Raw genomic sequence first — 50,063 nt, 5'->3', positions numbered from 1 at the left:
CCGGCGCGCCACGGGTCAAGATGCACTAGGCCTGGACGAAGTCCGGGCCCGCGCCTTTAGACGCGAGCCCGGGGCCCGTGGGTTATACCCTAAGAGCAAACCACCCTTTTTAAGGGTGGTTCTGATTTGAAAACCTTGGGACTCGTGTTCGCCCCGGCCGCACGGCGACATGTGAAGTCGATCGTGAGTTCCGCACGAGCCGGAGAGCACTTAATGTGCTCTCCGTGCGAGCAGGACTGTCCGAGCAGGCGACTTCGCATGCCGCCGCGCGGCCGGGGCAGACACCTCCCCAAAGATTTTCAAAAAAGTTGTTGACGCGCGCGTAACGACTCGTCTAATATATCCCTTGCGCGATGGACCTGTAGCTCAGTTGGTTAGAGCGTCCGGCTGATAACCGGGAGGTCACAAGTTCGAATCTTGTCAGGTCCACCACTTTCTTTCGCAATAAACACCCCAGCGAGAGCCGAGTCGCCGCTGGGGTGTTTATTACTGTCTCCGTGGGGGTTTAGCTCAGCTGGGAGAGCGCGGGCTTTGCAAGCCTGAGGTCAGGGGTTCGATCCCCCTAACCTCCACCATGATGGACCTGTAGCTCAGTTGGTTAGAGCGTCCGGCTGATAACCGGGAGGTCACAAGTTCGAATCTTGTCAGGTCCACCATCAAAACTGTGAAGAGCCCTGGGGCATTGCCTCGGGGCTTTTTTCTTGTCTGCGATAAATCTCATTTTGGTTTTGTGTGCTGTGCGAAAGATTGGGTAGTATAGCTATTCAATGCGGCGACCTTGCCGCGTGTTAACCGCTACGTACCGGAGGTGTTCCATGGTTCGTGTCGACATAGAGACCATCGTCATGGCCGCCGGTCCCGTGCCATCGCTTATCGTGCTTCGCGAGCGCTGCAGCAAATCGGACTCGCCCGCGCCACTGCGTTCCCTTTCCATTCAAACTGGTTCGTTTGAAGCCGCTGCCATCAGCCGCGGCATCGATAGCGGCCGCGCCGAGCGCCCGATTACCCATGACCTGTTGCTCGATACTGTTGGCGCCCTGGGTGCCAAGCTCGAACGCATCGAAATCGTTCGCGCCGAGCCGCCCGTGTTTTACGCGACGGTTGTCGTGTTGGCCGATGGCAACGAGCATAAGATCGATGCGCGTCCCAGTGATGCCATTGCCCTTGCCGTGCGCAGCAATGCCCCCATGTTTGTGGAGGACGACATCATGAATCGCCTGGGCACCGTTTCTGCCCATGCCGAGGAAGTTGACGACGAGCGGGAGTTCGAGAAGTTCGACGAGTTCGTCCATACGCTCTCCCCCGATGACTTCTAAATGTGGGGCGGCCAGGCTGCGGAGCGTTCGCTGATGGCCGGCGGTATGTCGGCTGAGGCGGCGGCCATTGCGCGCGAGGCCCAGATGCGCTCGGAGGCTTCTGAGGCGGCTCGCATTGCCTATGTGACGCAGGCCCGCACGCTTCGCGAGCGTCGCGGCTCGTTTATCAAGATGGTTGTCATCTCCGCCCTTGTTGCGGCAATCTGCTCGCGCCTTCGTGGTACAGTTGGTGCGCTTGGGTTTTCGATCTCTACGGGCCTGGTGATCTGGGGCGTGGTCGATGCGGTAATGCTGACCAGTCAGATCAAGGTACTCGACAAGCGCGCGATGGATATGATGCGCGCCCGCGACGCTGCCACTAAGATCGCTGCTGAGGCACAAGAACTGTAACGACGCCAGACTCGATGGGAAGGTCTAAAGATGGCACAGGATATGCAGGACGCCGGTAACGTCTCCGCCGAGCTCGACGCCATGGTGTGCGATCTGATCGGCGCGTTCTTGGACGACCTTGCCGCCGGTGAAAACCCTGGCGTGGTCGTGGCAATTGAGGACGCCGCTTCCAACCGTTATCTGGCGGCGCTCGATGAGGATGGCGAAGAGGCGTGCCTCGAGGCGGCCACCAACTTTATCTCCGAGCACAAGATGGGTCTTAAGGACGAGGGCCTGGGCCGTATCGCTCGCTATGCCATCGGCTACACTGGCTGCGTCGAGATTGACGGCGGCTATCACGATGCTCTGCTCGTGAGCTTCTTCGAAACCACGCTCGAGAGTGGTTTTTCGGCATATGTGCTGTATGAGGGCATGGGCGCCGGCGATGGTTTTATGTGGAGCGACCCTGAACCTGCAGGTGAGGAAACCCCTCTCATCTAAAATCGCTAAAATAAACGAGTTTTCGGTAAAAGGCTCAATATTCCCGCTGAGCGTTGTATCGCTGGGCGGGCCGCATACGCGTGCCGTTTGTATATGGATAGAAGATAGGGGAACTACATGCGCGTAGACAATCTGAGGAACATCGCCATCATCGCCCACGTCGACCACGGCAAGACGACGATGGTCGACAAGCTCCTGCGTGCCACGGATGCCTTCCGTGCCAACCAGCAGGTCGAGGACCGCGTCTTGGATTCTAACGACCAGGAGCGCGAGCGCGGCATCACGATTCTCGCCAAGAACATCTCTATCGAGTATAAGGACGTCAAGATCAACGTCATCGACACCCCGGGCCACGCCGACTTCGGTGGCGAGGTCGAGCGCGTGCTGCGCATGGCCGACGGCGCCCTGCTGCTGGTCGACGCTTTTGAGGGCCCCATGCCCCAGACCCGCTTCGTGCTGCGTCACGCTATCGACACCGGCCTTAAGATCATGATCGTCATCAACAAGATCGATCGTCCGGGTGCCAACCCCGAGAAGGCCTATAACGACTGCCTGGACCTCATGGCCGACCTGGGCGCCACCGACGACCAGCTTGAGTTCGCCATGGAGCACGTGGTCTACGCCAGCGCCATGAACGGCTTTGCCCGTCTTGACCCCAACGACGGCAACATGGACATGTACCCGCTGCTTGATATGATCATCGACGACATGCCCGCGCCCGAGGTTGACGAGAACGCCCCGCTGGCCATGCAGTGCGTGACCATCGACCACTCCAACTTCGTCGGCCGCATCGGTATCGGCCGCGTGTACTCTGGCGCCATCCACCAGGGCGACCAGATCCTGGTTGTCAAGAACGACGGCTCCAGCGCTACCGCCACCGTCAAGCAGCTCTTTACCTTCGACTACCTGGGCCGTACCGAGTGCCAGGAAGTCGGCGCCGGCGACATCGCCGCTGTCGTGGGTATCGACCGCACCGATATCGGCGATGTCTACACCGATCCCGAGAACCCTGTCGAGCTCGAGCCCATCGAGATCGACCCGCCGACCCTGTCCATCGTCTTTGAGGCTTCGACCTCCCCGCTCGTCGGCCGTGACGGCGACATCGTGGGCGCCCGTCAGCTTAAGGAGCGCCTGTTCAACGAGGCCGAGAACAACGTGACCATGAAGATCGAGGAGCTCGAGGACAAGAGCGGCGTCGAGGTCTCGGGCCGCGGCATTCTGCACCTGTCTGTTCTGATGGAGTCCATGCGCCGCGAGGGCTTTGAGTTCCAGGTCGGCCGTCCCCGCGTTCTGTTTAAGAAGGACGAGAACGGCAACAAGATGGAGCCTGTCGAGCAGGCCGTCGTCGAGTGCCCGGACGAGTACTCGGGCAAGGTCGTTGAGGTCTTCGGCACCTCCGGCGGCATCATGACGAGCATGGATACCTCGGGCATCGTGACGCACCTCGAGTTTAAGATCCCGACCCGCGGCATCATGGGCCTTAAGAACCGCATCATGAACGTCACCCACGGCGAGGGCGTGTTCTACCACACCTTCCTGGAGTATGGTCCTTACGCCGGCGAGATCGGTAACCGTCAGAACGGCGCCATGATCTCCATGACCACCGAGAAGGCCGTTGCCTATGCTCTGGGTACGCTGCAGGAGCGCGGCCAGCTGTTTGTTGAGCCGGGCACCGAGTGCTATGAGGGCATGATCGTGGGCGAGCGCAGCAAGGCTGGCGACATGGTCGTCAACATTGCGCGTACCAAGAACCTGGGCAACCAGCGTTCCTCGACCTCCGATATTTCCGTCCAGCTGGTGCCGCCCCGCACCTTCTCGCTGGAGGAAGCGCTGGAGTACATCGCCGACGACGAGCTGGTCGAGATTACTCCCAAGAACATCCGCCTGCGCAAGCGTCTGCTCAACGCCACCGACCGCAAGAAGGCTGCCGTTCGCGCCGGCCAGGTCAACAAATAAGCGCTGGGCTTTATAGCGTCTAACAAGAAAGGGCGCCGACCGCGATGGTCGGCGCCCTTTTTGGTGCACAGGGATTGAGTTAGTCTGCGCCACCACAAAGGTGCCTGGTCCCTTTGTGGTGGTTGGCGGCTAAGCGGTGGGGAGTCCTGGCGTGTTAGCCGGCTGCTGCGGTTTGAGGTGGGCGTTGCGCCAGATGATTTGGATGATGTAGCCGAGTGTAAAGACGAAGGCCGCGCCGCTGATGAAGTCGCCTACGAGGGGGATTGCCGTAAGCGCGCCCGCGGCGATGCCACCTACGGCCGCCATGGCGTAACGGTTCTGGCTGTGTCCGACCATGCGGGCGATCGCGCACCCCGCAAAGGCACTCGACACCAACGCAATGCCGATAACGCCGCACAAGAGGGTTCCGGCAAGCGACAGACCAGCGATGGAGATAATCAGCAGTAGGACGGCGGGAACGATAGCAATCGTGCTCAGAAGACCGCTCACCCACAGGGGCATGGGGCGCTGGTGGAGCATGCCGGCGGCGCTGGCGGTCGCGCGCGGAAAGACGAGCTCGAGCAGCAGGGCGACAAAGCAGGTCGAGAGTGCCGCGGCGACGATGCCGCCGATGACATCGTTAACGGTGGAAGCATCTTCGTTCTCGGTACGGTCGATCTTGAGCGCACCGACCTCGGCTCCCGCGGCACGCTCGGGGTCCTCGGAGACGTGCGCGTTCACGGTGCCGGTGATGTGGGCGTTCTTGCCCAGGATGAGCTTGTCGGCCCAAACCTCGACATCGCCCTCGACGGTGCCATCGATGGTCACCGTGTCGCCCGCAAGCGCTGCCGACTTGGTAGAGCCGCGCAGGGCAACCGTCTCGCCTATCGCGTAAAAACAGTTGGCGGTGCTGTCGGAATTGAGCACAACGTGCTGACCGACGACCGTGACGCTGCCATCAACCGTGGTCTTGGCGATATCGATAGTGCGTGCCGCCAAGCGGACGGCGCCGCCCACCGTGCAGTCGCGGATAGAGAGGGTATCGCCCGCGGCGATGATATCGCGGTCAATGGACGCATCGTCTAAGTTGAGGGCCTGGCCGGCCCAGTACAGGTCACCCTCGACGCCAGACGGATCGACGTCATTGTCGGTCGCAAGTACGTTTCCTGCGGTGTCCGTGCCGGCGAACGACGCCGTGGGAAGCGCGGTGACCGCTAGAGCGATGAGCGCGAATAAGATCGTGATGCGGCCCCACGCTTTACGGCGCTGGGTCGACGGGAATTGATTACAGGGCATAGTGAATCCTTCGTCAGATGCTCGACATGCACCTAACAGGGTACCCAACGCGTGGGCGCTCTAAAAGAACCTCTCGGTTGCATTTCGAAGGATGAGCCCGCGACACCTACTTTTTGCGGTGCAAAAAGCGTGCGATGTCATCCTCGGTGGGGCTTTTGATATCAAAGCGCAGCGACAGCCAGCGTAGTCCCATGGTCACCACGACGCAAACGACCAGTGCGACGACATTGCTGACCAAGCCGCTCATGACAAGGCAAACATAGCTTGCCGATCCGGCGATGGCCGCGATGGCATAGAAGTTGGTGCGCTGGAAGATACCCGGCACCACACCCATAAAACCATCTCGCAGCATGCCGCCGCCCACCGCGGTAAAAAAGCCCATCATGATGCACACCGCCGGCGCAAAGCCGTAGACCAGCGCCTTGTCTGCGCCGGTTGCCGCATAAATACCCACCGAGATGATATCGAGCAGGGGAATGAGCTTTTCGGGCTTGTCGACGATTGCCGGGAAGATGTAGATGATGGCCGCGGTGGCGATGGAGAGCGGGAGCGCCATCGGTTGGTTGAGGATGTAGACGTTGCCCACCTGCAGCGTCATATCGCGCAAAAGACCGCCGCCCAGTCCACAGACCACGGCGAGCGCGACGGCGCCCACCAGGTCGAGTTTGTGCTCGCGTGCGACCAACACGCCCGAGATCGATGCCGCGACGACGGCGAACATCTCGAGCCAAAACGGGATGGCAACCATGGCATCCGAGGCGTGTGCGGTAACGATCATAGCGGCGGCAACGGGCAAGATGGGGTCCTTTGAGTTACGGGTTTAGACAATGCCCGTACATAGTACATGTTCGGCGCCGATTGCGACCCTATTGCTCGGCAAACGGTCGGGACTGGGTACGGTCATAGGTTCCATGTTAGGGGATCCGGGTTGATGCTGAACGCGATGGGGGCGTGGTCGAATAGGAGGGATGTCCAAATTTTGAGCTCCGCTCAAAATTTATCCGGTCGGCTTGCGCCGACCGCGCTGCGCTAAAAACGCGCCACGGGCGCGTTTTCTTTACGCTCCGCGCCCTGGCGGGTTCGAATCCCTCCTCCTGCGCGTTATTGAAATGTGCCCAAAAAGAAAAAAGCCCCATTGCTGGGGCTCATACCATCTAATGGCGGAGGAGGAGGGATTCGAACCCTCGTGACCTTATACAGGCCAAACGGTTTTCGAGACCGCCGCATTCAACCACTCTGCCACCCCTCCGCGTGGGGTAAAAACAAAGCAGGCTCTAAGGCCTGCTTTGGAATTAACTGGCGGAGAGTCAGGGATTTGAACCCTGGAGACGCTTTTGACGCCTACACGATTTCCAATCGTGCTCCTTCGGCCGCTCGGACAACTCTCCGTTAAATGCGAAAGTCAGTATACACGAGGAATCGCAAAGTGCAAACAGAAAAGTTGGCATTTTTTAAAACGCTTGGCCGCGCTTGGCGTTGCAGTGGGGTTTGAGGTGCCAAAAAACGGCTTCCGACCAGCGTGGTTGATCAACTCAATTGTTCAAAAGGGGTATTCATAAGCGACTTGGCAATGAATTAAAAAATCTTTGGGTGGTGCTGTGGACCACTGGTATGCATTTTGCGACCACAGCCTTGTGTCCGTTGACCTGTGGCTTGGCTCAGCTTGTCCCCGCGGCCCCGTATCTTGTCCACAGATCTGTCAAGCTTTTGGTCAGCATTTGGTTGGAATGCGCATGAAACGTGATGCGAGCATGGGCATATGTGGAGGTCATGAGGTTGTAGCTGCAAATTATTGCAGCCTAGGAGGTTGAAAGATATTATTACCAAGTCTTTTCCTGCTTCAGGCGCACCTTCACGACCTGAAGCCACATTTGCCCAGAGGAGGTGACAATATGAAGGCTTATGAACTGCTGTTCTTTGTTGACCCGTCGCTCGACCCCGAGACTCGTCTCGCTGTTATGAAGCGTATCGATACCACGATCGCTGAGGGCGCTGGCAAGGTCGACTCCGTTGACGAGTGGGGCAAGCGCAAGCTCGCCTACGAGATCAACGACCTCACCGATGGTGACTACACCCTCATCAACTTCCACGCAGATCCTACCCAGATCGCCGAGCTTGATCGCGTCCTGCGCATCACCGACGCTGTGGTCCGCCACATGATCGTCCGTCGCGACGACCAGGAGTAAGACTGTCGTTTTGGACTGGGCTTGTGCCCCAAGAGGAAGTAGTGAGTTATGAGCATCAATCGAGTGAACATCACCGGTAACCTCACCCGCGATCCCGAGCTGCGCGCCACCGCCGGCGGAACCCAGGTTCTGTCCTTTGGCGTCGCCGTGAACGATCGTCGCCGCAACGCGCAGACTGGCGAGTGGGAGGACTATCCCAACTTTGTCGACTGCACCATGTTCGGCACCCGCGCCGAGGCCGTGAGCCGTTTCCTGGCAAAGGGAAACAAGGTCGCGATCGAGGGCAAGCTGCGCTACAGCTCTTGGGAGCGCGACGGCCAGCGCCGGAGCAAGCTTGAGGTCATCGTCGATGAGATCGAGTTTATGAGCTCCCGTGGTGGCCAGGGTGGCTACGATCAGGGCGGCTACGCCCCCGCAGCCCCCGCGCCCGCAGCACGTCCTGCCGCACCGGTGGCCACGCCGCCCGCGGTCGACGTCTACGATGAGGACATCCCGTTCTAAGGGTTGTTCACCTATTTTTGAGTGAGAGGCGGCTTCGGTTCGCCGAAGTTGCCAAATGAAAGGTATTTTGACATGGCTAATGATTTTTCTGCACGTCAGCCGCGTCGTAAGTACTGCCAGTTCTGCAAGGAGAACACTGAGTTCATCGACTATAAGGACACTCAGCTTCTCCGTAAGTACATGACCGACCGTGGCAAGATCAAGCCCCGTCGCGTCACTGGCGCTTGCACGCAGCATCAGCATGACATCGCCAACGCCATCAAGCGCGCCCGCGAGATGGCTCTCCTGCCGTACACCGTCCCCGTGGTTTCCTCTCGTGGCAACCGCGACCGCGGCTAAGAAGGGAGACGCATCATGAAGGTTATTCTTCTCGATGAGATCAAGGGCAAGGGCGGCGAGGGTGACGTCGTAGAGGTCGCTCAGGGTTACGCTGAGAACTTCCTGTTCCCCAAGAAGCTCGCTGTTGCCGCCACCAAGGGCAACCTCAAGCAGCTTGACGAGCGTCGCAACAACATCGCCAAGCGCGAGGCCGTCCGTCTGGCTACCGCCAACGAGACCAAGGCTGCCTTCGAGGGCAAGACGGTCACCGTTGACGTCAAGGTCGGCGACGAGGGCATCCTCTTTGGCTCCGTTACCGCCGCTATGATCGCTGATGCCATCAAGGCTCAGCTCGGTATGGACATCGACCGCAAGCGCGTCGAGCTCGGTAAGCCCATCAAGGTTGCCGGTGCCCACACCGTTGCCATCTCGCTGTACCGCGAGATCAAGGCCGAGGTTGTCGTTCTCGTCGGCGTTACCGCCGAGGAGCTCGCTGCCGAGGCTGAGGTCGAGGAGGCCGCTGAGGTCGCCGAGGCCGAGACCGCCGAGGTCGAGACTGAGGCTGCTGCCGAGTAGCATTTGCTGCAACGCAACAATCTTGTTCTAAGAAGGGCGCTCTGGGAAACCGGGGCGCCCTTTTGTTTTTTGCGCTGAGTGGGTGTCATGGTGAACGTTGCGTCGACGTCCTATATGCAGGACCGTTCATCCGTTTGGTTCGGTGATGATTGGCGGCGCGCGGCGCGTTTTGGGACCGTGGCTGATACTATGGATGCTCGCAAGCGATATGAATGAGGATGCTCATGGCATATGACGATAGGGAGACCGGGCTGACGGTTGAGGACCGCGGCTCAAAGTTGGGTCTTCCCCAAAACCAAGATGCAGAGGCCAATGTGCTGGCCGCTATGCTGCTATCGCCCGAGGTGGTCGAAGAGGCCCAGGTCGAGCTGCAGCCCGATGACTTTTACCGGCCCATTCATAAGACCATCTATACCGCGATGGTCGATATGTACAACAGCCGCATTCCCATCGACTCCATCTCGCTGATCGATTACCTGCGAAGCATCAACAAGCTCGATGCCGTGGGCGGCGAAGCGTATATTTTGGAGTTGATGGGTCAGACCCTGTCGCTCGTCAACTGGCAGCACCATGCCGCCATCGTTCGCCGCGACTCGATGCTGCGCGAGCTGATCGGCGCCACTAACGAGATCAACGCGCTGGCATATAACGCCCCCACCGACACCAAAGAGGTCGTGGAGCTAGCCGAGAGCAAGCTGCTCAAGGTCACGGCACGCGAGGTCAAGTCGAGCTACAAGACGCTGACCGAGTTTATGGTCGAGGCCTATAACGAGGCCGAGGAAGTGTGTCAGGCCGGTGGCCAGGCTGCGGGCGTGCCCACGGGCTTCCCGTCGCTCGACCGCATGCTCATGGGTTTTCGCGAAGGCCAGCTCATCATCATCGGCGCCCGTCCTGCCGTGGGTAAGACGTCGTTCGCTCTGAACCTGGCACTTAACGCTGCCGCTGCTGGTTATACCGTCGGCTTCTTCTCGCTGGAGATGTCGGGCAAGGAAATTGCCCAGCGTCTGATTTGCGCCTACGCCATGATCTCGATCAGTGACTTCCGCATGGGCCGCATTAGCCCCGAGCAGTGGGCCAATATCAACGAGGCTACGCAGACCTTGTCCAAGCTCGATATTCTGATTGACGATACGCCCGGCACCACAGTGACTGAGATTCGCGCCAAGAGTCGCCGCATGCTCCATAACAAGGAGAAGGCAATCATCATTTTGGACTACCTGCAGCTGGTGAGTCCTCCACCGGGACGCCGCTCCGAGAGCCGTACCGTCGAGGTTTCGGAGATGTCGCGTGGTCTGAAGATCATGGCCAAGGAGCTCAAGATCCCGCTCATCGCGCTGTCACAGCTCTCGCGTCAGGTCGAATCCCGTACCGGCAAGCGCCCGCAGCTTTCCGACCTTCGTGAATCGGGCTCCATCGAGCAGGACGCCGATATCGTCATGTTCTTGGACCGCTCCGCCGACGAGGCCGAAGCCTCGCGCGACGATCGACCCGACGAGGGCGTTACGCGTATCGTCGTGGCCAAGAACCGTTCGGGCCCGATCGGCGACGTCGACCTGATGTTCCTGCCGGCATCCACCAAGTTCTATGAGCTTGATGGGGCACATGCCGAGGAGTAGGACAGGCGCCCGTTGCACGGGTATACTGGGAATGTTTTGTGCTTCTGCGTGCCGGCGTGGCGCGTAGACAGGCCATGAATGTAAGGAGTAAACATGCCGTCAACCGTTTTGGTCGGTGCCCAGTGGGGCGATGAGGGCAAGGGTAAGATTTGCGACCTGGTCGCCGGCGACTTCGATGCCGTCGTGCGCTACTCGGGCGGCAACAACGCCGGTCACACTATCGTCGTCAACGGCAAGAAGTACGGCCTTCACCAGGTGCCCTCCGGCATCATGTATTCCGACCACGTGTCGGTGATCGGTAACGGCTGCGTCGTCAACCCCAAGGTTGTCCTTGAGGAGATCGATATGTTCGAGGCCGACGGCATCACCACCAAGAACCTCAAGATTAGCGGCAACGCGCATGTCATCATGCCGTACCACATCGATCTGGATGGCGCCTTTGAGCAGAAGCTTGGCAAGAAGAACATCGGTACCACCAAGCGCGGCATCGGTCCGTGCTATCAGGACAAGATGGCTCGCATCGGCCTGCGCATGCAGGACATGCTGGACGAGGCACTGTTCCGCGACAAGCTGGAGACCGCTCTCGCCCGCGTGAACCCCGAGCTCGAGCTCATCTACAACCTGCCCACCTACACCGTGGACCAGATTTGCGACGAGTACCTGCCGATGGCCGAGCGCCTGCGTCCCTACATCACCGAGACGAGCCTGCTGCTCAACAACATGATCGATGAGGGCAAGGACCTGCTGTTTGAGGGCGCCCAGGCGACGCTGCTCGACATCGACCACGGCACCTATCCGTACGTGACGTCCTCCAACTGCACCGCCGGCGGTGCCATCACCGGATCCGGCGTCGGTATGAAGAATGTCGACCGCGTGCTGGGCGTCATGAAGGCCTATATCACCCGCGTCGGTTCGGGCCCCATGCCCACCGAGCTTTCCTATGAGTCCGAGGCCGGTCACACGCTGACCGAGGAGGGCTACGAGTACGGCGTGACCACCGGTCGTCGTCGTCGCTGCGGCTGGTTCGACGGCCCCATCGCCAACTACGCTTCGCGCGTCAACGGCCTCACCGATATCGCCATGACCAAGCTCGACGTGCTTTCGGCCTTTGACACCATCAAGGTGTGCGTGGCCTACGACGTCGATGGCGAGCGTTACACGAGCGTGCCCGAGCATCAGGTTCGCTTTGAGCACGCCAAGCCCATCTACGAGGAGCTTCCTGGTTGGAAGTGCGATATCACCGGCTGCCGCAGCTTTGAGGAGCTGCCGCAGGAGGCTCAGGACTACGTGGCGTTTATCGAGGATCTGGCACACACCCGCGTGACGTTCATTGGCGTTGGCGCTGGTCGCGAGCAGATCATCAACCGATTCTGGAAGTAATCGGGACTATTTGGTTATTGCGATATACCCCTTTGCAGCCCGGACGGGCGGCCGAGGGGTATATCTGCTTGCAAAGGGCTCGCGCGGAGCGGGCCGTTCATCCATAGAGGAGGCACCCTTGAAGGCGGACACTCAAACCATCGACATCCTGTTGTTGGGCAGCGGCGGCCGCGAGCATGCTTTGGCAGCTAAGCTCGCAGCATCACCGCGCGCCGGCAAGCTCTACATCGCGCCGGGTAACGGCGGCACCGCGAGCTGCGGCGAGAACGTTGTTCTCGACGACTGCGATCCTGCGGCCGTGGCGGCGTTTGCGCAGAGCCACGGATGCGGACTCGTGGTAATTGGCCCCGAGGCTCCGCTTGTGGCGGGCGTGGCCGACGCCGTGCGCGCGGCGGGTATTCCCTGCTTTGGCCCGGGTGCCGAGGGCGCCCAGATGGAGGGCTCCAAGCTGTTCTCCAAGCAGCTCATGGAGCGCGCCGGTATCCCGACGGCAGCCTACGGCTCGTTTACCGACGAGGCTTCGGCTCTTGCCTATGTGCGTGAGCAGGGCGCTCCGCTGGTCGTCAAGGCTGACGGCCTGGCCGCAGGCAAGGGCGTTATCGTGGCGACTGAGCTCGAGCAGGCCGAAGAGGCCGTGCGCGAGTGTTTTGGCGGCACCTTTGGCGATGCCGGCAATACCGTGGTCATCGAGGAGATGCTGACCGGCCCCGAGTGCTCGCTGCTGGCCTTTACCGACGGCAAGACCGTGCGCCCCATGGCCACTTCGCAGGACCACAAGCGCGCGCTTGAGGGCGACCTTGGTCCCAACACCGGCGGCATGGGCGTCTACAGCCCGGTGCCCATCGTGACTGACGAGGAGCACGCCACCATGGTGAAAGTCATGGAGCAGACCGTGGCCGAGCTCGCTGCCGAGGGCATCGACTACCGCGGCTGCCTGTATGGCGGCTTTATGCTCACCCCCGCCGGCCCCAAGGTGCTGGAGTTCAACGCCCGCTTTGGCGACCCCGAGACGCAGGTCGTGCTGCCGCGCCTCAAGAACGACCTGGTCGAGGTTATGCTCGCCTGCGCCAACTGCGAGCTTGATCAGATTGAGCTCGACTGGCGTGACGAGTGGGCCGTGGCTGTTGTTCTGACGAGCGCGGGCTATCCCGGCAGCTACGAGAAGGGCAAAGTCATCACCGGCATCGCCGACGCCGAGGCCATGGAGAACGTGACCGTGTACCATGCCGGCACCGCCGTGGTGGACGGCCGGCTCGTGACCAACGGCGGCCGTGTGCTTGCCGTGACCGCGCTGGGCGATACGTTTGAGAACGCCCGCAACCTTGCCTACGAGGCCTGCGAGAAGATTGATTTTGAGGGCAAGACCCTGCGTCACGACATCGGCCTGCGTGCGCTGCGCGGCCGCGACGCCTGGGATGCCTAAAATCCGAGAGGAATGAGACGGATGGACGAGAAGAACGAAGAGCTCGTGGACGCGCAGATCGTCGAAGAGGACAGCCGCGTGTATGGGCACGCCGAGGGCGAGCCTGGTGGCGAGGTCGCTGACGAGCCGGCGCTGGTGCTGGGCGATGACGACCCGCACGATGCCGAGCTGCACGAGAAGATTCTTTCGGAGGAGTGCGCCTGGAAGGGCAAGATCCTCGACGTCCACCGTCTTGAGGTTGAGCTGCCCAACGGTCGCCGCAGCGCCCGCGATATCGTTCGCCATCCGGGTGCGGCGGCTGTTGTGGCACTGACCGAGAGCGGCAAGATCGTACTGGTGCGTCAGTACCGCACCGCCATCGACCGCGTGACGGTCGAGATTCCCGCCGGCAAGCTCGATCCAGGCGAGGACCCGCTCGATTGCGCCAAGCGCGAACTGCATGAGGAGACGGGCTTTAGGGCTGGTCGTATTCGCTTTTTGACGTCGATTGTCACGTCCTGCGGTTTTTGCGATGAGATCATCCACATCTACTTGGCTACCAAGCTCGAGTTTGATGCGCCCAACCCCGATGATGACGAGTTTGTCAACGTGGACCTGGTGCCACTGCACGAGCTGATCGACGCCGTGCTCGACGGCAAGATCGAAGACGCCAAGACCGTCGTAGGCGCCTTGGCCTGCGACAGCATCGCGCACCGACTAGGCGGGGCCGAGCTTTAACGAGCGGGGATGATCCCGCAGGTTTGTGTAAGTCAGCGAAAGTGCTCCATTTGAGACAAGGTGGCCTAAAAGAGGAGAGAAGCGTATGGGTATACGCGACCGACGATTGAAGGCCAGATTGTCCAAATGGAGCACTTGTAGCGTCGAGACGAAACGCGGTTTGGTAAAACCGCGTAAGGTGATTATGCTGAAGAGGTTTCTTTCTTACTACGAGCCCCAGATGGGGCTTTTTGTTGCTGATACTGTTTGTGCTCTGGTGCTTGCCGCCATTGACCTGGCGTTCCCCATTATCCTGCGCAATTTGACCGGTGGGCTATTTACTCAGGGTCAGGCTGCCATTATGCAGGCGCTCGGCATGATCGCGGTGGGCTTGGTGCTGATGTATGCCGTCCGCTGCGCCTGCCGCTACTTTGTGAGCTATTGGGGTCACGTGATGGGCGCGCGCATGGAGTCCAAAATGCGCGAGGACCTGTTCGACCAGTATGAGCGCTTTAGCTTTGCGTACTTCGACCGCAACAGCTCGGGCGACATGATGAGCCGCGTGGTCAACGACCTGTTCGATATCTGCGAGGCGGCGCATCACGTACCCGAGTGGATCATCATCTGCGGTATCGAGATTATCGGCTCGTTTGTGATCCTCTTTACCATCGCTCCGGTGCTGGCGCTTGCCATGGCCGTGGTGACGGCGGCGTTTGCGGTCGTCATGTTTTGGCAGAACATGCGTATGCGCGAGGTCTTTAGCGACAACCGCAAAAAGATCAGTGGCATCAATGCGCAGCTGCAGGATTCGCTGGCGGGCATGCGCGTAGTCAAGAGCTTTGCCAACGAGGAGACCGAGCGCGCCAAGTTCCGTGCCTCTAACGATCGCTACCTTTCGTCCAAGGAGAACATGTATCACGCCATGGGCGTCTATACCGCGACGTATGGCCTGCTCTCGGGTGTGCTCTATGTGATCGTGGTGCTGCTGGGCGGCTGGCTGGTCGCCCAGGGACAGCTGCAGGCGGTCGATATGGCGACCTTTGCACTCTATATTTCGCTGTTCTGCACACCGCTCGAGACACTCGTCAATTCGGCCGAAACGTATCAGAAGGCTATCGCCGGCTTTAAGCGTATGGACGAGGTGCTCTCGACCGCGCCGGATATCCAGGACAAGCCGGGCGCTACGGATCTGCAGGTGACTGCCGGCGCCGTGGAGTATCACGACGTGTGCTTTAACTACGAGGATGTCGAGCTGGGCGAGGGCGATGCCGACGAGCGTCCCGTTATCGACCATATGGACCTGTCCATCAAGCCCGGGCAGACCATCGCTTTGGTTGGCCCTTCGGGCGGTGGCAAGTCCACGACCTGTTCGTTGCTGCCGCGCTTTTATGACGTGGCTGCCGGATCTATTAGCATCGACGGCCAGGACGTGCGTGATGTGACGCAGCAGAGCCTGCGTCGTGCCATCGGCCTGGTGCAGCAGGATGTCTATCTGTTTGACGGTACGATTGGCGAGAACATCGCCTACGGCAAGCCGGACGCTACGGCGGAAGAGATCGCCGACGCCGCCCGTCGCGCCAATATCGATGCCTTTATCGAGTCGCTTCCACAGGGCTATGACACGGTCGTGGGCGAGCGCGGCAGCCGTCTTTCGGGCGGACAGAAGCAGCGCGTTGCCATCGCGCGTGTGTTTCTCAAGAACCCCAAGATCCTTATTTTGGATGAGGCGACGAGTGCTTTGGATAACGAGAGCGAGGAGGCGGTGCAGGAGTCACTCGAAGAGCTGGCGCGTGGCCGCACCACGATTATCATCGCCCACCGTCTTTCGACCATTAAGCATGCCGATGAGATTGCGACCGTTGAGCATGGTCGCGTTGTGGAGCGTGGCACGCACGAGGAGCTTCTCGCCCGTGGCGGCACCTATGCCCGTTACTATCGAATGCAGTTCGAAGGTGCGCGTGCGCACGAGCTCGACTGATTGATATGACAGGAAGTTTATGGCTGACAAGAACCCTTTGACTCCGGAAGAAGTGACGGAGTTATTCTCCGAAATCGATGCATCCGGCGTCTTGGATCCCACGCTCGCCAAAAAGCGCACCGAGCGCATGCGTGAGAAGGAGGCTGCGGCCAAGCGCGGTGACAAAGCGGCGCTAGCGCAGCTGCGCAGCGAGGACCGCGCGAGCCAGGCAAAACATATCGACCCGCTGTCCGAGGACGACCCTTCGGGTTCGCAGGTGAGCCATACCATTGCGAAGACTGCCATGGTCGTGGTTATCGGCATTTTGGTGCTGATCGTGGGCATGCAAATTGGCTACGGCGTGATGCGTCGTCTGAACACCGCGAACCTCTCCGAGAGCGTTTCGGTAGATACTGTCTCGACCGCGCTCAAGGGTGGACTCGAGTGGGGCAACGGCTTTAGGCAGTTCCCGCTCGACTTTACCGTCGATGAAGCCGATGAGCGTACGGGCACGGTCGAGGTGACGGTGTTGGACACATCGTCTGCCAACGAGCTCGAGCTGCTGTCCAACGGGCAGATCCAGGCCGCGGCGCTTGCGACCAACGCGCTGCTCAACGACAAGATCGACCGCGTGGTGTATAACGTTCACGCCTATATCGACGAGGATAGCAACATTCAGCACGATTCCTTCTTCGGCATGTTCCCCGCGCGGGGCCACCAGAGCGCCATTTTGACGTTCGTGTGGACCAAGAGCTCATCCAACGCCACGAGTATCGACTGGAAGATGCGCATCGTGAGTATGGATGACACCATCGCCGAGCGCATTCAGAAACAGGTGAACTCGGTGTCGTCGTTGATTGAGGACCCGGTGGTGAGCCAGACCAAGATTGACGAGGAAAAGGCCGAGCGTGACCTGGAACATCGTCTGCATGGCCGCGAGATTTTCCGCGGCGGCAAGCCCGATCGCACACCGTCCGAACTGCTGGAGCAGGACAAGAAAAAATAAGACGCCATCATCCCGCGTGAGCCACAAGCCCCGCGGGATGATTTTTTTGGGACGGGGATTAAAAAACATTATGCATAGAAAGTCATAATTATCATTTCGTAAACATTTCGATGAAATTAACGCCATGAGGCATGCTTGCGGTTACAATACCGCGAGGCCTAACTACACACCTTTAAGCCGGTCCTGTGAGACCGGGAAGGAGAATTATGGCGAACAACCATACCGCGGGCGCTGCCGCCCGCACCTTCGCGCCCAGCGAGCTTTGCCAGCGTATGCTGGCCAAAACCAGCAAGGGCACCTGCGGTCCCTGCATCCTGTATCTTGAGGATGGGACCATTTTTTATGGACGTGCATGCGGTGCTGAGGGCACCGCGACCGGCGAAGTCTGCTTCAATACCTCGCTCGAGGGCTACTTTGAGGTCATGACCGACCCGAGTTATGCCGGCCAAATCGTAACCATGACCTATCCGCAGATTGGCAACTACGGTATCGACGAGACCGACGTCCAGTCGGCCTTCCCCGGCGACGCCGTGCGCCCTGCGAGCGCTCCGGCTATGCGCGGCATGATCGTTCGCGACATGTGCGCCACGCCTTCTAACTGGCGCTCGGCCGTCAGCGTGCCGGAGTATCTGCGCGCCCACGGCATCGTCGCTATCGAGGGCGTCGACACCCGCGCTCTGGTACGCCACCTGCGCGACAATGGTTCCAAGATGGGCATTATCTCGACCGAGATCTTTGACGTCGACGAGCTTGCCGAGCGTCTGGCCGCAGCGCCCACGCTGGTAGGCGAGAACCTGGTCAAGACCGTAAGTTGCCCCGCGCCTCATGAGTTTGTGGCTGCCGACCTGCCTGCCACGCATGACTTTGCGCTTTCGGCTGCCGCTCCTGCCCGTCACAACGTGGTCGCCTACGACTGCGGTGTGAAGCGCGGCATTCTGGAGGGGCTGGTCCGCGCCGGCTGCGACCTTACCGTCGTGCCGTGGGACACGCCCGCGAGTGAGGTGCTCGACATGAATCCCGATGGCGTCTTTTTGTCCAACGGCCCCGGCGACCCCGACGCCGTGGTGGAGACCTATGAGCAGGTGCAGCAGCTGATCGGCAAGGTGCCGGTCTTTGGTATTTGTCTTGGTCACCAGATGATCAGCCTGGCCTGCGGCGCCCAGATGGAAAAGCTTAAGTTCGGTCACCGCGGTGGCAACCAGCCGGTTATGAACCTGGTAAGCCGCCGTGTGGAGATCACCGCGCAAAACCATGGCTTTGGCCTGCTGTTCCCCAGCTTGGGCAAGCTTGTCCCCGAGCTTTCCGGCGGCGAGACCGAGCATGCGGCCGATGGAGATCTGCGCGTCTGGGTGCGCCGCGGAATCGCGCCGGTCGTGATGAACGAGCGCTTTGGTCGCATTCGCCTGACGCACGTGAACCTCAACGACGGCACCGCCGAGGGCATCCAGCTGCTCGACGCACCGTGCTTCTCGGTCCAGTACCACCCCGAGGCCTCGCCTGGCCCCACCGATGCCCACTATCTCTTTACCGCCTTTACGCGACTCATGGACGGCGAGGAGAACTACCTGGACATCGACACCGCGAAGGACCGCCTGGCTGGCTGGAACTTTGCCGAGACCGCCGCGACCGAGACCGAGGAGAACTAACATGCCGAAACGTACTGACATCAAGCGTATCCTCGTTATTGGTTCGGGCCCCATCGTTATCGGCCAGGCCTGCGAGTTCGACTACTCCGGCGCCCAGGCCTGCAAGGTGCTCAAGGAGGATGGCTTTGAGGTCATCCTGGTCAATTCCAACCCGGCGACCATCATGACCGACCCGGGCTTGGCCGACCGCACCTATGTTGAGCCTATCACCGCCGAGTTTATCGAGCGTGTAATCAAGAAAGAACGCCCGGACGCGCTGCTGCCCACGCTGGGCGGCCAGACCGGTCTGAACGCCGCCGTCGAGCTGGCAAAGGACGGTACGCTCGACAAGTACGGCGTCGAGATGATCGGCTGCGACCTGGACGCCATCGAGCGCGGCGAGGACCGCAAACTCTTTAACGAAGCCATGGCCGAGATTGGCCTGGAGGTCGCACGCTCGGGCTATGCCTACAGCGTGGCCGACGCCGAGGCTATCGCCGAGCGCGTGGGCTATCCCTGCGTACTGCGCCCGAGCTTTACCCTCGGCGGCGCCGGCGGCGGCATCGCTCACACTCACGAGGAGCTCGTCTCCATCGTGAGCCAGGGCCTCGAGCTCTCGCCCGCCCACGAGGTGCTGGTCGAGGAGTCCATCGAGGGCTGGAAAGAGTATGAGATGGAGGTCATGCGTGACCACGCCGGCAACGGCATCATCGTGTGCTCCATCGAGAACCTCGACCCCATGGGCGTGCATACCGGCGACTCCATCACCGTGGCGCCGGCGCAGACCCTCTCCGACCTGGAGTATCAGCGCATGCGTGTCGCCTCGCTCGCCATCTTGGAGAAGATCGGCGTCGAGACCGGTGGCTCCAACGTGCAGTTTGCCGTGAACCCCCAGACCGGCCGCCTGATCGTCATCGAGATGAACCCGCGCGTGAGCCGTTCGTCCGCCCTCGCTTCCAAGGCCACGGGCTTCCCCATTGCCAAGGCCGCCGCGCGCCTGGCTGTGGGCTACACGCTCGACGAGATCGTCAACGACATCACCAAGGCTACGCCCGCCTGCTTTGAGCCCACGATCGACTACTGTGTGGTCAAGGTGCCGCGCTTTGCCTTCGAGAAGTTCAAGGGTACCGACCCCACGCTCACCACGCGCATGAAGGCCGTGGGCGAGATTATGGCGATCGGCCGCACCTTTGAGGAGGCCTTTGGCAAGGCCATGCGCTCGCTGGAGGACGGACACCAGGGCATTTGCGCCGGTGGAAAGGAGGGTGCCGACAAGCTGGGCGACGACGAGCTCACTCAGACCGTGGCAACCCCGACCGAGCATCGCATCTTCTTTGTGGTCGAGGCCCTGCGCCGTGGCTGGGACATCGCTCGCATCCATGCCATCTGCGGTATCGATCCGTGGTACCTCAACCGTATCAACGATATGGTGCAGGTCCAGGAGAGCATCCGTGGCCTGCGTGTGGAGGATATCGACGCCGACGCGATGCGCCTGCTCAAGCAGTACGGCACGAGCGACGCCGAGATCGCCGCGCTGACCGGCTCGGACGAGCGCTTTGTGCGCGCCTATCGCAAGGGTCTGGGCGTGGTTCCCAGCATGAAGACGGTCGATACCTGCGCTGCGGAGTTCTCGAGTGCCACGGAGTACCATTACAAGACGTACGAGAACATCTACCGCACGAGCCCGGATGCCAAGAAGTGCGTGGCTCCCGATGAGACCACGCCGGCGGACAAGCCCAAGGCGATGATCCTGGGCGCCGGCCCCAACCGCATTGGCCAGGGTATCGAGTTCGACTACTGCTGTGTGCATGCGAGCTATGCACTGGCGGCCCGTGGTTTTGAGACCATCATGGTCAACTGCAACCCCGAGACCGTCTCGACCGACTACGACACGTCCGATCGCCTGTACTTTGAGCCGCTCACCTACGAGGACGTCATGGACGTTATCGATGTTGAGCGACCCGACGGCGTCGTGGTGACGCTCGGCGGCCAGACCCCGCTTAAGCTGGCGCGCATGCTCGAGGAGAGCGGCGTGAACATCATGGGTACCAAGCCCGATGCCATCGACTTTGCCGAGGACCGCGAGCGCTTTGCCGCCCTGCTCGACAAGCTGGGCATCATGTACCCGCCGGCGGGTCAGGCCACCTCGTTTGAGGAGGCCGAGGCCGTTGCCGCACACATTGGCTACCCGCTGCTGGTACGTCCGAGCTACGTGCTGGGCGGCCGCGGCATGATGATCGCCTACGATGCCGAGCATCTGCGCGATTACATGGCCGAGGCCGCGCGCATTAGCCCCGACTATCCGGTGTATCTGGACCGCTTCTTGGAGGGTGCGATCGAGTCCGATGTCGACGCCCTGTGCGATGGCGAAGAGGTCTACATCGGCGGCATTCTGGAGCATATCGAGGAGGCCGGTATTCACTCCGGCGACTCTGCGACCTGCATCCCGCCGTTCAGCTTTAGCGAGAGCCTGCAGGCAAAGCTTCGCGAGACCACGCGCCGCATCGCGATGGCGCCGGGCGTACGCGGCCTGGTCAACGTGCAGTACGCCATCAAGGGCGAGACCGTCTACGTGATCGAGGCCAACCCGCGTGCCAGCCGCACCGTGCCGTTTATCTCCAAGGCCACTGGCGTGCCGCTGGCCAAGTGCGCGGCGCGTATCATGGCGGGCGATTCCATCGCGAGCCTGGGCCTGCCGAGCGACGAGCGTCAGCTCGATTGGTTCTGCATGAAGGAAGCCGTTATGCCCTGGGGTCGTTTCCCCGGTGCCGACGTTATCTTGGGGCCCGAGATGAAGTCGACGGGCGAGGTCATGGGTATCGCCAAGAGCTATCCCGAGGCATACGCCAAGACGCAGCTGGCGATCGACTACAAGCTGCCCGACCCGAGCGCCGGCAAGGTGTTCATTAGCGTGTGCGACCGAGACAAGCGCCACATCCTTTCGGTCGCCCGTATCCTGCGCTACCTGGGCTTTGACATCTGCTCCACCGAGGGCACGGCGCGCGTGCTGCGCGGCGGCAACGTGACATGCGAGGTCGTGGAGAAGATCAGCGGCCCGCATGACGGCGAGCGTCCCAACATCGGCGACCTCATCGCCGATGGCAAGATTGCGGTAATCATCAACACGCCGTACGGCCCGGGTTCGCGTGGCGACGGCTATCTGTTGCGTACCGAGGCGGTGCGCCGCGGCGTGACCTGCGTGACGGCGATGTCTGCGGCCAACACGTACGTGAGTGCCATCGAGGCAGTGCGTGAGGACCAGCAGGGTCACGGCAGCGCCAACGACATGGGCATGGACGTCATCGCCCTGCAGGACCTGCCGCAGTACACGGTGTAGTTGACCTGGTCGGCCGGGGCGGGAGGGGCCGAGATTTCCCCCTTTCGCTCCGGCTGCAAGCAGAGTCGCTCAGGAGGAAACTCGGCCCCTCTTGCCCCGACGCACTGTGTCTAGACGGATTGCACCTCCTGTTTTTAGAGATAAATACCATTTAGCGGTGATATTCAACCGTTCAAGATATTATGTAATGGCATATTACGTCATATGACGTAATATGCCATTAGCAGTCAAGGATGATTGTCTGTGTTCAAGTCGAGAAAGGGGCAAAATGATTAAACTGTGTCGCGTCGATAGCCGGTTAGTGCATGGGCAGACCGTGTTCTCTTGGTATCCAACGCTTGAAGCAAACGCTATTCTTGTGGTTTCAGATGAGTACGCCGCAAGCAAAGAGCGAATTCAAGCGCTGCGAATTGCAAAACCCGCTGATGCCAAATTGGTTGTCAAAAGTGTAGAAGATTCCATCGTGGCCCTTAACGGAAGCGCGGTGGATAAATACGAGCTAATTGTTGTTGCGGGAAATGTACATGACGCCTGTGAAGTTGCGCGTGCGTGTCCAAAAATAACGTCTGTGAATTTAGGCGGCGCTCGACCGTTGGGGGATAGCGTAAAGGAGCTTGGCCCTGCTGTGCGCCTTTCCCAATCCGATATTAATGAAATTAAGAAAGCCATGGCTGATGGAATCGAGTTCGAGGTAAGACAGGTTGCTAGCGAGAAAAAACGCATCGTAACAAGTTTTGATTTGTAGGAAGAGGGAGAAATATGCTGCTTCAAGCTTTTCTGGTTGGTCTTGCCGCTGCGATAGGTCAATCGGATTATTTACTCGGTACTGCGATGGTCGAGCGGCCGATTGTCCTCGGAGCGATTGTCGGTATTTTTTTGGGTGATATTCCGACTGGCGTTATTGTTGGTTTCCAGCTCGAACTCGCGTTCATGGGGGTCTGGCAGGTTGGTGCTGCCGTGCCGCCCAACGTAATTGTTGGTTCAGTTTTGGGAACAGCCTTTGCGATTACTATGGGTGCGGGTCCCGAGACCGCTCTGACTATTGCTATGCCCACTGCGGTGCTTGCCGGCATGTTTGACAGCCTTATGTATAGCGTTGTTACGCCTCCTATGGCTGTCTGGGCTGATCGTGGCGCCGAAAAAGACGACCCCAAAACGATTGCAGCCGCTATGTGGACCAATGGAATTCTATACATCATTGCGCTTGGCTTGATTTGCGGCGTGGCTTTTTACGTTGGAAATGATGCTGTTCAGGCACTGATTGACGCCATTCCTGATTGGCTTACGAATGGGCTTACGATCGCAACGGGTATTCTGCCCGCGCTTGGATTTGCGCAGCTTATGTCAATCCTGTCCACCAAGGAGCTGAGCTTCCTATTCTTTGGAGGCTTCTTGCTGAGTGCCTATCTAAACATTCCGACGATCGGTATCGTGGCGTTTTCGCTGATCCTGATTGGGATTCTCAATATGGCTCACATTTTTATGCCTGCCAGTGCGGCGGTCGCTAAGGAGGTTGACGATGACAACGAATTCTAATGATGTTCTTGAGCTCTCGCCGGAGTCAAATAAATCGACCGATAAGAGAATAACCAAGAAAGACTTAAAGGCGTTATTTTGGCGTAGCTTTCCACTCAACATCATGTGGAGCTTTGACCGACAAATGAACGTTGGTTTCTGCTACGACATGATTCCGGTAATCAAGCGGTTATACGATAAGCCTGAAGACCGGATCGAGGCATATAAGCGTCATCTTGAGTTCTACAATATTCAAGTTACGTTTAATCCTCTGGTCGCCGGCATTGTGGCCTCCATGGAGGAGGAGAACGCCAACAATCAGGACTTTGACACCGCCTCAATTAACGCCATGAAAGCATCGCTTATGGCTCCGCTTTCCGGTATTGGAGATTCACTGATTGCCAGTACGCTTCGCATGATTGCGACGGGCGTTGTGACAGGACTTTGCCTTTCGGGCAGTCTGCTCGGCCCAATCCTGTTCCTGCTTCTTTATAATGTCCCAACGATCCTGATCCGCTGGTTTGGGCTTCAGTATGGTTATTCGCTTGGCAGTGGCATGATTTCGAAGCTGAACGATTCTGATGTAATGCACAAAGTTACGTCCGGCCTGGCGATTGTGGGACTAATGGTAGTTGGTGGAATGGTGGCGACCACCGTTGCAGTTACCACTCCGCTCGCTCTTAACTTCGGCGACACCGCGTTTAAGTTGCAGGAAACGCTCAATGGGATATTCCCGGCTCTTTTGCCGCTCTGCGCGTTCGGGATCATGTGTCTTTGCAATAAGAAACAGGTCAAAATTATTTGGCAGATTGTGGGCATTCTCGCTGCGGGTATTGTGCTCGGCGTCCTGGGGATTTTGGGCTAGAGAAGGCGTCCATCTTTTGAGATGCTGAACTCGAAGGACGATGCGTCTGCTCGCCAAACGGTTTTTGAATAGTGGAGCGGCATTTCATCGCAGGCATATGTGACGTGCTCGACAACGCTCACGGGGGCTCCAACGATATAACCGAGAAGGTTTGCTTCTTGGAGCCCCGCTATTCCTGCGGTGATTTTGAGCTTCTCAATACCGGTTGCGATGCTGTAATGGTTGGCGATCAGGTCGAAAAGACTGGCATTGTCTGTGAGAAGCTCCAGTAGTCCGGGCAGAGTGCCCTGCGTTGCATAAACGGTGTCGATGGCGCAGGGGGCATTTTCGATATAAACCAAGCGCGCAACTCGTTGCACTACGGTTCCGTTGTCAATTTTGAGCTCCCGTGCAATGTGGGCATCAGCCTTGATCAAGCCTGTTTCCAAGATGGACTTGGTTGTTTTATCGCCGTATTGGGGGTCGGAGCTCAAATTGAAAATGGTGCTTGTTCCTCGTTTCAGGGTGAGCTTCGATGGGTTTACGAATGTTCCCTTGCCTCGCAGGCGGTAGAGCAAGTTTTGGTCAATGAGATTCTGTACGGCGCGTCTTACGGTGATCCTGCTTACTTTGTATTGCTTGCAAAGCTCGGTTTCGGTGGGAATCTGACTGCCGCCGGGGAGTTCGCCAGAAACTATTTTCTTGAGGATATCGTTTTCAACGGTCTGATAGAGAAGCTCTGGCTGAGTGAGCTCGTCTTTTGCTGCAGGCATGGTGGACCCCTTGGTCTTCAGTTTCTTTAGTACATAGATATACGACAACTGAGGACATCATAAGCCGTTATCTCAAAAGTTATGGAAATATCGATTTGGCGTTATCGCCGAGAGGGGATTTAAGATGGGCAGACAATACGACGAGGCGTTGATTGGCGCCATCTCCGGTCGCTCGTTTATAACCGAGAAGAGGGGGCTCGAGGTTCAAATTCGTCCGGTTCCTGATGATGAAAGAGAGCATGTGCTTGACCCACGAATTCTCGAGGTATCTCGCAAGAAGATGCGGAATGTTAGCATGTCTCCGAGCTGGACGAGCCTTATTGGAATGCGCCATCGCCCGGATAAGCCGACATACCGCCTACTCGATGGTGAGGTTCAGCGCGATGAGATCCTCATGGAGGCGGCCGATCGCTATATAGATTTATTCGTCTGGACGCCACCAAATCATAAGAAGGCAAGTCCAGCGCTTGTTTACCTGCATGGCGGCGCGTTTATGGCGGGGAATGTTCTGCAATTTGAACATCAGCTCGAGTTCATCGCCGAAAAGTCTGGTGCAGTGGTGGTTTATCCAGAATACCGCTTGGCGCCGGAGACGGCATTTCCCGGGCAGATCGAGGATTGCGTTCTTGCTCTTGATTATGTGTGCGAGCATGCCGGGGATCTCGGAATCAATCCTCATAAAATAATGGTCGCCGGCGACTCCGCAGGAGGAAGCCTTACTAATGCGTGTGTTCAGCTCAGGGGTGCTGGAGCTGTAGCCCATGCCTTCGAAATCTATCCTGAAGTCGACCTTGCGGGCGAACAGGGCGAGGGATATGAGGATTTTCCTGCGATAGCCGATCAAGAGGACGTTGCGCGTTTTCGCATCGACCATCTTCGCGATTCGGACGGCCCGATGGTCGAACTTTGTGCACACGGAAAAATGTCTCCTCATGACCCGTTGATTTCTGCGCTAATGCTTGAGGACTGCACTGATTTCCCCCCGGTGACTATCGTGACATCCGAATACGATCCGCTTCGTATCCCCGATGAAAAATGGGCTACAAAATTACGGTCTTCAGGAATCGATGTCGAGGTCATCGAATATGCCGGATGTGACCATGGTTTCTTCGATCATTTTGGCGTGTACCCGCAATCGGAAGACGTGTGTTTGTTGATGGCTGAGAAGCTTAAAGAAATGGCTGCACAATAACGTCTCTCGGCGATAAGGGACTGAAGTCGCCTGTGTTTCTGCATTCGTGGTTCTCAGTCTGATTAAAAATGAGGCTTGCTCCTTGCCCGAGTGGGTGGGGAGCAGTTTGTTTTTTGTAGCGATGCGAGGCGAGTGCCGCGCACTTTAGATCGCCATTTTGCTTCGCTGTATACCACTTGACGTAATAAAAGAGGCAAGGGCGGTGCGAGGGCCAACAGTCATTCTAAGCTCGGATTCGTATTCTAAAAAGGTTGTTTCGGTTGCGCGGTACAATATAGCAAAAAAGAATGATAAAATGAATTCGAAAAAGAATTCATTTTTAGGAGGTATGTATGCCTGCTTTGCAGATGCTCGACAACCTTGTTCCAATTAGCGATTTCAGCCACGGTAAGGGCTCGGCTGCATTTTCGAAGGTTGGGGACGACAATCCTGTTGTGGTTCTCAAACACAACAAGCCAGCGTTTGTGATTGTTACACCCGATGAATATAGGGAAGCGAAGCAAGCGGAGGAGGACCTCACCTTGTTAACGTTGGCGCTTAAGAGAATGGCTGTGGCAAGTGACGATGCGCTTGTTTCCCTGTCTGATGTTATGGAAGAGCTGGGTGTGAGCCAGGACGAACTCGATCAGATGGATGAGGTCGAGTTTGAATGAGTGGGTACGAAGTCGCTTTCTACCCGGATGCTCTCAAGGATATTAAGCGTCTGGACGGCTCCCAACGAAAGATCGTCCTTAAGGCTATAGAAAAAATCAGAACGAACCCATTGCCGCAGAACGAAGGTGGATTCGGCAAGCCTCTTGGAAACAAGGCAGGTACGGATTTGACTGGCTTTATGAAGATCAAGCTCAGGGGAAGTGGCATTCGAATCGTGTACCGCCTCATCAGAATTAAAGAAAAGATGGCCATCGTAGTGGTAGGCGCTCGCGAAGACATGGAAGTCTACCGAACTGCTCAGAGACGAGAACTCGATTTCGAGAAATGGGCGGAAGAGAATATCTAGCTTTAACGATGAACGACGAGTGAGCGTTGGTGGGGCCCTGACGAATTAGATTCGTCAGGGTTTTTCGCTGAACCAATTGCCTTCAGCCTCCGTTGACCTTTCCTTCCAATTCATCAGCCAACGTACGTCATAGCAATCCCCGGTAGGTCGCAGGGCGCTTCGCGGGCGGGCCAGGCTTTATCTTCACTCCGGTTGCTTCGCAAAGTCGTTCAGATAAAGCCTGGCCCGCCCGCAAAGCACCACGCAGACCGCAGGGACGGGAGCAGCTATACTACTCTCAGTAGTTAAGGGTCGCGGATTGGCCGCGTCACCGCTCTCAACAGGAGGTCTTTGTTTATGGCAGATCAAAAGCCGGTTGTCGGGATCATCATGGGCTCCAAGTCCGATCTGGGCGTTATGGAAGGTTGCACCGCCGAGCTCGAGGCGCTGGGTGTGCCCTATGAGCTTGTCATTGCGAGCGCACACCGCACACCGGCGAAGGTCCACGAGTGGGCTTCGACTGCCGCCGATCGCGGTATCAAAGTGATTATCGCCGCCGCCGGCAAGGCTGCTCACCTGGGCGGTGTCGTGGCTGCGTTTACGCCGCTGCCGGTCATCGGCGTGCCTATGAAGACGAGTGACCTGGGCGGTATGGATTCGCTGCTGTCGATGGTGCAGATGCCTTCGGGCGTGCCCGTGGCCTGCGTTGCCATCAACGGCGCCAAGAACGCCGCCATCTACGCCACGCAGATTCTAGGCGCTTGCGGCCCCGAGTACCGCAAGGTTATCGAGAAGATGAAGCAGGAGATGGCCGACGCCTAGGCGTTCCGCCGTTTCACCGCAGTATAAGGAGAGCCATGTCTGACTATCAGGGAAAACGATTCAAGGCTTCTCAGATCCCCGATCCGTCGAAGCTGAGTGCTGCCCATGGGGCACAGCAGGGTCGGACATCCTCTCCTCAGCAGCCGCGCGCGCCGCGCCCCGTGACGCCGGCGACGCATCGTCGACAGGACGCGCCAGCCGCATATCGACCTTCACCTTATAGCAACGCTAAGAAGCCGCCCCGGTCTTCATCGCACGCCGCGCCGTCGGATTACACCGAGCCGCCGCGCAAAAAGCGCCGCTCCATTATTCCCATTCTGCTCATCATCATCGGCATCGGCCTGATTGTTGCCGCCGCTGCCATCTTTATCAATGCTCAGATTGGCTATAAGCAGGCAAGCGATTCGTACCAGAAAATCGAGAAGCAATATGTAAGCGATAAGGACGCCAGCGGCGTGCCGATTATCGACTTCGATGCACTTGCCCAGACAAATCCCGAGGTTGTGGGTTGGATTTACGCGCCGGGAACCAACATCAACTATCCCGTGGTGCAGACCAATAACAACTCCAAATACCTCAACACGCTGTTTGACGGTACGTCCAATGCATCGGGTGCGATCTTCTTGGACAGCGACGATACCGCGCCGGGAATGGTTGACCAGCAGACCACGATCTACGGCCACCACATGAATGACGGGTCGATGTTCAACGTGATTTCGGACACCACTGATCAGGCAACGTTCGATAGCATCGAGTTCGTGTATTACATCACACGGGATGCTACGTATAAACTGCGACCACTGGCGACCAAAGTTGTCGAGGACACGTATGCCAAGGCGCGCACGACCAATTTTGAGGGCGACGACGGGCTCAAGAACTACCTGTCCGAGATGCTCGACGGTGCCTCTGCCGTGGCGAGCGATGCCACCGATCGTGCCGCTTCGGCAACCAAGGTCGTAACGCTTGTGACCTGTCGTTCGTTATCGCTGAGCAACACACGTGCCGTCATGGTGCTCACGCCGGTCGAGGAATAGATAATGGGCTACTCAATGACGGTGAAAGGGGAAATGATGCTCGAGAATGGCAAAACGATGCCTTCGGTTGATGCTTGGCTGCGCGAGGCCAAGGCCGATGCTTCGGCGGCAGGCTGTGGGATGTATCTGACGCATAACGGCGTGGTGCGCGCGACGCCCAAGTCCGAGGTCCGCGGGATCGAAACCGATGGTGTAGCTCCCGGACGCAGGGTGGGCGGCATGGTGTTCGGCTTCGATGCTCAGAAAGTGCAGGCTGCTATCGAGGCCACGCGCGCGATGCCGGGTATCGGCTATGTGCGCGTGTGGCTGGCAAGCGGCGAGCTTGCCGTAGGTGACGACATCATGCTCGTGCTCATTGGCGGGGACATTCGCCCGCATGTGGTCGATGCGCTGCAGGCGCTCGTTGGCACCATCAAGAACGAATGTGTGAGTGAGGTCGAGCGCGAGGCGTAGAGGCTTGCGTCGATAGAAGGCTCGTTTATAAAAATGCCCGCCGGTACGTGTGATACCGGCGGGCATTTTGCGTTTTGGGCGCGGTGGGCGCTACACGCGCGTCGCATCCTTGGGGCTCATGGTCATGCTCTGGAAGCGATTCTCCATAAAGTCATTATCGAAGTACTTGCCGTAGAACTGCGCAACGGGAATATCCGGTTCCGTGCCGTTGACGCGCTGATACCAATAATCGAGCGACTGCAGCGTCATAACGCCATCGACCAGCATAATGATGGTGAAGATGACGGTAGCCGAGTAGCGACTCTTCCACGGAATCATGTTGATGAGCTTGAGCAGTCTCGGCAGCAGCAGCTTGATCCAGATGAGGCCACCCAGACCCCACAGGCAGGCGAAGCCTGTGCAAGTACGTCCGCCGGTAAGGACGGCGAGCGGATCGGGCATGCCAAAGAGCTTCATATGCGAGTAGCTCCACGAGACCACGCCAAACGAGGTCTGCATAAACCAGCCCACGAACACCTCAAAGCTTGCGCCGAGCAGCGCGCTCACCAAAAAGATAATGATGGGGTTCTTTTTGTAGAAGCGGTTGAGCACCATGGTCATGAGCACGGCGCCAAATCCGTAGATGGGGCTGAAGGGGCCAAACAGCATGCCGGCGCGGTTCTGGTAGACGCCCGGGTCGTCGACCGTCATGTGCCAGATGTCCTCGGCGATCAGGCCGAGTATGCAGCAGACAAAGAATACCCAGAACAGGTTGAAGTAGTTGAGCTTGATGTAGCCTTCGCCGGTTTCATCGCGCCCGAGCATGCCCTCGGCGGCGGCGTCGCGATCGAGCATTTCCTGCAGGCGGCGCTGCAGCTCGCGCTCCTGGCGCAGCGTGGGGTCGACGGTGGTCGAAAGCGCGACGAGGATGCCGAGCTGGATGGCAGGGCGCAGCAAGAAAGGCCCGATACCCTGGAGCATCACGTCGACCAAAAGCTCGACGACGGTCAATGCGATAAGGATATAGGACAGACGGGCGGCATTGCGGCGCTGGTTCTTGATGAGGTCCAGGCCAAAGATGATCAAGATGACGACACTGGCAGCCGAGAGCATGATGCCGGCGACAATCAGTCCGACCGCGACGAGCGTGTTGTCGCCGAGCTTGGCGGCGGCGTTGCCGTTGATGAGTGCGGTGATGACCTGCCACATAAAGGCGCCGACCGACGGGAGCGTACCCACGCCGGACAGGATGCACAGGACTGCGTAGACCTTGATGATAAGGGGGATCTTCTTGGCCTCCGTGGTGCTGGGGACACTGGGGTCGAGTTGATTTCGATCCATACGCTACCTTTCTCGTCTTGTAGTAGCCTACAAGGATACGCCGACGACCAGCTAAAAGACAGGACGAACGTCCCAATTGCAACAATGTAGCCCCTAGCGCGGGCGAGACACGGCGCACGGGAAGTCTTCTAGGCCGTTGCCCCTGAGAGTGGACTACCCAATAAAATGTTTGGTCGCAAAACGGATAATAAGCTCGGTGGGCTTTTAAAAAGCGCTGCTCATGCGCTGGGGAGCTTGTCTTGCCGTGCGTATAATAAGGCAGGTAACGCCAAATAACGAGGCTCTGAGGGGATGCCATGTCTCAAGAAACCATCCGCGCGGCCGAGCGTGCCGCGGGACAGGTGAAGACCATGTCGACGTATGATCCGGACTCCGACCAGCTGCATGAGGAATGCGGCGTTTTTGGTGTGTGGGCGCCCGATCGCGACGTGGCTCGACTGACGTACTTTGGCCTGCGTGCACTGCAGCACCGCGGCCAGGAATCGGCGGGAATCGCCGTGGGCGACGGCGGCACGGTTATGGTTCGCAAGGACCTGGGCCTGCTCGACCGCGTGTTCTCCAACGCGGACCTGTCGACGCTCTCCGGCCAACTGGCTGTGGGTCACGTGCGCTACGGCACCGCCGGCGCCAAAAGCTGGGAAGCCTCGCAGCCACATCTTTCGACCATTAATAGCGTCATCATCGCACTTGCGCACAACGGTACCCTCGTCAACACCGACGAGCTGCGCCGTCAGCTGATTGAGCTGGGCGTGCCGTTCCTCTCCAATTCGGATTCCGAGGTCGCGACCAAGCTCATCGGCTACTTTACGCAGCGCACAGGCCATTTGCGCGAGGGCATTCGCAAGACGATGGAACTCGTGCGCGGTGGCTACGCCATGACGCTCATCAACGAGCAGGCGCTCTATGCTTTCCGCGACCCGCACGGCATTCGTCCGCTGGTGCTGGGCAAGCTTGTGGACGAGGGCTTGGACCAGGCCGACGCTGCATCCGTTTCGCAGCTGCCGTCGCAAGACGACGCCGCGACGGTCGACGCTGCCACTCATGTCACTCGCGCTGGTGGCTGGGTCGTTGCGTCCGAGACCTGCGCGCTCGACATTGTGGGTGCCGAGTACGTTCGCGACGTCCGTCCCGGCGAGATCTTGCGCATCAGCGCCGAGGGCTTGGTGTCCGAGCAAGGCGTGCCCGCTGCCGAAGAGCCCGCCAACTGTATCTTTGAGCAGGTCTACTTTGCCCGTCCCGATTCCATCATGAATGGCAAGAGCGTTTACGCCTGCCGCTATGACATGGGTCGCCAGCTGGCACACGAGGAGCCCGTCGAGGCCGACCTGGTCATTGGCGTGCCCGACTCCGGTCTGCCGCCTGCGGAGGGCTATTCGCACGAGAGCGGCATTCCCTTTGGCGAGGGCCTCATCAAGAACCGCTATGTGGGCCGTACGTTTATCGAACCTACGCAGGAGCTGCGCGCCATGGGCGTGCGTATGAAGCTCAACCCGCTGCGCGATAACATCGAGGGCAAGCGCCTGGTCGTCATCGATGACTCCATCGTGCGCGGCACCACCATGGTGCAGCTCGTCAAGATGCTGCGTAACGCCGGCGCCAAGGAGATCCACATCCGCATCAACTCGCCCGAGGTCATCTGGCCGTGCTTTTACGGCATCGATACCGACGTGCAGTCGCAGCTTATCAGCGCCAACAAGACAGTCGAAGAGATCCGTGAGTATATCGGCGCCGATTCGCTCGCCTTCCTTTCGGTCGAGGGCCTGCTGAAGGTCATGCCCAAGGGTGGCTATTGCGATGCGTGCTTTACCGGCCGCTATCCCGTGGCGATTCCCGACAGCTTTGGCCGCGACAAGTTTATGGAGGGCTTTAAGCCTCGCAACTTGGATAAGCCGCTGTACTTTGACGACGACGCCGTGGTCGAGAAATACGACGACCGCAGCTGGGAAGAGAAGCACGGCGAGGCCTAAAACCTGCCATGTAGGGACAGGTTTATTTTGGTAGGTTCTACCTGCTGTTTTGTTGATATGACGGTGCGCGCCGCTGCGGTGCGCACCGATATGAACGCAACTATGAGCACCGTTTGGCGCCCGCGCGGCGCCACGGTAGTGGGAGAGGAAGGCTCAGATGAGCGACAGCAAACATGTGACGTATGAGGACGCCGGCGTCGATACCGCTGAGGGCGGCCGCGCCGTCGACGCGATTAAGCAAATGGTGAAGGACACCAACCGCCCCGAGGTCATCGGCGGCATCGGCGGCTTTGGCGGCCTGTTCTCGGCCGCCGCGCTCAAGGATATGGAAGACCCGATCCTGATCAGCGGTACCGACGGCGTGGGCACCAAGCTCGTGCTCGCCCAGATCATGGATCGTCACGAGACGGTGGGCCAGGACCTGGTCGCCATGTGCGTCAACGACATTTTGGCTTCGGGCGCCGAGCCGCTGTTCTTCTTGGACTACATTGCCATTGGCCACATCGAGGCCGAGCATATGGCAAAGATCATCAAGGGCGTTGCCGACGGCTGCAAGCTCGCGGGCTGCGCGCTCGTGGGCGGCGAGATGGCCGAGCACCCGGGCGTCATGGCTCCGGCCGACTACGACCTCGCCGGCTTTACTGTGGGCGTCGTCGACCGTCCCAAGATGCTCGACCCCGCGAACGTTCGCCCCGGCGATGTGATCCTGGGCCTGCCTTCCACCGGTGTGCACTCCAACGGCTACTCGCTCGTGCGCAAGGTCATCGGCGTCGACGGCATTAAGCCGGGCACGCCCGAGGCCGCCGCTAAGGCCGAGGAGCTGAGCCGTCCGCTCGAGGAACTCGGCGGCGCATCGCTGGCAGACGCCCTGCTGGCTCCCACGCGCATCTACGTCAAGCCGATTCTGGAGCTGCTGCGCGGCGGCGCCAACGTGCACGCTATCGCCCACATCACTGGCGGCGGTATTACCGAGAACCTCAACCGCGCGCTTGCCGACGACGTCGACGCCGTGGTCACCCGCAACGGCGCCGAGATGGGTTGGGACGTTCCGCCCGTCATCACCTACGTGTCGCGCCAGGCCGAGCTCGCGCCCAACGAGGCATGCAAGACCTTCAACATGGGCGTTGGCCTGTGCCTGATCGTCGCCCCCGAGGACGAGGCTGCCGTGACCGAGGCCCTGGTCGCGCTGGGCGAGAAGCCGTTCCGCGTGGGCGAGTGCGTCGAGGGCTCCGGTAAGGTCGTGTACTCCGATGAGCGCTAACGAGCAGATGGCTGCTGCCGCGAGCCTGGGCTTTGTGCCCTACACCCGTCCGACCGGCACCGATACGGCCGAGCCGCTCAAGATCGGTGTGCTCATCAGCGGTTCGGGTACCAACCTGCAGGCGCTGATCGACCTGATCGCCGCCGGCAAGCTCAACGCTTCGATTGAGCTTGTGGTGTCGAGCCGTCCTTCGGCTAAGGGTTTGCAGCGCGCTGAGCGCGCGGGCATCCAGACGCTCACGCTGTCCAAGGATGTCTATGCCGACCCCATCGCCGCCGACGAGATCATTGCGCACGAGCTGCTCGAGCGCGGTTGCGAGTATGTGGTCATGGCCGGCTACATGCGCATGGTGCACACGCCGCTGCTGGCGGCATTCCCCAATCGCGTGGTCAATCTGCATCCCGCGCTGCTGCCGAGCTTTACCGGCGCGCATGCGATCGACGATGCCTTTGCGCGCGGCGTCAAGGTAACTGGCGTGACCGTGCATTTTGCCAACGAGATCTACGACAACGGCCCCATCATCGCCCAGCGCGCGCTGGCTGTTGAGGAGGGCTGGGACGTCGATACGCTCGAGGAGCACATCCACGCGATTGAGCACGTGCTGTATCCCGAGGTCGTGCAGATGCTCGCCGACGGTCGCGTCCACGTGCTGGAGAGCGGCAAGGTCGCAATTGACGCGCCTCGCGGCTAGCGGCGCACAGTACAATTTAGCCGAGTAGTCAGGGTGGTCATTGGCGCCAAGGCGCGCGTGGCCACCTTTTGTTTTGGGTAGTCATCGGGAACGGTCTTTAACGACTGGTCATTCAAGAACGTCGCAGGTGACTAGATGAGAGAGGTGAGCGCATGGCGGATAACGAAGCGCTGTTTACGCCTGAGCTGGTGTTTTTTGATTGGGAGTGTGCGACGCCGGATGAGATGTTCGCGCGGCTTGAGGGCGAGCTTGCACCACGTGGCTACATTGCATCCGGTTGGCTCGACGCCGTTCGCACGCGCGAGGATGCCTATCCCACGGGTCTTGCCATGCCGGCGGCAAACATTGCCATTCCGCATACCGATCCGGGGTTTGTGGCCAAGCCCTATATCGCGGTGGTGAAGCCCGCCGCGCCCGTGACATTCAACGCTATGGCTGGCATGGGCGCTCCGGTGCCGGCGCAGATCGTCATCAATCTGGGCATCGCCGAGCCGGGCGGCCAGGTCGAGGCCCTGCAGGCGCTCATGAACATCTTTATGGACGCCGATGCCGCAGCCGACGTGCTCGGCCAGACCACGTCCCAGGGCATGGTCGACGCCATCCGCCGTCACTTCTAAGGTGGGGCTGAGTCGGCACTTGGGGACGTTCCTTTTCTGCCGGCAGTAAGGGACAGTCCCCAACTGCCGGCATATAAAGAACGTCCCCAAGTGCCAAGTGCCACATCTGTCCCCTTTGCACCAAAATGGTGCAGATTAACCTGTCCCCAATGCACCAAGCGTGCCGCGGGGGCTGCGTTGTGACACAATGGCGTTTGTTCGATTCGTTATGCGAAAGGCCAACTATGGCAAATAAGAAAAAGAACTCCGAGGCCGCGCCGACGCCCGAGCAGCAGGCCCGCGCTGCCTCCAGCTCTCGCAAGAAACAGCGCAAGACGTACGTGTCTAAGACCGTCAAGATCGTCCTGGTGGTCATCGGCGTGCTGGCGATGCTGCTTTCCGTCTCGGCGATGGCGTGCTCCGGCCTTATGTCGCAGGCCGAGGACACCTCGGGCTACAAGCTGACCGGCGGTGTTGCTGCAACTATCAACGGCACCAACCTCACCGAGGACACCGTGACCAAGCAGATCATGAGCATGCGCGCGTCCTACGGCTACACCAAGGACAAGGACTGGGCGCAGTATCTGGTTGACAACGACCTGACACCCAAGAAGTATCGCAAGCAGCTCATCGATTCCTACACGCAGCAGATTCTGCTTCAGCAGGCGCAGAAGGAAAACGGCGTTACGGTGTCGGACGAGGAGGTCGAGAAGGCATGGAAGGGCGCGTGCAAGAGCGCGGGCGGTGCCAAGACCTTTAAGAAGACCCTCAAGACCTACGGCTATACCGAGGACACCTACAAGGACTCGCTCAAGGAGAGCCTGGCACAGCAAAAGCTCAAGGATGCCGTGGCGCCCACCAGCAAGCCCAAGGACAGCGAGATCGTCGATTACATCAACGAGAATCTGTCTAACTACAACGATGCTCGCCGCTCGTCGAACATCCTGATCAAGGCTGATTCCGACGCATCTGACGAGGACAAGGCCGCCGCCAAGGCCAAGGCGCAGGAGTGCCTGGACAAGATCAACTCCGGCGAGCTGAGTTTTGAGGATGCTGTGAAGCAGTACTCCGACGATGCCGGCTCCAAGGATAAGAAGGGCGATGTGGGCTGGGACAAGCTCACCACCTTCGTCGACAGCTACCAGGCGGCGCTCGAGGGGCTCAACAAGGGCGATGTGAGCGAAGTCGTCGAGTCGACCTATGGCTACCACATCATCAAGTGCACCGACTACTTCCATGTCGATAATCAGGTCGATGACATCAACCAGGTGCCCAAGGCCATCAAGAAGTATGTCTCCAACGTGGTGAAGACGCAGGCGGCCAGCACCGCGTACAGCGAGTGGCTAGAGCAGTACAAGAAGGACGCCGACGTTACCGTCAACCCCATGCCCAAGGACGTACCCTATAACGTGAGCCTGAAGGGCGTCACCAAGAGCTCGACCGACGATTCGTCGACGACTGAGTAATCATGGGGCGGTGCTCGCGCGAGTGCCGCCCACACTATTGAGGAGGATTTGCAGATGACCAACGAAGAGCTGCAGAAGGAAATGATCGCGGCCATGAAGGCCAAGGACAAGGTTCGCCTGTCCATCATTCGTCAGGTCAAGGCCGAGGTGAAGAATATCGAGGTCAATGAGCGCCGCGATGTGACCGAGGAAGACGTCAACAGCATGATCAAGCGTCTGATCAAGCAGACGAGCGAGACGCTGGAGATGTCCATCAAGGCCGGCACCGACCAGGAGCGTACCGACAATCTGACCGAGCAGGTCAAGATTCTGGAGAGCCTGCTGCCCGCACAGGTTTCGGGCGAGGAGCTCGAGGCTCTGATTGAGCAGGTCATCGCCGAGCTGGGCGCCACGTCCAAGAAGCAGATGGGCCAGGTCATGGGTGCACTCGGCAAGGCCACCGGCGGCAACTTCGATAAGCCGGCCGCAGCAAAGATCGTCGGAGCCAAACTAGCGTAGGGGCCGAGCGGTACATAGTTGATGTTGAGGGGGCGTGACCATTGCGGTCGCGCCCCTTTTTGCTGGCGGGGCACTCATTGGGGACAGACTTAAATGAGTGCCCAATGAGCAGGTACTCATTTAAGTCTGTCCCCAATGAGTGGGTTAAAGGTTGCGGGTTCTTTACGGGAATGTAGTGTGGGCTGCGGAAACGCGGTTCTTTCCGTACAATAGTTCAACTCGTGTAAACGCAGGGAAGGGACATTCATGGCAGACATGATCGAGATCAAGCATCTCAACAAGTACTTTGGCGACCTGCATGTGCTCAAAGATATCAATCTCACCGTCAAGCGCGGCGAGAAGCTCGTAATGATCGGGCCTTCCGGCTCGGGTAAGTCGACGCTCATCCGTTGCGTCGATTATCTGGAGGAGCCCACGTCGGGCGAGGTCGTCATCGACGGTACGCCGCTCACCAAAAAGAATCACCTGGAGATGGCTCGCAAGTATAGTTCCATGGTGTTTCAGCAGTTCAACCTGTATCCCAACATGACGGTGCTCGGCAACCTGACGCTCGCGCCCATCAAGCTGCAAAAGAAGAGCAAGGAGGAGGCGACCGAGATCGCCATCGCCGCGCTCAAGCGCGTTGGCATGGCGCATAAGGCCGGCGAGTATCCGCAGAATCTCTCGGGCGGTCAGCAGCAGCGCATCGCCATCGCCCGTGCCCTGTGCACCAAGCAGCCCATCATCCTGTTTGACGAGCCGACCTCGGCGCTCGACCCCGAGATGGTCCAGGAGGTTCTGGACGTTATGATTGAGCTCGCGCAGGAGGACATCACCATGATCTGCGTGACGCACGAGATGGGTTTTGCGCGTCAGGTGGCCGACCGCGTCATCTTTATGGAGGACGGCCGCATTCTGGAGGAGGGCACGCCCGAGCACTTCTTCGATAACCCCGAGAACCCGCGCTGCCGCGAGTTCCTGTCCAAGATTCTGCACTAGGCGCGGTGATGGACATGACGGATATGACAAGGGCGGCCGTGTCGCGCCGTCATTTTTTGCAGCTGGCGGGCGCCGGCATGCTCGCGCTGACGGGGACCGCGCTTACCGGTTGCGGCAACTCCACCAGCGGCGAGGGCTCCGACAAGGGGTCCAAGCTTGCGGCCATCAAGTCGCGCGGCCATCTGAATGCCGGCGTTAAGAAGGACGTTCCCGGCTATGGCTATTACGACACCGCCAAGGGCCGCTTTGAGGGCATGGAAGTCGATTTGTGCTATCAGATCGCCGCTGCCGTCTTTGGCGTGAGCTACAAGGAGGCCCGTGCCCAGGAGCTTGTCGAGTTTACCGACGTAACACCCAAGACGCGCGGCCCGCTGATCGATAACGGCCAGCTTGACGTGGTCGCGGCGACCTACACCATCACCGACGAGCGCAAGAAGAGCTGGGATTTCTCGACGCCGTACCGCACCGACTACGTGGGACTCATGGTCAAGAAGCGTTCGGGCTTTACCTCGATTGAGGATCTGGATGGCAAGGTCATTGGCGTGAGCCAGGGTGCCACCACACAGGGCCTCATCGAGCAGATGATCAAGGACAACGGCTTTAGCTGCAAGCCCGAGTTTAGGGCCTTTAGCGGCTACCCCATCATCAAGAGTTCGCTCGACGCCGGCAATATCGACGTCTTTGCCATGGACCGCTCCACGCTGGCCGGTTATATGAACGAGACCGTTGAGCTGCTGCAGCCCGAGGTCAAGTTTGGCGAGCAGGGCTACGGCGTGGCGACCAAGAAGGGCTGCGACCTTTCGGCCGTGGTCGATCAGGTGATTTGCGATCGCCTGGCCGACGGCTGGCTCGACCAAGAGGTCAAGACCTGGGGTCTTGTATAGGCACATCGTCCAAGGAAGGAATCAAATGCTCGAAGGATTATTTGACGCCGACCGTTGGTCGACGACATTTCAAAACATGGGGCCCTTCTGGGAGGGCTTTGGCGTGACGCTACAGGTGGTCGTTGCCGGTCTGCTGCTGTCGTTGGTGCTGGGCACGCTACTGGGTGTGTTCTCTACCACTCGCTCGCGCGTGCTGCGCGCCATAAGCCGCGTGTACGTGGAGTTTTACCAGAACACCCCGTTGCCCGTACAGGTGCTCTTTATGTACATGGCCGGTCCGCAGTTTTTGCAGGCCATAACCGGTGCCGACCAGCCGGTGCGCATCGCGCCGTTCGTGCTGGGCTTCTTGGGCGTGGGTCTGTATCACGCGGCCTACATTTCGGAGGTCATCCGCACCGGTATCGAGGCGGTTCCGCGCGGTCAGATGGAGGCGGCCCAGAGCCAGGGCTTCACCCGTGCGCAGGCGTACTGGTACATCGTGCTGCCCCAGACATTCAAGATCATTTTGCCGCCGCTGTGTAACCAGGCGCTCAACCTGGTCAAGAATACGTCGGTGCTGGCGCTTGTGGCCGGCGGCGACCTTATGTACCGTTCCGACAACTTTGTGAGTCTGTACGGTTACCTGCAGGGATACATCGTCTGCTGCCTTATGTACTTCATCATCTGCTTTCCGCTCGCCATGCTGGTGCAGTGGCTCGAGCGCCGCTCCAAGGAGCGTCCGCGCGGCGTGAGCCTGGCCGAGCTGGGGCTCGACAACGTAGAGGAGGCCTAGCGCATGGAAATCTTCAACGCGACCAACCTGCTCTACATTTGGGGCGGCTTTGTTAAGACAATCGAGATCTCGGCGCTGTCGATCTTTTTCTCGCTCATCTTTGGCACGGTGCTGGCGCTCGTTAAGAGCTATGCGCCCCGCCCGTTCCGTATTTTGGTGAGCGCCTATATCGAGCTGTTCCGTTGCACGCCGAACCTGCTGTGGATTCTGTTTATCTACTTTACGGTGCAGGGTTTGGACATTGTGATTTCGACCATCGCCTTTACGCTGTTTACCAGCGCTGTTATGGCCGAGATTGTGCGCGGCGGCCTCAACTCGATTCCGCGCGGCCAGTTTGAGGCGGCGCAGAGCCAGGGCTTCGGCTTCTTTGCCACCATGCGCTACATCATTCTGCCGCAAACGTTTAAGACGATCATTCCGGCGCTGTTTAGCCAGTGCACGACTGTCATTAAGGACAGCTCGTATCTTTCGGGCATTAACGTGGCCGAGCTCATGTACACGGCAAACGTCGTGATGGCCCACGCGATCGACCTGTCGCAGGTGCTTATGCTCTACGGCCTGGTGTTTGCGATGTACTTTGTGCTCAACTTTGGTATCTCGCTACTGGTTCGAGCGTATCAGAGGCGAATGGTGGCAGCGTAGAATGTGGCAAAGGGACAGCCCCTTTGTCACATAGAGAAAGGAATCGCGATGAGCGATCTGGAGAATAAGAAGAGTCCTGTGGTCATTACCATCGCGCGCGACTTTGGTGCCGAGGGCCACGAGATCGGACGTATCCTCGCCAACGAGTTGGGGATTCCGCTGTATGACAACGAGCTGCTGGTGCGTGCGTCGCTGCGTGCGGGTGAGTCGCTCGATAAGATGGCCGCCTACGACGAGCGCCTGGCCGTGGAGAACATGGCGTTTCTGCCCGACCGCTACGATGCGCGTTCGTACTCGGATAAGTTGTTCCAAAAGATGAGCCAGGTGATTTTGGATCTGGGCGAGACCGAGAGCTGCATTATCGAAGGCCGCCTGTCCGATTACCTGCTTCGCAACAACCCCAACCACATTGCCGTGTTGGTGACCGCTCCCTTTGAGGACCGCGTCGAGATCGTGCGCAAGAAGCGCGGCCTCAACAAAAAGAAGGGCGCCAAGCTGGTCAAGCAGCAGCAGAAGGCGCGCGAGGCGTTCTATAAGCGCTACAGCGCCGGAAAGTGGAAGATGACGAGCGGCAAGGACATCGTCGTCAACCGCGCCAAGCTGGGCCGCGAAGGCTGCAAGGATGTCATCGCCGCTGCCTACCGCTACAAGGTGGCGCAGCTCGAAGGCTAACCGACCAAAACCATCACAAAGGTGCCTGTCCCCATCGTGGTGGTTGGGTGGTCGGCATAGAAAAAGTCCCCGCCGGGCGTGTGCTCGACGGGGACTTTGCCGTTTGATGGCTAGCGCTGAGGGTGATTACTCGCCCAGCAGGCTCTTGGTGATGGAAGCGGCGGCCTTCTTGCCGGCGCCCATCGCCAGAATGACCGTAGCGGCACCGGTGACGATGTCGCCGCCGGCCCAGATGCGGGGATCGGTGGTCTGGCCGGTCTCCTCGTCGGCGACGATGTAGCCCCACTTGTTGAGCTCCATCTTGCCGCCGATCTTCTTTGCGAAGGGGTTGGCGTTGGTGCCGATAGCCGAGATCGCGACGTCGCAGGGGATCTCCTCGATGGCGCCCTCGATGGGCACCGGGCGACGACGGCCGGACTCGTCGGGCTCGCCGAGCTCCATCTTCTGGACCTTGACGGCGCACACGGAGCCGTCCTCGTCAGCGACAAACTCGAGCGGGGAAACGAGCGGCAGAACCTCGACGCCCTCGGCCTTGGCATGGTGCAGCTCGGCGCGACGGCAGGGCATCTCGTCCTCGGTACGGCGGTAGGCGATGATGGCGTGCTCGGCGCCCAGGCGCTTGGCGGTACGGACGGCGTCCATAGCCACGTTGCCGCCACCAAAGACGACGACGTTCTTGCCGTGCTTGGTGGGGGTGTCGTACTCGGGGAACTTGTTGGCCTTCATCAGGTTCACGCGGGTGAGGTACTCGTTTGCGAAGAAGACGTTGGGCAGGTTCTCGCCGGGGACGTTGAGGAACTTGGGCAGGCCAGCGCCGGTCGCCACGTAGATGGCGTCGAAGCCCTGCTCGAACAGCTCCTCGGCCGTGGCCATGTTGCCCACGACGGAGTTGTACTCAAACTTGACGCCCATGTCCTCCAGGCCGTCGATCTCGCGCTTGACGACTGCCTTGGGCAGACGGAACTCGGGGATGCCGTAGACCAGCACGCCGCCGCCGGTGAAGAAGGCCTCAAAGACGGTGACGTCAAAGCCGTTGCGGGCGAGCTCGCCGGCGCAGGTGATGCCGGACGGGCCAGAGCCGACGACGGCGACCTTCTTGCCGTTCTTGGGGGCCATCTTGGGCGTGGAGGCGAGCTCGGGGCGGTCACCCAGGAAGCGCTCGAGCTGGCCGATGGCCACGGGCTCGGATTTCTTACCACGGATGCACTTGCCCTCGCACTGGTTCTCCTGCGGGCAGACACGGCCGCAGATGGCGGGAAGCATGGAGTCCTCGCGGATGGTATCGAGAGCGCCGCCGAAGTCCTTCTCGCGGATCTGCTCGATAAAGCGGGGGATGTTGATGTTGACGGGGCAGCCCTCAACACAGAACGGCTTCTTGCAGTTGAGGCAGCGCTCGGCCTCGGCCAGCGCCATCTCCTCGGTGAAGCCCTTGTCGACGGGGCGGAAGTCGCAGGCGCGCTCGGCAGCCGGCTCCTCGTTATCGGGGGTACGGGGCGACTTCATATCGGCAACGAAACGACCGTTAACTAGTGGCATGCGCAGCTCTTTTCCTCATAGGCCTTGAGGGACTCGCCCTCTTCGGAACGGTAAGCGGCCTGGCGGGCACGAAGGTCATCCCAGTCGACCAGGGTGGCATCGAAGTCGGGGCCGTCGACGCAAGCGAACTTGGTCACGCCGCCCACCTCGACGCGGCAGCAGCCGCACATGCCGGTGCCGTCAACCATGATGGGGTTGAGCGACGCGGTGATGGGGGTGTCGTACTTCTGGGCGGTGAGGGTCGAGAACTTCATCATCGGAACGGGGCCGACGCAGAAGACCTGGCTCACGGCCTTGTCCTGCAGCAGGCGCTCCAGCGGAGCGGTAACAACGCCCTGCTCGCCGTAGGAACCGTCATCGGTAGTGATGTGGATGTGGTCCTCGTCGAGGAGCTCGCGGAACTGGTCCTCCATGAGCAGGAGGTCCTTGGTGCGGGCGCCCATGATGGCGTGCACCTCGTGGCCGGTCTCGACCAGGTGCTTGGCGACCGGGAAGGCAATTGCCAGGCCGACGCCGCCGCCAATGACGGCGCAGGGGCCCTCGGCCATCTCGGTGGGAACGCCCAGCGGGCCCACGACGTCGCGCAGCGACTCGCCGGCCTCGTAGGTGGAAAGCATTTCGGTGGTCTTGCCGATCACCATGAAGATGAACTCGACCCAGCCCTCGTCACCGTTCCAGCCGGCCAGGGTAAACGGGACGCGCTCGCCCGTCTCGTTGGCGCGAACCATGAGGAACTGTCCAGCGTGCGCATGCTTGGCGATTGCAGGCGCCTCGATGCGGAACTTGAACACCTTCTCCGAGAACTGCGTCTTCTCCAGGATCTTATACATAGAACCCCTCTCTTGTTAGGGCCGCCGAACCGTGCCTCCACGGAAATGGACGGTAGCCCGAATAAAACCGTACGCGCACAGGCGTTGTGCAGACATACGGTGCAAATTATACCCTCATGGACATGTCGCTTACGTGTATCTTCGGCGGTTGGGAGCAGGGTTTATCCACTTTGGCCTACCAAAGGGGGAGAGGTTTATTTTGGTCGGTTTTATCAGGTAAAACGGCAAATGGGGCCGGCCTCGGGTTGTGATGAGGCCGGCCCCCTTTGGGGTGCTATGCATGTATGTCGGCGCGCGGTTGATTGCGATGCCGCAACTGGGGCGTTTCCGCAGGTAAAACCTGCCAAAATAAACCTGTTCCTAAATGATAGGTTTTAGTGCTTGCCGTTGGCGGAGGCGGCACCGTTGACATGGTCGCGGGCATAGACCACGCCGTGCACGATCGCCAGGCCGGCGGCGTCGGCCGCGCGGGCGCAGGTGTCCTGGAAATCCTCGGCCTCGCGGGCGCGCAGCTGCTTAAGAACGTAGTCGGCGACGGCCATCTTGCCGGGAGGGTTGCCGATGCCGGTGCGGATGCGGCTGAAGTCGCGGCTGCCCATCTTGTCGATGATGGAACGCAGGCCGTTGTGACCGGCATGGCCGCCGCCCACCTTAACACGCACGTCGCCGGCGGGAATATCGAGCTCATCGTGGATTACGAGCAGCTCCTCGGCCTTGATCTTGTACTCGCGGCAGAGCTTGGAGATGGGACCACCCGAGGTATTCATATACGACTGCGGCTTGACCAGCACGATTTGGCGCTTACCGCCCTCTTCCTCGGGATCGTTGATGTTGATGAGCGCAACCTCGGCGCCTGCCTGGTTTTTCCAGTACGTGACGCCGGCCTGACGGGCCAGCTCGTCGATCGCCTTAAAGCCGGCGTTGTGGCGGGTCTCGGCATATTCCTCGCCAGGGTTGCCAAGCCCGGCAACCATGCGAATCTTAAGCGGCTGTGCAGCTGCCATGTTCATCCTTTCGTTGATTTGTCGCCTGCTATGGTGAGCGACCCTGTTGCCGCTGTCAAATGGAGGGTAATTGAGGGCGTTTAGGGGCGTTTGGACGGCCGTCGAAATCAGAGGTGGACAGTTAGTTCAGATACGTATAAGTTCTGAGGACTCGAAGTGCTCAATTCAATGCCGATACGTTGTTTTGGAGCTTTAGTTAGTCCATATGGCGCTGTTTTGAAGTCTACCCTGCCTTCAAATAGGGCGAATGGTATAGAGATAGCTGCAAAACAGCCTAATTCAATGTGTCCATTTATACGTATTTGAACTAACTGTCCAGTCCTGTTCGGCGGCGCGCGGGTGATTCGCCGTTTAGACCGGCGCAAGGCCGATTCCGGCCCGCAGAGCGTTGAGCCAAGCGGCCTGACGCTTACGATAGCCCTTGATACGGTATCGGAATCGGACTCCAGCGAGTCGATGCATCGTTTGGGCGAAGGCTTCGAGTGCAACAAGGTCTTTCATTTGGTCGCGATTGATAACCAGGACGTGGATGCCCATTGCCTTGAGGCCATTATTTCGATTGCCATCGTGGATGCGAGCGTTTTGAAGCTCATGCCCAATTCCGTTGTATTCGTTGTCGACTCCGGCTGCCGGGCAATATAGGTCGCAGATGGCATAGGGGATGCCCGAGGACATGTTGACCGCAAGAGTGTCGAAGTCGATTCGATAGTTGAGTAGCAGGCCTCCCATGGGCAGACTGCAACATCCGAATCCTCCAAAGCGCATGGGCGCTCCGAGAACGGCAAACATTAGGGATTCGGCTGGGGATGCAGATCCGGGTCGGGCAAGTTTGACTGCCGTGCGAAACGAGGTGTATGAGCTACTTTTGGCAAGCTGTGCAACAGCCTCGAGATCTTCGATGGTCGTGGCGGGCTCGCATTTGTAGTGTGCCTGTTCGTAGCGGGTTTCGTTCTGCTGTTCAGTCGCCGACTGGTCGCCCCGGCAATCGAGGTCGTCCATCGCTTCGTAGTCATCGCCCTTGGGCCAGATGTCGTCATAGGCAATGGGGTATGTTGCCCCGGGAGGAAGGGAGTAGGTTCCGAGCAGCTCCATAAGGAGCATCAAGGTTTTGGCGACTGATTCATTTTTGGAACAAAGCATGGCTGTCATGGCAGGAGACGTTGCGTAGATGTCGGCCTCGACGTGCATAATTGCACCTTCAGGAAGAGGAGCGGAGAGAATATGCTGAAGAAGTCGCTTGCCGGGGCGTCTGTTGTCTTCGTTTGAAACGAGAAGATCGAGCAGTTCGGAATCATCTTCATTCCAGGCGTCGAGTATCGAAAGTGCGTCAAAGTCTATCGCGTCATTATTGGGAATGCAGCTAGCCAAGGCCTGTGCTTGCTGTTCACTATCAACGGAGTCCCAGGGTAGGGCAGAGTACGCCCGTCGTGCGCGACGAATTGCGCGGAGGGCGGAGAGATGTGAAATCACGGTCGTCATAGCTATAACGTACTAAGTTGGCGGCAGAATGCGACCGCCATACCGTTCTTTTCGCTCAGCGGGGCGCTGCGCGCCATGAACGGCTGGGTGTTATGAAATCGGTGGAATCGGTTGAGGGGATTGCAGGAAATTGAGCTCTGCCGCGAAAGCTGACGATAGCTACTGGACGGTTAATTCAGATACGTATAAGGCGGCGGGCGTTCGAGGCGTGTCTAAGGCCCTTGAGGGCGATTTGAGGGTAAATATGCAGCGGTTGTACTCGAGAACGATGAGATTTGGACGGCATGGCATCCGCTGGGGAGCTCAGAAGGCTCCGAACGGTCCTTTGGAGCTTTAAAAAAATACGTATCTGAACTAATTGTCCAGGGAAGGTTGGCGAGGGATAGAAAAAGGGTCGGAAGCTCGCTTCCGACCCTTTAAAAGCATCAAAGATGATGCGCGGCAGACTACAGCGCGAAGTCGCCGCCGACGAGCGTGGAGACGGGCTCCTCGTGGTAAACGGCGGAGATGGCCTGAGCGAACTCCTCGGCGACCGAGATGGTCTTGATCTTGCCGCCGACCTCGACGGGAATGGCGTCGGTGACGAGGCACTCGACGATCGGGGCGTCGTTCAGACGCTCGATGGCCGGACCGGAGAAGATGCCGTGGGTGGCGCAGACGTAGATGTCGCCAGCGCCCATAGCCTTGAGCTCCTTGACGTTGGCGCACAGGGTGCCAGCGGTGTCGATCATGTCGTCGTTGATGATGCAGGTCTTGCCCTTGATGTCACCGATGATGCCCATGACCTCGGCGGCGTTGTGGCGCGGACGGCCCTTGTGGGCGATGGCCAGGTCGCAGCCGAGCATGTCGGACAGCTTCTTGGCGGCCTTGGCGCGGCCCACATCGGGGGAGACGACAACCAGGTTGTCGGTGTCGAAGTGCATGTCGTTGTAGTACTGGCCAAACAGCGGCAGCGCGGACAGGTGGTTAACCGGGATATCGAAGAAGCCCTGAATCTGGCCCTGGTGCAGGTCGAGGGTGATGATGCGGTTGACGCCAGCGCGCTCGAGCAGGTTGGCGACGAGGCGGGCGGTGATGGGCTCGCGCGGGCCGGCCTTGCGGTCCTGGCGGGCATAGCCGTAGTGGGTGATGACGGCGGTGATGGAGCGGGCGGATGCGCGCTTGGCAGCGTCGGTGGCGATGAGCAGCTCCATGAGCATGTCGTTGACGTTGCCGCCGGCCACGGACTGAATCAGGAAGACGTCGGCGCCGCGGACGGTCTCGTCGTAGCGGGCGTAAATCTCACCATTGGCGAACTGCTTTAGCGTAAGGCCCGAAAGCTCGACCCCAAGGTACTCAGCGATCTTCTGAGCGAGGGGACGGTTGGAGGAACCGGAATACACGCGGATGGACTTGCGCATATTCTCCGACTTCTCGGGATCATTAATCGGCATTACCCTTCTCCTTTATATCGAATGCCATATAGATGCCTTGTTGCATTGTAACCGCGCGACGGGGTTAATCGGGTCTTGATAACGTCTTTACCGTCAACGGACACGAACCGACCACTCATCCGGTTGCGCAGGTCACGATAGAAAAAGGAGCCGCCCCCATGGGAACAGCTCCTTAGATGCTTGGTAAAACGTTATACCTCGTCGTCCTCGTGCAGACGGCGGCGGTAATCGGCGGCCCAGCCCTCAATGTTTACCTGGCGGGCACGACCCAGGCCAAGTGCGTCGGCCGGGACCGGCTCGGTGATGACGGAGCCGGCGGCCACGAGCGCGCCGTCGCCGATCTGGGCGGGCGCGACCATCATGGTGTCGGAACCGATGAAGGCGTCCTTGCCGATGACGGTCTTGTGCTTGTGCACGCCGTCATAGTTGCAGGTGATGGAGCCCGCGCCCACGTTGACGCCGGAGCCCATGGTGGTGTCGCCGATGTAGGACAGGTGCGGCACCTTGGAGCCCTCGCCGATCGTGGACTTCTTGATCTCCACGTGCGTGCCGGCCTTGGAGCCGTCGAGCATGTGGGTGCCCGGGCGCAGGTAGGCGCGCGGGCCGCAGTCGACGCCGTTCTCGATGACGGCCTCGATGGCGATAGTCTCATCGATGGTGCAGCCGCTGCCGACGGTGGTGTCGGTGAGGCGGCTGTTGGGGCCGAGCTGGCACTCCTCGCCCACGGTGACGTGGCCGATCAGGTGCGTCTGCGGCCACACGACGGTGTCGCGGCCGATGGTGGCATCGGGGCCGATCCAGGCCTGCGTGGGATCGATGAACGTGACGCCCTCGGCCATCCAGTGCTCGTTGATGCGGTCGCGCGCGATAGCGGTGAGCTGCGCGAGCTGAATGCGGCTGTTGACGCCCAGGCCATCGCGGTAGTCATCGCAGTGGAAGATGGAGACCGCCTGGCCGTGACCCTTGAGGATTTCGAGCATGTCGGGCAGGTAGTACTCGGACTGCGCGTTGTCGTTGCCGATCTCGTTAATGTGGGCGGCGAGCTGCGCGCCGTCAAAGGCGTAGCAGCCGGCGTTGCACTCCAGCAGCGTGGCGGCCTGCTCGGGCGTGCAGTCCTTCTGCTCGATGATGCGCTCGATCTGGCCGTCGGCGCCCAGCTTGATGCGGCCGTAGCCGAAGGGGTCGGGCGGGGTCATGGTCATGACGGTGCAGGCGAGCTCGCCGGTAGCGACGGTCTGTGCGAACTTGGCGACGGTGTCGGCGGTGATGAGCGGCAGGTCGCCGTTGAGCACGACGACGGGGCCTTGCGTGATGCCGCAGGCCTCGAGCGCGACCTTCATGGCGTGACCGGTGCCCAGGCGCTCGGTCTGCTCGACGCACTCGACCTTGGTGGCGCTGCTGGCGTAGGCGCCGTCGATGAGGGCGCGCATCTCGTCGGCGTGGCTGCCGATGACGACCACGACGCGGCTGCAGCCGGCCTTGATGGTGGCGTCGACGATCCACTGGACCATAGGCTTGCCCAGGATCTTGTGCGAAACCTTGCAGTGGTTCGACTTCATGCGGGTGCCCTCGCCGGCAGCGAGGATAATTGCGGTTGCGTCCATGTGATCTCCTGTTACGTTATAGAGACGTGTGTTTGGAAACGATACACGGCGCAATATGATACCGCAGGCATATGTTGAGCGCGTAGCGATTGGTTTGCGGCGGTTGGGGCTTGCGCCGCCGTCGTGGCGTTTGCGCTGCTTGCGTGCGGCGTTGGCGGTGCTGCGGAGCTGTCTTTTGAGCGAGGGGACGGGGGTGCCCGTGGACAACATACAAGAGGAGTTTGGCGGCGAGCCCGTCGCGGCATTCTCGATGTCGCATCCGGCTGTGCCGGCCCTCTACATGGTGCTGACGCTGGGGCTCACCATGTTCTCGATGCAACCGGTGCTGATCGTGCTGTCGCTTGCGGGCGGGCTGGCGTATGGATTTGCGACGCGTGGGGCTGCCCGCACGCTGGGCGCACTCCGCTGGCAGTTGCCGGTGATTTTGATTATCGCGCTGGTCAATCCGCTGTTTAGCGCCTCGGGCTCGACGGAGCTGTTCCGTATTGGCATGCGCGCGGTGTATCTGGAAAGCATGGTATACGGCCTGTGCATGGGCGGGCTGTTTGTGGCGAGCGTGCTGTGGTTTGAGGCCGCGGCGTCGATGCTCGAATACGACAAGGTGCTCGCGCTGCTGGGCAATGCCGCACCGGTGATTGCGCTCATGATCTCGATGTGCATGAGGCTTATCCCGCAGTTTTTACGCCGCGGCCGCACGGTGCTGGCGGTGCAGGATGCGATTGATGTGCCGGGGCGTGCGCCGGCCGACCCCGTGCGCTCGCGCTTGCGGGCATCGAGTGT

The 50,063-nt window shown here is 59.6% G+C and carries 47 protein-coding genes and 5 tRNA genes (1 of these 52 only partly in view); 40 read left to right on the top strand and 12 right to left on the bottom strand.

The annotated features are described in order from the left end of the window. The first annotated feature begins 355 nt into the window (after positions 1 to 355). The 7 genes from RX395_RS02145 (at position 356) to typA (ending at position 4,142) form a co-directional block, all read left to right on the top strand. Positions 356 to 432 (top strand) — tRNA-Ile (locus RX395_RS02145). 67 nt (positions 433 to 499) lie between these two features. Continuing rightward, a tRNA-Ala gene (locus RX395_RS02140) sits at positions 500 to 575 on the top strand. Between the two features lie 4 nt (positions 576 to 579). Beyond that, positions 580 to 656 (top strand) — tRNA-Ile (locus RX395_RS02135). 159 nt (positions 657 to 815) lie between these two features. Then, positions 816 to 1,316 (top strand): bifunctional nuclease family protein, encoded by a 501-nt coding sequence (locus RX395_RS02130; protein WP_138374279.1) that lies wholly within the window; start codon positions 816 to 818, stop codon positions 1,314 to 1,316. Between the two features lie 33 nt (positions 1,317 to 1,349). Next, positions 1,350 to 1,706 carry a hypothetical protein gene (locus RX395_RS02125; protein WP_316365104.1) on the top strand — a complete coding sequence of 119 codons (357 nt, stop codon included), beginning with the start codon at positions 1,350 to 1,352 and terminating at the stop codon, positions 1,704 to 1,706. Between the two features lie 30 nt (positions 1,707 to 1,736). Continuing rightward, complete coding sequence (locus RX395_RS02120; RefSeq protein ID WP_089572580.1) at positions 1,737 to 2,186, top strand: hypothetical protein; 450 nt, start codon at positions 1,737 to 1,739, stop codon at positions 2,184 to 2,186. A 117-nt stretch (positions 2,187 to 2,303) separates the two neighbouring features. Beyond that, positions 2,304 to 4,142: a translational GTPase TypA gene (typA, locus tag RX395_RS02115; RefSeq protein WP_055287536.1), complete on the top strand. Its 1,839-nt coding sequence runs from the start codon at positions 2,304 to 2,306 to the stop codon at positions 4,140 to 4,142. A gap of 129 nt (positions 4,143 to 4,271) precedes the next feature. Here typA and RX395_RS02110 read toward each other — a convergent pair whose 3' ends face one another. The 4 genes from RX395_RS02110 to RX395_RS02095 form a co-directional block, all read right to left on the bottom strand. Next, positions 4,272 to 5,417 (bottom strand): polymer-forming cytoskeletal protein, encoded by a 1,146-nt coding sequence (locus RX395_RS02110; RefSeq protein ID WP_316365100.1) that lies wholly within the window; start codon positions 5,415 to 5,417, stop codon positions 4,272 to 4,274. 106 nt (positions 5,418 to 5,523) lie between these two features. Then, positions 5,524 to 6,213, bottom strand: a complete 690-nt coding sequence (locus RX395_RS02105; RefSeq protein WP_229065363.1) for a trimeric intracellular cation channel family protein — start codon at positions 6,211 to 6,213, stop codon at positions 5,524 to 5,526. 362 nt (positions 6,214 to 6,575) lie between these two features. Then, positions 6,576 to 6,666: transfer RNA gene (locus RX395_RS02100), tRNA-Ser, on the bottom strand. Positions 6,667 to 6,714: 48 nt separating this feature from the next. Further along, positions 6,715 to 6,805: transfer RNA gene (locus RX395_RS02095), tRNA-Ser, on the bottom strand. Between the two features lie 504 nt (positions 6,806 to 7,309). Between RX395_RS02095 and rpsF the strand changes: the two genes are divergently transcribed. The 15 genes from rpsF to RX395_RS02020 all read left to right on the top strand — a co-directional run bounded on the left by rpsF (position 7,310) and on the right by RX395_RS02020 (position 24,418). After that, positions 7,310 to 7,603, top strand: a complete 294-nt coding sequence (gene rpsF / locus RX395_RS02090; protein WP_006235831.1) for a 30S ribosomal protein S6 — start codon at positions 7,310 to 7,312, stop codon at positions 7,601 to 7,603. Between the two features lie 48 nt (positions 7,604 to 7,651). Beyond that, positions 7,652 to 8,104, top strand: coding sequence for a single-stranded DNA-binding protein (locus RX395_RS02085; protein ID WP_006235830.1), 453 nt, complete (start codon positions 7,652 to 7,654; stop codon positions 8,102 to 8,104). Positions 8,105 to 8,176: 72 nt separating this feature from the next. After that, positions 8,177 to 8,443, top strand: a complete 267-nt coding sequence (gene rpsR, locus RX395_RS02080) for a 30S ribosomal protein S18 (RefSeq protein WP_006235829.1) — start codon at positions 8,177 to 8,179, stop codon at positions 8,441 to 8,443. A gap of 15 nt (positions 8,444 to 8,458) precedes the next feature. Further along, a complete protein-coding gene (gene rplI, locus RX395_RS02075; protein WP_022094073.1) occupies positions 8,459 to 8,998 on the top strand; it encodes a 50S ribosomal protein L9 in 540 nt (179 codons plus the stop codon). A gap of 218 nt (positions 8,999 to 9,216) precedes the next feature. Continuing rightward, positions 9,217 to 10,614, top strand: coding sequence for a replicative DNA helicase (gene dnaB / locus RX395_RS02070; protein ID WP_006235827.1), 1,398 nt, complete (start codon positions 9,217 to 9,219; stop codon positions 10,612 to 10,614). Positions 10,615 to 10,707: 93 nt separating this feature from the next. Further along, the gene (locus RX395_RS02065) at positions 10,708 to 11,994 is read left to right on the top strand and encodes an adenylosuccinate synthase (RefSeq protein ID WP_006235826.1); all 1,287 of its coding nucleotides are present in this window, start codon (positions 10,708 to 10,710) and stop codon (positions 11,992 to 11,994) included. 118 nt (positions 11,995 to 12,112) lie between these two features. Further along, a complete protein-coding gene (gene purD / locus RX395_RS02060; protein WP_316365094.1) occupies positions 12,113 to 13,417 on the top strand; it encodes a phosphoribosylamine--glycine ligase in 1,305 nt (434 codons plus the stop codon). Between the two features lie 21 nt (positions 13,418 to 13,438). Then, positions 13,439 to 14,134, top strand: a complete 696-nt coding sequence (locus tag RX395_RS02055; protein WP_171021464.1) for an NUDIX domain-containing protein — start codon at positions 13,439 to 13,441, stop codon at positions 14,132 to 14,134. A gap of 184 nt (positions 14,135 to 14,318) precedes the next feature. After that, on the top strand, positions 14,319 to 16,091 hold the full coding sequence (locus RX395_RS02050; RefSeq protein ID WP_316365091.1) for an ABC transporter ATP-binding protein: 1,773 nt from the start codon (positions 14,319 to 14,321) through the stop codon (positions 16,089 to 16,091). Between the two features lie 19 nt (positions 16,092 to 16,110). After that, positions 16,111 to 17,076 carry a hypothetical protein gene (locus tag RX395_RS02045; protein ID WP_316365089.1) on the top strand — a complete coding sequence of 322 codons (966 nt, stop codon included), beginning with the start codon at positions 16,111 to 16,113 and terminating at the stop codon, positions 17,074 to 17,076. A gap of 206 nt (positions 17,077 to 17,282) precedes the next feature. After that, the gene (carA, locus tag RX395_RS02040; protein ID WP_316365087.1) at positions 17,283 to 18,722 is read left to right on the top strand and encodes a glutamine-hydrolyzing carbamoyl-phosphate synthase small subunit; all 1,440 of its coding nucleotides are present in this window, start codon (positions 17,283 to 17,285) and stop codon (positions 18,720 to 18,722) included. A gap of 1 nt (position 18,723) precedes the next feature. Further along, a complete protein-coding gene (gene carB / locus RX395_RS02035; protein ID WP_316365085.1) occupies positions 18,724 to 22,038 on the top strand; it encodes a carbamoyl-phosphate synthase large subunit in 3,315 nt (1,104 codons plus the stop codon). A 268-nt stretch (positions 22,039 to 22,306) separates the two neighbouring features. Continuing rightward, the gene (locus RX395_RS02030; protein WP_006235818.1) at positions 22,307 to 22,783 is read left to right on the top strand and encodes a PTS sugar transporter subunit IIB; all 477 of its coding nucleotides are present in this window, start codon (positions 22,307 to 22,309) and stop codon (positions 22,781 to 22,783) included. 14 nt (positions 22,784 to 22,797) lie between these two features. Then, positions 22,798 to 23,574, top strand: a complete 777-nt coding sequence (locus RX395_RS02025; protein ID WP_006235817.1) for a PTS mannose/fructose/sorbose/N-acetylgalactosamine transporter subunit IIC — start codon at positions 22,798 to 22,800, stop codon at positions 23,572 to 23,574. Continuing rightward, positions 23,558 to 24,418, top strand: coding sequence for a PTS system mannose/fructose/sorbose family transporter subunit IID (locus RX395_RS02020; protein ID WP_316365082.1), 861 nt, complete (start codon positions 23,558 to 23,560; stop codon positions 24,416 to 24,418). Before RX395_RS02025 ends, RX395_RS02020 begins: the two co-directional genes overlap by 17 nt. Here the strand turns inward: RX395_RS02020 and RX395_RS02015 are convergent. Continuing rightward, positions 24,415 to 25,170, bottom strand: coding sequence for a GntR family transcriptional regulator (locus RX395_RS02015; RefSeq protein WP_055287610.1), 756 nt, complete (start codon positions 25,168 to 25,170; stop codon positions 24,415 to 24,417). The genes RX395_RS02020 and RX395_RS02015 overlap by 4 nt on opposite strands. Positions 25,171 to 25,294: 124 nt before the next feature. Between RX395_RS02015 and RX395_RS02010 the strand changes: the two genes are divergently transcribed. From RX395_RS02010 to RX395_RS01985, 6 genes are all read left to right on the top strand, one after another. Then, complete coding sequence (locus RX395_RS02010; protein ID WP_055287608.1) at positions 25,295 to 26,362, top strand: alpha/beta hydrolase; 1,068 nt, start codon at positions 25,295 to 25,297, stop codon at positions 26,360 to 26,362. 332 nt (positions 26,363 to 26,694) lie between these two features. Next, positions 26,695 to 27,015, top strand: coding sequence for a type II toxin-antitoxin system prevent-host-death family antitoxin (locus RX395_RS02005; protein WP_055287606.1), 321 nt, complete (start codon positions 26,695 to 26,697; stop codon positions 27,013 to 27,015). Then, on the top strand, positions 27,012 to 27,362 hold the full coding sequence (locus RX395_RS02000; protein ID WP_006235811.1) for a type II toxin-antitoxin system RelE family toxin: 351 nt from the start codon (positions 27,012 to 27,014) through the stop codon (positions 27,360 to 27,362). The genes RX395_RS02005 and RX395_RS02000 overlap by 4 nt, the downstream gene beginning before the upstream one ends. A 336-nt stretch (positions 27,363 to 27,698) precedes the next feature. Continuing rightward, positions 27,699 to 28,163 (top strand): 5-(carboxyamino)imidazole ribonucleotide mutase, encoded by a 465-nt coding sequence (gene purE / locus RX395_RS01995; protein WP_316365078.1) that lies wholly within the window; start codon positions 27,699 to 27,701, stop codon positions 28,161 to 28,163. A 35-nt stretch (positions 28,164 to 28,198) separates the two neighbouring features. After that, complete coding sequence (locus RX395_RS01990; protein WP_316365076.1) at positions 28,199 to 29,197, top strand: class B sortase; 999 nt, start codon at positions 28,199 to 28,201, stop codon at positions 29,195 to 29,197. A gap of 3 nt (positions 29,198 to 29,200) precedes the next feature. Then, positions 29,201 to 29,650, top strand: coding sequence for a molybdenum cofactor biosynthesis protein MoaE (locus RX395_RS01985; protein WP_082437815.1), 450 nt, complete (start codon positions 29,201 to 29,203; stop codon positions 29,648 to 29,650). Positions 29,651 to 29,740: 90 nt separating this feature from the next. Here RX395_RS01985 and RX395_RS01980 read toward each other — a convergent pair whose 3' ends face one another. Next, positions 29,741 to 30,970 carry a putative ABC transporter permease gene (locus RX395_RS01980; protein WP_316365074.1) on the bottom strand — a complete coding sequence of 410 codons (1,230 nt, stop codon included), beginning with the start codon at positions 30,968 to 30,970 and terminating at the stop codon, positions 29,741 to 29,743. A gap of 296 nt (positions 30,971 to 31,266) precedes the next feature. Here RX395_RS01980 and RX395_RS01975 point away from each other — a divergent pair, with 296 nt between their 5' ends. The 11 genes from RX395_RS01975 to RX395_RS01925 all read left to right on the top strand — a co-directional run bounded on the left by RX395_RS01975 (position 31,267) and on the right by RX395_RS01925 (position 41,397). Continuing rightward, on the top strand, positions 31,267 to 32,937 hold the full coding sequence (locus RX395_RS01975; protein ID WP_316365072.1) for an amidophosphoribosyltransferase: 1,671 nt from the start codon (positions 31,267 to 31,269) through the stop codon (positions 32,935 to 32,937). Positions 32,938 to 33,094: 157 nt separating this feature from the next. After that, on the top strand, positions 33,095 to 34,198 hold the full coding sequence (purM, locus tag RX395_RS01970; protein ID WP_316365070.1) for a phosphoribosylformylglycinamidine cyclo-ligase: 1,104 nt from the start codon (positions 33,095 to 33,097) through the stop codon (positions 34,196 to 34,198). Further along, the gene (purN, locus tag RX395_RS01965; protein WP_006235804.1) at positions 34,188 to 34,889 is read left to right on the top strand and encodes a phosphoribosylglycinamide formyltransferase; all 702 of its coding nucleotides are present in this window, start codon (positions 34,188 to 34,190) and stop codon (positions 34,887 to 34,889) included. The genes purM and purN overlap by 11 nt, the downstream gene beginning before the upstream one ends. Before the next feature lie 152 nt (positions 34,890 to 35,041). Then, positions 35,042 to 35,506 (top strand): PTS sugar transporter subunit IIA, encoded by a 465-nt coding sequence (locus RX395_RS01960; RefSeq protein ID WP_316365068.1) that lies wholly within the window; start codon positions 35,042 to 35,044, stop codon positions 35,504 to 35,506. Between the two features lie 224 nt (positions 35,507 to 35,730). Further along, the gene (locus RX395_RS01955; RefSeq protein ID WP_316365066.1) at positions 35,731 to 36,951 is read left to right on the top strand and encodes a peptidylprolyl isomerase; all 1,221 of its coding nucleotides are present in this window, start codon (positions 35,731 to 35,733) and stop codon (positions 36,949 to 36,951) included. Between the two features lie 54 nt (positions 36,952 to 37,005). After that, a complete protein-coding gene (locus RX395_RS01950) occupies positions 37,006 to 37,449 on the top strand; it encodes a GatB/YqeY domain-containing protein (RefSeq protein ID WP_006235801.1) in 444 nt (147 codons plus the stop codon). A gap of 246 nt (positions 37,450 to 37,695) precedes the next feature. Next, entirely contained in the window at positions 37,696 to 38,427 is a 732-nt protein-coding gene (locus RX395_RS01945) for an amino acid ABC transporter ATP-binding protein (protein ID WP_022094215.1), read from the top strand. Positions 38,428 to 38,435: 8 nt separating this feature from the next. Next, complete coding sequence (locus RX395_RS01940) at positions 38,436 to 39,311, top strand: transporter substrate-binding domain-containing protein (RefSeq protein WP_082435536.1); 876 nt, start codon at positions 38,436 to 38,438, stop codon at positions 39,309 to 39,311. Positions 39,312 to 39,336: 25 nt separating this feature from the next. Continuing rightward, complete coding sequence (locus RX395_RS01935) at positions 39,337 to 40,083, top strand: amino acid ABC transporter permease (protein WP_035136546.1); 747 nt, start codon at positions 39,337 to 39,339, stop codon at positions 40,081 to 40,083. A gap of 3 nt (positions 40,084 to 40,086) precedes the next feature. After that, positions 40,087 to 40,725 (top strand): amino acid ABC transporter permease, encoded by a 639-nt coding sequence (locus tag RX395_RS01930; RefSeq protein WP_006235796.1) that lies wholly within the window; start codon positions 40,087 to 40,089, stop codon positions 40,723 to 40,725. Between the two features lie 48 nt (positions 40,726 to 40,773). After that, positions 40,774 to 41,397 (top strand): cytidylate kinase-like family protein, encoded by a 624-nt coding sequence (locus tag RX395_RS01925; RefSeq protein WP_022094991.1) that lies wholly within the window; start codon positions 40,774 to 40,776, stop codon positions 41,395 to 41,397. A gap of 126 nt (positions 41,398 to 41,523) precedes the next feature. Here RX395_RS01925 and gltA read toward each other — a convergent pair whose 3' ends face one another. The 6 genes from gltA to glmU form a co-directional block, all read right to left on the bottom strand. Continuing rightward, the gene (gene gltA / locus RX395_RS01920; protein WP_316365061.1) at positions 41,524 to 42,933 is read right to left on the bottom strand and encodes an NADPH-dependent glutamate synthase; all 1,410 of its coding nucleotides are present in this window, start codon (positions 42,931 to 42,933) and stop codon (positions 41,524 to 41,526) included. Further along, positions 42,924 to 43,763, bottom strand: a complete 840-nt coding sequence (locus tag RX395_RS01915) for a sulfide/dihydroorotate dehydrogenase-like FAD/NAD-binding protein (protein ID WP_006235793.1) — start codon at positions 43,761 to 43,763, stop codon at positions 42,924 to 42,926. The genes gltA and RX395_RS01915 overlap by 10 nt, the downstream gene beginning before the upstream one ends. A 374-nt stretch (positions 43,764 to 44,137) precedes the next feature. Next, positions 44,138 to 44,767 (bottom strand): aminoacyl-tRNA hydrolase, encoded by a 630-nt coding sequence (pth, locus tag RX395_RS01910; protein ID WP_006235792.1) that lies wholly within the window; start codon positions 44,765 to 44,767, stop codon positions 44,138 to 44,140. Positions 44,768 to 45,118: 351 nt separating this feature from the next. Continuing rightward, positions 45,119 to 46,135: a hypothetical protein gene (locus tag RX395_RS01905; protein WP_316365057.1), complete on the bottom strand. Its 1,017-nt coding sequence runs from the start codon at positions 46,133 to 46,135 to the stop codon at positions 45,119 to 45,121. 557 nt (positions 46,136 to 46,692) lie between these two features. Further along, the gene (locus RX395_RS01900; RefSeq protein WP_022094252.1) at positions 46,693 to 47,679 is read right to left on the bottom strand and encodes a ribose-phosphate diphosphokinase; all 987 of its coding nucleotides are present in this window, start codon (positions 47,677 to 47,679) and stop codon (positions 46,693 to 46,695) included. A gap of 191 nt (positions 47,680 to 47,870) precedes the next feature. Then, positions 47,871 to 49,283: a bifunctional UDP-N-acetylglucosamine diphosphorylase/glucosamine-1-phosphate N-acetyltransferase GlmU gene (gene glmU, locus RX395_RS01895; protein ID WP_316365055.1), complete on the bottom strand. Its 1,413-nt coding sequence runs from the start codon at positions 49,281 to 49,283 to the stop codon at positions 47,871 to 47,873. A gap of 199 nt (positions 49,284 to 49,482) precedes the next feature. On the opposite strand from glmU, the gene RX395_RS01890 reads away from it, so the two are divergent. Beyond that, a protein-coding gene (locus RX395_RS01890) for an energy-coupling factor transporter transmembrane component T (protein ID WP_316365054.1) crosses the window boundary here: on the top strand, positions 49,483 to 50,063 show its 5' portion. 307 nt of this gene lie beyond the right edge of the window; the window shows 581 of its 888 coding nt (coding positions 1-581); the start codon lies at positions 49,483 to 49,485; its stop codon lies off the right edge, out of view.

Source organism: Collinsella aerofaciens, from assembly GCF_032584215.1.
In the GTDB taxonomy this organism is placed as follows: Bacteria; Actinomycetota; Coriobacteriia; order Coriobacteriales; family Coriobacteriaceae; genus Collinsella.
This window is presented reverse-complemented; position numbering and strand designations above follow the sequence as displayed.

Excerpts from the sequence above, each read along its gene's own strand:
- RX395_RS02130 (WP_138374279.1), top strand. The coding sequence starts at position 816 with ATGGTTCGTGTCGACATAGAGACCATCGTCATGGCCGCCGGTCCCGTG.
- RX395_RS02125 (WP_316365104.1), top strand. The coding sequence starts at position 1,350 with ATGGCCGGCGGTATGTCGGCTGAGGCGGCGGCCATTGCGCGCGAGGCC.
- RX395_RS02120 (WP_089572580.1), top strand. The coding sequence starts at position 1,737 with ATGGCACAGGATATGCAGGACGCCGGTAACGTCTCCGCCGAGCTCGAC.
- typA (WP_055287536.1), top strand. The coding sequence starts at position 2,304 with ATGCGCGTAGACAATCTGAGGAACATCGCCATCATCGCCCACGTCGAC.
- RX395_RS02110 (WP_316365100.1), bottom strand. The coding sequence starts at position 5,417 with ATGCCCTGTAATCAATTCCCGTCGACCCAGCGCCGTAAAGCGTGGGGC.
- rpsF (WP_006235831.1), top strand. The coding sequence starts at position 7,310 with ATGAAGGCTTATGAACTGCTGTTCTTTGTTGACCCGTCGCTCGACCCC.
- RX395_RS02085 (WP_006235830.1), top strand. The coding sequence starts at position 7,652 with ATGAGCATCAATCGAGTGAACATCACCGGTAACCTCACCCGCGATCCC.
- rpsR (WP_006235829.1), top strand. The coding sequence starts at position 8,177 with ATGGCTAATGATTTTTCTGCACGTCAGCCGCGTCGTAAGTACTGCCAG.
- rplI (WP_022094073.1), top strand. The coding sequence starts at position 8,459 with ATGAAGGTTATTCTTCTCGATGAGATCAAGGGCAAGGGCGGCGAGGGT.
- dnaB (WP_006235827.1), top strand. The coding sequence starts at position 9,217 with ATGCTCATGGCATATGACGATAGGGAGACCGGGCTGACGGTTGAGGAC.
- RX395_RS02065 (WP_006235826.1), top strand. The coding sequence starts at position 10,708 with ATGCCGTCAACCGTTTTGGTCGGTGCCCAGTGGGGCGATGAGGGCAAG.
- RX395_RS02055 (WP_171021464.1), top strand. The coding sequence starts at position 13,439 with ATGGACGAGAAGAACGAAGAGCTCGTGGACGCGCAGATCGTCGAAGAG.
- RX395_RS02050 (WP_316365091.1), top strand. The coding sequence starts at position 14,319 with ATGCTGAAGAGGTTTCTTTCTTACTACGAGCCCCAGATGGGGCTTTTT.
- RX395_RS02045 (WP_316365089.1), top strand. The coding sequence starts at position 16,111 with ATGGCTGACAAGAACCCTTTGACTCCGGAAGAAGTGACGGAGTTATTC.
- carA (WP_316365087.1), top strand. The coding sequence starts at position 17,283 with ATGGCGAACAACCATACCGCGGGCGCTGCCGCCCGCACCTTCGCGCCC.
- carB (WP_316365085.1), top strand. The coding sequence starts at position 18,724 with ATGCCGAAACGTACTGACATCAAGCGTATCCTCGTTATTGGTTCGGGC.
- RX395_RS02030 (WP_006235818.1), top strand. The coding sequence starts at position 22,307 with ATGATTAAACTGTGTCGCGTCGATAGCCGGTTAGTGCATGGGCAGACC.
- RX395_RS02025 (WP_006235817.1), top strand. The coding sequence starts at position 22,798 with ATGCTGCTTCAAGCTTTTCTGGTTGGTCTTGCCGCTGCGATAGGTCAA.
- RX395_RS02020 (WP_316365082.1), top strand. The coding sequence starts at position 23,558 with ATGACAACGAATTCTAATGATGTTCTTGAGCTCTCGCCGGAGTCAAAT.
- RX395_RS02015 (WP_055287610.1), bottom strand. The coding sequence starts at position 25,170 with ATGCCTGCAGCAAAAGACGAGCTCACTCAGCCAGAGCTTCTCTATCAG.
- RX395_RS02010 (WP_055287608.1), top strand. The coding sequence starts at position 25,295 with ATGGGCAGACAATACGACGAGGCGTTGATTGGCGCCATCTCCGGTCGC.
- RX395_RS02005 (WP_055287606.1), top strand. The coding sequence starts at position 26,695 with ATGCCTGCTTTGCAGATGCTCGACAACCTTGTTCCAATTAGCGATTTC.
- RX395_RS02000 (WP_006235811.1), top strand. The coding sequence starts at position 27,012 with ATGAGTGGGTACGAAGTCGCTTTCTACCCGGATGCTCTCAAGGATATT.
- purE (WP_316365078.1), top strand. The coding sequence starts at position 27,699 with ATGGCAGATCAAAAGCCGGTTGTCGGGATCATCATGGGCTCCAAGTCC.
- RX395_RS01990 (WP_316365076.1), top strand. The coding sequence starts at position 28,199 with ATGTCTGACTATCAGGGAAAACGATTCAAGGCTTCTCAGATCCCCGAT.
- RX395_RS01985 (WP_082437815.1), top strand. The coding sequence starts at position 29,201 with ATGGGCTACTCAATGACGGTGAAAGGGGAAATGATGCTCGAGAATGGC.
- RX395_RS01980 (WP_316365074.1), bottom strand. The coding sequence starts at position 30,970 with ATGGATCGAAATCAACTCGACCCCAGTGTCCCCAGCACCACGGAGGCC.
- RX395_RS01975 (WP_316365072.1), top strand. The coding sequence starts at position 31,267 with ATGTCTCAAGAAACCATCCGCGCGGCCGAGCGTGCCGCGGGACAGGTG.
- purM (WP_316365070.1), top strand. The coding sequence starts at position 33,095 with ATGAGCGACAGCAAACATGTGACGTATGAGGACGCCGGCGTCGATACC.
- purN (WP_006235804.1), top strand. The coding sequence starts at position 34,188 with ATGAGCGCTAACGAGCAGATGGCTGCTGCCGCGAGCCTGGGCTTTGTG.
- RX395_RS01960 (WP_316365068.1), top strand. The coding sequence starts at position 35,042 with ATGGCGGATAACGAAGCGCTGTTTACGCCTGAGCTGGTGTTTTTTGAT.
- RX395_RS01955 (WP_316365066.1), top strand. The coding sequence starts at position 35,731 with ATGGCAAATAAGAAAAAGAACTCCGAGGCCGCGCCGACGCCCGAGCAG.
- RX395_RS01950 (WP_006235801.1), top strand. The coding sequence starts at position 37,006 with ATGACCAACGAAGAGCTGCAGAAGGAAATGATCGCGGCCATGAAGGCC.
- RX395_RS01945 (WP_022094215.1), top strand. The coding sequence starts at position 37,696 with ATGGCAGACATGATCGAGATCAAGCATCTCAACAAGTACTTTGGCGAC.
- RX395_RS01940 (WP_082435536.1), top strand. The coding sequence starts at position 38,436 with ATGGACATGACGGATATGACAAGGGCGGCCGTGTCGCGCCGTCATTTT.
- RX395_RS01935 (WP_035136546.1), top strand. The coding sequence starts at position 39,337 with ATGCTCGAAGGATTATTTGACGCCGACCGTTGGTCGACGACATTTCAA.
- RX395_RS01930 (WP_006235796.1), top strand. The coding sequence starts at position 40,087 with ATGGAAATCTTCAACGCGACCAACCTGCTCTACATTTGGGGCGGCTTT.
- RX395_RS01925 (WP_022094991.1), top strand. The coding sequence starts at position 40,774 with ATGAGCGATCTGGAGAATAAGAAGAGTCCTGTGGTCATTACCATCGCG.
- gltA (WP_316365061.1), bottom strand. The coding sequence starts at position 42,933 with ATGCCACTAGTTAACGGTCGTTTCGTTGCCGATATGAAGTCGCCCCGT.
- RX395_RS01915 (WP_006235793.1), bottom strand. The coding sequence starts at position 43,763 with ATGTATAAGATCCTGGAGAAGACGCAGTTCTCGGAGAAGGTGTTCAAG.
- pth (WP_006235792.1), bottom strand. The coding sequence starts at position 44,767 with ATGGCAGCTGCACAGCCGCTTAAGATTCGCATGGTTGCCGGGCTTGGC.
- RX395_RS01900 (WP_022094252.1), bottom strand. The coding sequence starts at position 47,679 with ATGCCGATTAATGATCCCGAGAAGTCGGAGAATATGCGCAAGTCCATC.
- glmU (WP_316365055.1), bottom strand. The coding sequence starts at position 49,283 with ATGGACGCAACCGCAATTATCCTCGCTGCCGGCGAGGGCACCCGCATG.